Below are 55094 nucleotides of genomic sequence, written 5' to 3'. Positions count from 1 at the left end.
GGTGCGGCGGCTTCTCCCAGTTGCTCCCGTAGTTTCTTTCCGAGTTATATTCTCTGTTTTCCATAATCACTTTTTTCAAGTTTATGCTTAAATGTACTGTAAACGAGCCCGCGCGTCTATAGCAGATAGGCGGGCAGGGGAGAGAAGTCGGTAAGCTGCAGGTTTGCGTCGGTAAATTACGAAGTATAGTTCCTTTCTGCAATTAACCGCCTCCCTCGTCACTGCCATAAGTAGCAACAGAGAAAAGCCTAAGATAGAATCAGTAGCGCCAATTTATTATCTTTGCGTATTATGGTGGAGAACATACAACAAGTAGCACAAGAGATAGAGGCAGCACCGCTTACGAACGCTGCTGAACTGGAGCAATTCCGTATCGCCTATATCGGCCGGAAGGGCCGCATTGCCGACCTGTTTGATAACCTGAAGCAGGTGGCACCGGAGCTGCGCCGGGAGGTTGGCCAGCACCTGAACGGCCTGAAGAACCGTGCCCAGGAGCGCTTTGACCAGGCGCAGGATCAACTGGCCAGCGCCGCTGACCAGAACTCAGATAACAGCTTCGACTTTACCCTGCCTCCTGTACCCAACACGCTGGGCACCCGCCACCCGCTCTCGCTGGTGCGCCAGGAGATTGTGCGCATTTTCGAGCGCATTGGCTTTAATGTGTCAGAAGGGCCCGAGATGGAAGACGACTGGCACAACTTCTCTGCCCTGAACTTCCCGGAAAACCATCCGGCACGCGAAATGCAGGATACCTTCTTTTTGAGTGAGAACAAGGAGAAATTATTGCGTACCCATACTTCTACCGTACAGGTGCGCCTGATGGAGAACAACAAGCCGCCGCTTCGCAGCATCATGCCGGGCCGTGTGTACCGCAACGAGGCTATTTCGGCACGTGCGCACATGGTGTTCCACCAGGTAGAGGGCCTCTACGTGAACAAAGGCGTGAGCTTTAAAGACCTGAAGGAGACCTTGTATTACTTCGCTAAGGAGATGTTCGGCCAGGACACGCAAATCCGTTTCCGTCCGTCGTTCTTCCCGTTCACGGAGCCAAGCGCTGAGATTGATATTACCTGCTTTATCTGCAAAGGCGAAGGCTGCAATATCTGCAAAGGCTCAGGTTGGGTTGAGATTGGCGGCTCCGGCATGGTAGACCCGGCCGTGCTTCACAGTTCCGGTATCGACCCGGAAATATACTCCGGCTTTGCCTTTGGTATGGGTATAGAGCGAATTACGATGCTCCGGTACCAGATAAAAGACCTGCGCCTCTTCACCGAAAACGATGTGCGCTTCCTGCGCCAGTTTGAAGGGGTTATTTAAGTATAGAAAGCTGAATGAAGTGAGTGAATGTTTTGTAGCACTTTATGTGAGTCATAAGTACTGCAGAGCATTCACTCATCGTTTTTTATAAAAACGCATAAAGAAATGAAATTAGAGGATATAAAAGTTATAGGTGTGGTAGGTGCCGGCACGATGGGCCAAGGCATTGCGCAGATTTGTGCGCAGGCTGGTTACACTACCATTCTGTTCGACATAAATGCGCAGGTGCTGGAGAAAGCTAAAACTACCATCACGCAAAATCTTGATAAAGGCATTGAGCGCGGAAAGTTAACGGAAGCAGAAAAGAAAACAGCCCTTGATAACCTCACCTTTACAGGCGACACCTTACAACTCAGCTGCCAGCTTATTGTTGAGGCGGTAGTAGAGCGCCTGGAGGTGAAGCAAAGTATTTTTAAGGAACTGGCTAGCATAAATCCGGCAGATACGATACTTGCCTCCAACACCTCCTCTATTCCTATCACACAAATAGCAGCCTCTATACCGAATCCGGAGCGGGTGGTAGGCATGCACTTTTTTAACCCGGCCCATATCATGAAACTGGTGGAAGTGATTTCTGGTGCTGCTACTGCCCCCGAAACAGCTGACACTATAAAAGCGCTGGCGCTCAAACTGGGAAAGACGCCTGTGATGGCCAAAGATTCTCCTGGCTTTATTGTGAACCGTGTGGCGCGCCACTTTTATGTGGAAGGGCTGAAGCTGCTGGAAGAGGGCGTAGCCGACGTAGAGACAATAGATAAGCTTATGCAGGCCAGTGGCTTTAAGATGGGACCATTTGAACTTATGGATTTGATAGGTGTTGATACTAATTATTCAGTAACCACCTCTATGTTCGAGGCTTTCCATTATGATTCTAAGTTCAGACCGAGCCGCATCCAGCAGCAAAAAGTGGATGCCGGGCACCATGGCCGCAAGTCGGGCAAAGGCTTTTATACCTATGAATAAGCTGTGGGCGCTTTGCATGTTCCTGCTGCTGCTCACCACCGCCTGCAGCGACAGCGATAGCGTAAGGCCAAGAATACCGGAAGTATACGTGGATGAGCAAATAAACGTGAACAGCCAGCTTTACCCCGGCCTGCGCCAAGACAATGGCTACGCATATGTTGCCGGTGGTTATAAAGGGATACTGGTTGTGCGCCAGAACGCCGGGCAGTACCTGGCCTTTGAGCGCGCCTGCCCCCACGATCCGACATCCACTTGCTCCGGGGTAGAGGTGGATGCCTCTAACCTTTTTATAGTGGATGCCTGCTGCGGCTCCCAGTTTAACCTGCAGGGTAACGTAACAGGCGGACCCTCTGTGTATGGCCTCCTCCAGTACCGAACAGCCCTTTCCGGCTCGCTGCTGTACATTTCGAACTAATTTTTTCCGGTTGATTTACAGAACATTACACAAATCTGTAAAAGTTTTTTTCGACGTGCGCTTGCGTCATAAGTAAAACCACCGTAATATTGCACCATCAATCAGCGGGAAAGCTGCTGAAAACACATAAAATTCCTCCTTAGCTCAGTTGGTTAGAGCACATGACTGTTAATCATGGGGTCCCTGGTTCGAGCCCAGGAGGGGGAGCCCAATTAAACAAGCCATCAGAAATGATGGCTTGTTTTGTTTTACAGCCTCTTGTATTCATCGTTTCTGAACAAATTAGAGAACCTAGGCTGTTGGTTTTAGTGGTTCGATACTTTTCAGTTTCAGAAATCAGTTTTTCTGAAACTGAAAAGTATCGAACCACTGATTTTATGCTGTAGCTCAATAGGAGCATTGTCATAGTAAAATGGCACGTGACTTGATACCCGTTGGCCCCGCCCCACTTGCGCTTTTCACGTAGGCACCGCCTAAGTCGTAGAAGGTGATGGCCGTAGGGATAAATTAGCGGACCTCTTCACATGTCTTGACCCACATCTCCACCCGCGCCGAGGAGTTCTTGAACACCACCATGTTTGATAAGCCAGTATGAATGTTGTAGCTCCGTCCGGTAACGTAGTTATTGCCTTCCTCATCCACAGCTATTTTGTTTGGAGTATCATTCTGGATACTCCGCCTCGTCCCAGGTCAATGTGCCGTCCGAGGCGGCGTAGCGGATTGTCATATAGTTATTTTTGCAGGCCCCGCTCCAGCTTTCACCTGTTATGTAGACGCCGCCCAAGTTATCGACAACGATGACCCTGCCGTAGTCGTAGCTATTGCTGGCCCACTTGTAAGTCTTACCCCAGGTCAACGTGCCGTCCGAGGCGGCGTAGCGGATAGTCGTATACTTAATACGCCTGGCCCCGCTCCAGCTTGCACCTGTAACGTAGACGCCGCCCAGGTTATCGACGGCGATGGCCCTGCCGTAGTCATAGCTATTTCTGATCCCGTTATAAGTCATGCCCCAGGTCAACGTGCCGTCTGAGGCGGCGTAGCGAATGGTTGTATAGTCAATACCGCTGCTACCACTGTAACTCTCGCCTGTGACGTAAACACCGCCCAATGTGTCGACAGCGACGGCCCTGGCAACATCACTACCGTTGCCGGCCCCGTTGTAAGTCTCGTCCCAGGTCAGCGTGCCGTCCAAGGCGGAGTAGCGGACGGTGAGGTAGTCTGTGCCGTAGTGTAAAGCGTCATATCTTTCATAGCCGGTTACGGAGACGCCGGTGACGTAAACTCCGCCAGCATTGTCTACGGCAATGGCTGTAGGCTCGCTATTTAGCACGCCTTCATACACCCTCACCCACAACTCTTCACCTGCCGGAGAATGTTTAGTCGTTACTATATTTGCTCTATAAGTGTTGTAGTTCATGCTGCGGCCTGCTACATAGCTGTTTCCATCTTCATCCACGGCTATTATCATTTTGCCAACGTATCCTGAACTTTCAGAGGTAGTCCCCTGGCTATCATAGCCTTCAGCCCACTCCACTGTTACCTGCTGGGCCACAGTGGGCAGGGAGAACAACAGCATAAGGAGCTGCGTCAGGTAGATACATGCTTCCCTTGATTGTATTCCTTTTTTCATGATGTGATTAATGATTAAAGAAATGAAGTTTGATGAGGCACAAAGGCTCCTGCTCATGCAGGCTCACGCGGAGTGAATTAGGGAGTACAGTAGAGCAAAAGGCAAGGCAGTGCATATCACCGGAAGCTTTCTTACCTATTAACCCTTGCTAGATATATACTCATTTTTTTTTTTTTAGGACAATGTTATTATTTATTATAACTGTAATAATATAAAATCGAAGTGTAATTTTGGTGAATGACGAAAAAGGGCAGGCTAATGCTTGTCGGTAAGCAGGAAAAATTAAGTTTCTTAGACCAGCAGTCACATAGGGTGAGAAAGCCAGCCTCTCTTGCCTTGCAACTATCAAAAAATACTCTGTCCTCAAAAATCTAGTAGTACAAGACACTAGGAGGATCTTTGCAATCAGCCACTTACTGGTAAAAATACTAAGTGGCTTTTCTTTTGCACACAAGCCGGTATCCAGGATTATTTTCAGCCTCCTTTCTCTCTGACTATTTAGAAGGACAAGCCGCTGCCAGGAACTCTTTCACTGCTCCAGGTCTTCTTATTGGCAGCAGCCTGCAACTGTAGTACTATTTGCTGTGGGCTCACCCTGCTTGATAGCCTCTGCAGGCCCAACGGGACATCAAATAATTTCTGCTGGAACGTCTGCCTGGGCAAGAATGAGCCCAACTTAGCCGTAAACCTTAGTGTGATAAAGGAGGCACTTTGGCCTGAGCTGATCCAGGAGTTCCCGGTACAATAAAAGCTTACCTGGAAGCCGCTTTCTCTACGGTTTACAGGAACGTGGTGGGGTGCGGCTGGTTATCTTACAAAAAGTATCAGATAACTTGTACTTTTATACCTGCTGGATAATTGGCAGCCTTTAAAAATTAAGATATGCTCAAGACGATAGGGATTTTGTTTGCTGCCTTAGGTTTGCTTTATTTCCTGTTCTATCCATTTTTAAAGAATTCCTCTATCCGAAAGAAGTTCTTTAAGTGGTTCCTTATTATATACATTCTCTCTCTTATTGCCTCTACTATAGGAACGTACTTCCTGTAGGGAAGCAGGGTAGCACATACGGCAAAAGCACACTAATATATTACTTTCACAGCAACTGCTGCGGCAGAGCTTCAGCGCAACAATTCCGCTTTTTTGATTGCATGCTCCTGCTACGATAAAGCGTGAGGAGGAAACCTCTTGTGGCGACACAGCTAATACAACATCATGCAACTGGCCTGATGGCTTGTTTCAAACGGCTTGTGGACTTTACAAAAATTACTGCTGATTGCAATTACAGCCGTTTTCACAGGCAGCACGTAAGCTATCCCTAAGCTACCCAGTAACAATGACAGAAGAAGTAAACCAGCAGTTTCCGAAGGCTTATAGCAGCATCAGCGACGCGACGAAAGCATCGGGCTTTACAATGGCCTCGGATGTACTGACCTGCTCTTTACTTCGGACACTTGCGGCTTCCAAACCCTCGGGCAAATTCCTGGAGCTCGGAACTGGAACAGGTCTCTCCACAGCCTGGATTCTGGACGGAATGGACGCTGACTCCTCGCTGGTATCCATTGACAACGAACCTGTTTTTCTGGAAATCGCCCGCAGGTTTTTAGGAAGCGATGAGCGTTTTAATCTGATACTCACCGATGGTGGCGAATGGGTAGACCGCAACAAGCACCTGAAATTCGATTTTATTTTTGCAGACACATGGCATGGCAAGTACCTGCTTCTCGATGAAGTACTGACTATGCTGAAAAGAGGCGGGCTTTATATCATCGATGATATGCTGCCACAGCCTAACTGGCCGGACGGACACCATGAAAAAGCGACCAGTCTTATCAACTATCTGGAGGCAAGGGAAGATTTGCACCTGACAAAGCAAGTATGGGCAACAGGAATAATTGTTGCTGTAAAAAAGTAGCTTACTTAAACATGCGCCTGCTATTCGATGCTCATCTAAAAGCAATAAGTGTTTTTATGACAAGTATTGATCAGGAGCAGCCTTTAATAAGTACAAAAAGGCTAAACCAGCAGGTAAAAAGTTTTTATAACGTTGGTAGCAATTCTCTTTAAAGTACCTTATTTTAATAACCAATACCCTTAAGTATTACTGTTTTACCCATTTTTCATCAAGAAGAAGCAATAAGGACAATTAAAAGATGTTGAAACTTTCATTAAACGTGTTTTATGCTTTTCTGACATTGATAGGTTTTATAGAAAAACCAGTTAATTCTGAAACGCAAAATAACAGTAAAGTTATAACCCGTACTACGGCGACCGCCACTCTCCAGGAAGGGCCAAGCGACCTGAAAATAACGAACTTTGCAGGTCCTGAAATTACCCCAAGCCCTGCTACCCTCGCCGTTTCACCAAACGGGGAAGTGTATGTGGGCGTGGACATGATGGGTTCGCTGGGAAAGGATCCGGGGAAAGGCAGCATTATCAAGCTGGTAGACACTGACCATGACGGTAAAGCAGATCAGCACACCGTTTTTGCCGCCGTAGATAACCCGCGTGGTATCATTTCGCTCGGCGACCAGCTCTTCGTGCTGCACACCACCTTCTCAAAAGAAACTGGCATAGCATCTGGCATGGATCTCGTTGTTTTTGAGGATGCCGATAAAAACGGTGTGGCGGATGGTCCTTCCAAGCCGCTCATCCAGAACATCAGTTCTCCTAAATTCCTGCAAAGCCGCGGTACCGACCACGCTACCAATGGTATCCGGATGGGCATTGACGGGTGGATATACATTGCCGTAGGTGACTTTGGTTTCCATGATGCAGTGGACCGCACAGGTAAGAAACTGACCATGCTGGGAGGAGGAATTGTGCGGGTTCGGCCGGATGGCACAGAAATGGAAGTATACACGCACGGGATGCGCAACATCTATGATGTGGCGATTGACCCATACATGAACATTTTCACGCGTGGCAACACCAACGATGGCGGTGGCTGGAACATACGCTTCAGCCATCAGATTCAGTCCGGTGAATACGGGTACCCTGTCCTGTTCAAGAACTTCACAGATGAGATTATTCCTGCCCTGGTAGACTTGGGAGGAGGCTCCGGTGCCGGTGCATTGTATATGGACGATAGCACCTGGCCTGCCAAATACAACATTGTCCCGATGATGGCAGACTGGGGAAGGAACCAACTCTACATCCACCGGGTAACGCCGGACGGTGCCAGCTTCAAGCAAACGGAAGAAGAGTTTGTCAAGCTCCCGCAGATCACAGACTTGGATGTTGATGCTTCAGGCAGGCTTTACCTGTCGGCCTGGGATGGTGCGGGTTATTCAGGGAACCCGGGCAAAGGATTTGTGGTGCGCGCGGTGCCGGCAAACTGGGAGTACAAGCCGTTCCCTGATCTCGAAAAGCTGTCTGTAAATGAACTGGCGGACTTACTGAAGTCAGATAACGCCGTGGCCCGTTTGCACGCCCAGCAGGAACTCCTTGACAGACCAGCTAAAAAGGCCACCAAAGCAGCCTGGAAAGTGGCTGCAAATAAAGGCCTGCCGCTGCCCGCCCGTATAGCCGGCATGTATACCTACGCACAGGCGGCTGGCGAGAACGGCACTAAAAATTTAGTGAAGCTCACGAAGGAGAGCGAGATGAGAGAGTTCGCCCTGCGCGCCCTCAGCGATAGAAAGACGCGTCTCAAAAACGTACCCATCGAACCATTTCTCGAGGGGCTGAAAAGCAGCTCTGAGCGTGTTCAGGCAGCGGCCATCATAGGCCTTGGCCGCCTTGACCGGGCGGAGGCAGTGCCTGCTTTGTTACAGGTGAAGGTTCCTGCATCCCTTGCTGCACCGGCAAAAGGCACAGAAGGACCACATGCCGTACCTAATGCACCTGTCATTCTGCCTCACCTTGCGGTACAGGCTTTGGTGAATCTGCAGGCAGTAGATGCCAGTGTAAAGGCCATCGGCACAGATAACTCGAAGCTCGCGCTTTGGGCGCTGCGCTACATGCACGACCCGAAAGCCGTGGATGGATTGATAACGGCTTACCAGCAGACAAATGACCAGGAACTGAAAAAAGAAATCCTGACTACTTTATCACGCCTCTATAAAAAAGAAGCTCCTTACGATGGCTCCTGGTGGTGGAGCACCCGTCCAGATACGCACGGGCCTTACTACAAAGAGATTGCATGGGAGTCTTCTCCTGCCATCGAAAAGCTGCTAAAAGAGGAATGGAATAAAGCGGGTGCCGCTGGAAAGGAGTTTTATGCTGACCTAAATGCCAGGCACAGGATGGGAATCACCGAGTTTGGAGGAGAAGAAACTATTGCAGCGAAAGAAGAAATCAACGTAGACCTGGAAAAAATTAAGAACCAGAAGGGTCAGGTTGGGAAGTCCTCCATTGAAGACGTGATGCTGGCAATGGCCAAAATAAAGGGAGACCCGGTAAAAGGTAAAGCCATATTTGCCCAGCAAGGGTGCGTTGCCTGCCACAGCATCGAGGTGAGCGAGTCAATGAAAGGGCCTTTTATGGGGCAGATCGGCTCTATCATGAACCGCGAGCAGATAGCAGAGTCTATTCTAAAACCGAATGCTTCTATTTCCCAGGGATTTGCCTCTGTTCTTATTACCGCCAAAGGAGATAAGAGCTACATGGGATTCATCACACAGGAATCTGCGGATAAAATTGTGATGCGGAATATTGCCGGCCAGGTATTCACCATCAACACCAAAGACATTCTAAGCCGCAAGGAACTGGAAACATCTATGATGCCTGCTGGCTTAGCCAATGCCCTGTCTTATGAGGAATTCGCTTCCCTCATCACGTTCCTGTCAGAGCAGAAAAAGTAAGAGGCAAAAATTACTGGCGTTGCGCGATAGTCCCTGCGGGACGCCCTGTTGTTGAAGGCTCAGTTAGAGTAAATTAAGCTCCGGTGGAGCGGCCTGTTTAGCATAGTCTGCAGGTCGCTTCACCGGAGCTTGTTTTTATGGGCTATCTGGCTGTCATAACGCCTGAACCTGTACATCTTCCAGTGGCAGTGTAAAGTAAAAGGTGCTGCCTGCTCCTATTTCAGACTCTACCTATACTTGGCCTCCTTTGGTTTCAACTATCTTCTTCACAATAGATAAACCAATGCCGGAGGAATCGGCGCCTGTTATTTTGTGCGTCTTGTTAAAGAAATAGAATATCTTTTCGAAGTTCCTTCGCTTGATTTCCACCCCGTTGTCGCGCACAGAAACCCTGATGTAGCCTGCCTCCTGATCACAGACAACCTCAATCCTGCCCAATGGATTGTCCACATACTTAATGGTGTTGTAGAGCAGGTTTTGAAACACCTGCAGGATCAGGGCGCGACATATCAGCACAAACGGCAGTTCCCCTACCTCAATGCTGATGTGCTCCGGCACCTGTAGCTGATGTGCTTCTCCAGGTTTCCGCCTGCTATTTCGCGGCAGTGCACTCTTTATATATGGAAAAAGAGCCATGCAAAAGGACTTTCCGAGGATGCTGCCCAGGTGAAGGAAGCTTTATATAAAAGCTATCTAAATCGCAGTTAAAGACTACAGAACTTATATATTTGTAAAAACATATATTACAAGCTCCCTTCAACCGAAGAGATTATAAAGCGACTACGAATATCCTTTGCCCATACTTTAAGCCAACAGCCCAACCACCACATGAAAACTTTCTTACTCTATTTGCTTCCTTTACTACTCTCAGCAACCACGGCCTCCTCACAGGAAAAATTCAAAAATATTACTGCGTCTTTGGAGGCGGTGGGAGAAACAGCCACAGCAGGCAGGTTTATATCTGCAGCAAACACCCAAAAGAGCAACGCTATTTTTAACTCCATCCGCCCTGTATCTGTCAGGTACAAGGATGCTCTGTGGTTTCTGTTAGTTGTGGATATACCTGGTGAAAAACAGGTGGTACACATGACGCAGGAACAACTTGGGATAATTAAGAAAATCGTTGCTGCCAAAGACGGGAAGACGCACTACCTGGAGGTTACTAACTTTTTTGAAGTCTTCGACGCCAACGACAAAACTGAAATTGACCAGAGGTTTCTGAACAACGTAAAGGCCGCCATCAGCAAAAAGCACTGGTACAGAAACAATGCAGTGTTCATGGTTAGCTCCACGCTAGTGGCGGAACAACATGTCATCCGGTTCCAGCTGCCTTTTGCCAGTAACGTGAGAATCTGCAGGCATGTAAAAGCGATGTATAACCTAAAAGAAGAGTTTTACGAGGCAACACCAGCAGACTTTATAAGCCTCTTCATTTCCGGAGGATCTCCTGGCACCATACGGGTAAGCACTCATTAAGCTAAATCACAGGAAACATCACTGATTCCAGCTTCGCGCGAAAGCCTATAAATCACCTTAAGCAGGTACAGTGGTACAGTGGCACTGTCAGCAGTTATACTGAAGCAGAAGCCCGCCTGCGCAAGCGCATAAAAATCGTTGCTCCCGCAGGCAGGCTATCCTGTTGTAAAGCTTCTGCTTTTTACTTCTGAATCTGCTCCAGGTTTTTCAGTCCCAGCACTTCGCTGGTGTGCTCTCTTACCTGCTCCAGCAGCTGGCCATTTGCTCCAAGTGATTCTCCGTAAGACGGTATCATCTGCTTTAGCTTGGCTTGCCATTGGCCGAAATCAATTTTATCATGGAAGCACCGCTCCATGAGCGTGAGCATAATAGAGACAGCCGTAGAGGCACCCGGCGAGGCACCAAGCAACGCGGCGATAGAGCCATCGGCTGCACTCACTACTTCTGTCCCAAACTCCAGCACGCCCCCATGTTTAGGGTCTTTCTTGATTACCTGAACACGCTGCCCGGCCACCTCCAGTTCCCAGTCTTCTCTCCTGGCCTGCGGGTAATACTCCCGGAGTGCCCCCAGGCGGTCTTCAGGAGATTGGCGCACCTGGTTGATGAGGTACCTTGTAAGCGGGATATTTTTGATGCCTGCCACCACCATAGGGCGTAGGTTACCTACTTTTATGGATTTAGGCAGGTCCATGTAAGAGCCGCTCTTCAGGAACTTGGTTGAGAAACCGGCATAAGGACCAAAGAGCAATTCCTGCTTTCCGTTGATCATCCTGGTATCAAGGTGTGGCACAGACATCGGCGGCGAACCGACCGCAGCCTTCCCGTATACTTTTGCCTGGTGTTTCTTTATCACGTCCGGGTTTGTGCACTTGAGCCACTGGCCACTTACCGGGAAGCCGCCATAGCCTTTGCCTTCCGGTATATCTGACTTCTCGAGCAGGGCCAAAGAGCCGCCTCCTGCCCCTATAAATACAAATTTAGCATATACCTTTCGCTTATCTCCGGTCGCCCTGTCTTTTACTTTGATTCGCCAGGAACCATCAGACTGCTGTTTCAGTTTGCTAACTTCGTGGTTGAAGTGCAGCTTTACGCCATCCATGCTCTGCAGGTGGTCGAACATGCAGCGCGTCAGTTGCCCGAAGTTCACATCGGTACCAATGTCCATGCGGGTAGCCGCCACTTTCTGTGACCTGTCGCGGCCTTCCATGATGAGCGGCATCCACTCTTCTATCTCCCCCGGGTTTTCAGAGTACTCCATTCCTTTAAAAAGATGGCACGATGTGAGGGCCTTGTAGCGTTTGTTCAGGAAGTCAACGTTCTTGTCGCCCCACACAAAGCTCATGTGCGGTGTGCTCCTGATAAAGGATTCCGGTATCTCGATGAGCTTATTTTCTATCAGATACGCCCAGAACTGCTTCGATATTTCAAAATGCTCAGCAATTTTAACAGCCTTTGAGGTTTCGATAGAGCCATCCGGAAGCTCAGGGGTATAGTTTAGCTCACAAAAGGCAGAGTGGCCTGTTCCGGCATTATTCCATGCGTCAGAGCTTTCCGCCGCCGCCACATCCAACCGCTCAAAAATTTCAATTGTTATATCAGGTTGCAGTTCCTTTAGCAGCACGCCCAGTGTGGCACTCATAATGCCGGCACCTATCAAAACTACATCAGGACCTGTTTCTGAGGAATTATTACGTTTAATCATCATTCATATATAGGTTACAGGAGAACACTCTCTTAAAAAGGAATCTTTGTCTAAAGAAGGATACGTCTTTTATTTAATCATGACACTAAAAATCGTACTTAATGCCAGTAAATTCCGGAGAAATGGGCCCGCAAAAAATGTGCGTCTTTTGCTGCTTACGCTGTTCTGGCAGCCAGTTTGTCGGTGAGTATGCTTCACGTTGACTTTCTTAGTAGCCGAAAATGACATTCTTACACCTCCCATATCCAGAAAGTGAAGCAGATTTTCCTCAACTGAATAGTTAAAACCATGCCTCTGTACTATAACTAAGGCAGCCACCTCCTCTATAAAACTACTTTACCCATTACAAAAGAGTTACGCAGAGAGTAAGGGCGCTCCCGTTAGCTTTGTATACCTGAATGGCAAAACAGCTTTGAAAGAAGTAGTTTGAGAGAAATAGCTTATGTCTTTCGAGACACTACTTCCTATGAACTGTCGCAGCCTCAGTTGCACTGTGTTGAACCCGATTTTGGATGAAGAGTTTCCCAAGGCTTTTACGTGCAGCTTAAGAGACAAAGCCCGGTCCTGCTCTAACTTTATTTTATCCTAAATAACCTTTTAGGCTTTGTTGCAGTAAGATTAACATGGCAATATTATCATATAAAAGGCTGACGATACTTTGCCACAACACATAAAAGAACAGCCTGAACCTAAATGTATAATACCATGAAAAACATAAGAGTCTACTTAATGACCCTACTCATATTGCTGACCGTTACACTTAGTAGTTGTGAGGTAGTTGGCGATATCTTTGAAGCAGGTATGTGGACAGCACTAATTATCATTGTTATAATTGTGCTGATCATTGTCTGGATCTTCCGCAAATTCACTGGCAGACGATAAAAGACTGAAAACAGAAAAGGAGCCCCGCAAGGCTCCTTTTCTGTTTTACTTCCCTTTCCTTACTGGCTTTAGTCTCGCCGGGTCTCACTCTGTTTTTACTACAGTGCAAAATTTACCGCTCCCTCATTGGCTCACCAGAGCACTGCCAACAAAAGCTTAACCCAACTGATTTCTTCTCCTGCCTGTAGAAAGCCATCAGGCTAAACAAATCGCTGTTTACAAAGGATGTGCTTCTGTTACAAAAATGCAGCTAGCACCGCAAAAGCAGGAGGCTTAAGTCAGGAGCTTATATCAATTACTTTAGATACAAAAATAAAAGGGAGCCGTTGCTGGCTCCCTTTTATGTCTAAAAACATTACTTTATTTCGACTTCTTCGGCATTGTTCCTAAGATAAAATCCCAGAGCGGTGATGATACACCATAAGCTACGTTCGGATCTTTATAGTGATGAATGCTATGGTGTACCCAAAGCGTTTTCAGAAAATTTTTAGGTGGCGCATAGGCATGTACGGCGTAATGCACAAACAAATACATGGCATAGCCAAACAGCAAGCCTGCCAGTATTCCGAACACAAACTGTCCGAAGATCAGCTTAAAAACGAAGAACAACAGAGACGAAATCAAAACGCTCACAATGGGCGGCATGGCCAGGCGCTCTTTGTCTTTGGGGTACTCATGGTGGTTGCCATGGAAAGTATACTGTATGCGCGCTTTTACAGGTGTGTCTGTTTCCATATGGAAAACAAAACGATGCGCAGCATACTCGAGTAGTGAAAAAAGAAGCCAGCCTGCAAAAAACAAACCGATAGCCTCCACTACACCTATGAAGCTATGTGTAATGCCATAGTATATCAGCCCGATAGCAAATATCATGAAGATAGAAATTGGAAGGGCAATGTGCGTGCGGGTCAGTCTTTCAAGAAAAGGATTCTCAAAAATCTGAGCACGTCCTTTGTGGTTAGGTTTCATAATTAGATTTTGCTATACTTCAACAATGTTGCAAAATTACTTACTTTTTATTTCTTACACGATGCCGGTTGCACCATGCGGAACAGTTCAACGAACCTTGTAAAAACAGTTCAACGAACCTCTTCAGTTATTGTTGAGCAAAATTTGCAGTTCCTCCACCCCAATGGCAGGCCCCTGCAAAATGATGCTGGCTTGCTTATAAAACTGTTTTCTGAGACCTAATGTTTTAACAAGGAAGGAATTAATTTCTGCTTCTGTCTTGCCAGCCAGCAGTGGCCGCACCTGCAAATCAGAGGCCATGAGCCTTTTGGTTATTTCTTCAACAGGCACATCCAGGAAACAACTTTTCCCGTGCCGGTTTATGTAGTCCATATTGTCGAAGAAGCAGGGCGCGCCGCCTCCTGTAGAAATGACAGCATGCTCATACTCCTGCACTACGGCCTCCAGCGCCTCCCGCTCCAGTTCCCGGAACCGGTCCTGCCCTTCCTGTTCAAACAACTGTGCAATGGTGCGGCCTTCCCTCTTCTCCAGGTATTCATCTAAATCCACGAAGGTATAGCTTAGACGCTCCGCCAGTTGCCTGCCTAAGGTGGTCTTGCCACTTCCCATCATACCTATCAAAAAGATTAGCATCTTTTTTAATTACGAATTACGAATGGAGGTGTGGTTGCGTACATTGTGCCGTTGCACGATATACATTTCTTGATGATGGCATAACCAAACAACGAATAGCGCCCCTACTCCTCCTCAGCCAGCGCTTCCTGCACTTCCTCTATATCCGGCGTGTCGTTGTGGTGCCACTTGCCTTTCACGGTGCCGTCCTGCAGCAGCAGGATACCGGGGTTAGAGCGCATAATGGTTTTAAGAACGGTACCATCCCCATAGTAGTATGGAGCGGCCAGGTTCACCTCGTGGCGGAAAGCTTCGAACTCAGCGCCGCTGCTGCTCGTGATGACCAAAGGTGTGAGTCCCTGTTGCTCGGCCGCCTTCACCAGTTTGTTGATGTCTTTAAAATTTGCCTGTTCTGCCTTCGCCACACTCTGCACCAGAATCAGCAGTTTGTTTCCTGTCAGTATCTCCTGCGTATAGTCTCCCTCATCATTCCAGACATTGAAGTCTGTGATTTTCGGGCCGTCCTCCGGGTTTACCGCCACCATTTGCTTAAAAGTATAACTGGTGTCTGTAGGGTACTCCTCAAACTCCTCCTCTTGCCCGTCTTTCACCATAATGTACTTGTAGCGCAGCGGAGCGGATGGCTTCATAAGGGCTGGTATGTTGTTGCCCTCCTTGTAAGCGCGGAAATCGATGTAAGGAAGGTGCTCATACGCATACCACCCCACCATAACAGAAATGGCTGCCGTTATAATAGTGATCACCGCACCTGTGGCAGGCCGCATGATAGGCTGCAGATACTGCTGGGTAAACAGCAGTATCACGATCATGACCAGGAGCACCAGGTCTTTTGTAAACGACTCCCATGGCGTGAGCACTATGGCGTCGCCAAAGCAGCCACAGTCGGTTACTTTGTTATAATAAGCTGAGTAGAACGTAAGGAAGGAGAAGAAGACAATCATCAACAGCAAGAGCACGAGCACAGTCTTCAACTTCCAGCGCACCAGCAAGGCCACCCCCAGCACAATCTCTGATGCACTCAGAAAGATGGACAGAAAAAGCGTGTAAGGTTCAAACGACTTGAAGATGGGCGAGATGTCCGTAGAGAACACCTCAAAGTACTCTTCTAATTTGATGGCGGTGCCTACAGGGTCGTTGATTTTAATCAGACCCGAGAAAATGAAAAGCAGCCCTACAAAAAGCCAGCAGAATTTGCTTATATATTTCATTACTTATAGATACATTTTAATGAGATACAGTTCCGGGTCCAACCACCCCTAACCCCTCCTTGTCTAAGGTGGGGAATTTGTACTTACTACTTCAAGCTTTATGAAGTAAAAATTTGCCTTTTACTGTTGCCGAACCAGCTGTGCTAACTATAAAATGAGCAATTTGGTATAGTAAAAGTAGGTTCCCCGCCTTAGACAAGGAGGGGTAGGGGTGGTTGGATTTTTCACCCCGCAAAGCCTCGCTTGATTAGTGCAAAAACAGCGTAGTTGATCATGTCGCGGTAATTGGCTTCCACTCCCTCAGAAATCAGCGTCTGCCCCTCATTATCTTCTATCTGCTTCGTGCGGTACAGCTTCATCAGAATGATGTCCGTGATGGAACTCACGCGCATGTCGCGCCAGGCCTCACCGTAGTCGTGGTTCTTGGCTTTCAGCAGCTTCACGTTTTCTTCAATATGATGCGAGTACTGCCGCTCCACTTCCTCAGCCGGCAAATTCATGTCGGCGTCAGTTGGCAGGTGCAGTTGCATCAGCGCGATGATACAGTAGTTGATGATGCCCACAAACTCCCCGTTGATATCGTCTTCCACCAGCTGTTTCCCCTTCTCCTGAATGGATCGGATACGCTGTGCTTTGATGAAAATCTGATCGGTGATAGAAGGCAGCCGCAATACGCGCCAAGCAGTACCGTAATCCCTCGTTTTCTTCACGAAGGTATCCTTGCAGCGGCGCACTACCTGATCATATTCCTGAAGTGTTTGATTAATCAACTTTTTAGCTTTAATTTTAAAATCAACAGACTTACATGCCTACTTTGGAAGCGAAAGATACGCTTTTTAGCACAAAAACCACACTGAACTGCCGCGGAAAGCTCCTCCCCCTGGACACCCCGCAGGTCATGGGCATTCTGAATATTACTCCTGATTCTTTTTATGCCGGCAGCCGCTTCAACTCTTCAGAGGCAGTGCTTCAGAAAGCCAAAACCATGCTGGCCGATGGCGCTGACATCCTGGATGTTGGCGGCTATTCCTCGCGCCCCGGCGCAACAGACATACCGGTGCAGGAAGAGCTGGACAGAGTGGTGCCGGCCATCGAAGTTATCTATAAAAATTTTCCTGAAGCAGTCATTTCCGTAGACACCTTCAGAGCAGCAGTGGCAGAAGCGGCCGTAGGTGCCGGAGCTGCTATTGTCAATGATATTTCGGGCGGCAACCTGGATGAGGCTATGTTCAGGACAGTAGCTAATCTGCAGGTGCCTTACGTACTAATGCACATGCGCGGAACGCCCCAAACCATGACGACGTTGGCTAAGTATGAGGATGTGGTAGTGGAGGTGGTAGATGAGCTACAGGAGCGGGTAGCTACGCTAAAGCAAGCGGGAGTAAAAGACATCATACTTGACCCCGGCTTTGGCTTCGCCAAAACAATAGCCCATAACTTTGAATTACTGCGCCGCCTTGATGCGCTTCGTATATTTGAGCTGCCGGTTCTGGTAGGGCTTTCGCGAAAATCGATGGTGTATAAGACACTCGGCATTGAGCAAACCGATGCTTTAACAGGCACAATAGCTTTAAATACGATGGCGTTGATGAAGGGTGCAGCCCTTTTGCGGGTGCACGACGTAAAAGAAATGAAGCAAACAGTAGAACTTTACAATAGAACGAAAAATTGATTTTTTTATTCAGCATAGGTTTTTTAGAGATCGGACTGATCGAGATCATTGACATCCTGCTTGTCACGGTACTCCTGTACCAGTTATATAAGCTCCTGACAGGTAGCGTGGCACTGAAAATTTTCCTGGGCCTGCTCTCTATCTACCTGCTCTACCTGGTGGTGCGTGCCGCCGGCATGGAATTGCTCAGCATTATTCTGGGCCAGTTTATGGGTGTGGGTGTGTTGGCAGCCATTATTGTGTTTCAGCCCGAAATACGCCGCTTCCTGCTGCTGATAGGTAAAACCACGGCCTTTAACAACGACCGCTTTTTCAGGGGTTTTCCGTGGCGCCGCGAGCAAAGTGAAAAGCTCAGCCTGACGCCCTTTATTGAAGCTGCCAAAACCTTAGCAGGCAAGAACACGGGTGCTCTGATTGTTTTCGCCAAAAGCTCGGAACTAAAATATTATGCTGAGTCCGGTGACCTGATTGATGCTGTTATCTCAAAGCGCCTGCTCATGTCTATCTTTAACAAGAACAGCCCGCTGCACGATGGTGCCGTTATTATCTCCGGCAACCGCATCAAAGCTGCCCGCTGCATCCTGCCTGTTTCAGAGAACCAGGAGATTCCGGCCTCGATGGGCTTGCGCCACCGTGCCGCTATCGGTTTAACAGAGATTACAGACAGTATTGTGCTGGTAGTCTCGGAGGAGACAGGGCAGATAGCGCTGGTACGCAACGGCGAGGTAAACCGCAATCTCTCTTCCGCTGATTTGCGCATCAAACTAAACCAGTTCCTGTTTGATGCTGACCAGAAAGCAGCAACAGCAACTCCTGAAAAATCTGTGAGTACGGTTTAAAAGAGACGGGTTTTGCTGCTTTAAGAATTACTCCCCGTACGTATTACAGTTTTTCAACCCCTCCTGAGCCGGAGGAGCCAGTAGCTTAGCGGCCCCAGTACAGGCACCAGCCACAGTACCACCATCCAGATGAGGCGCTGGTTAACGGTGTAGCGGCTTCGGAAAATCAGGTGCACCAGCGATACGATCACCAGGGCATAATTAAAAGCTACAAGTAAAAAGATGAAGGGATACTGCGCAAATAGATCCATTTGTTACCAGGCTGTTTCTTCTGTTAAAACAGCATTTCACTAACGAACCACACGAGGTACATGAGTGCGGGCGCGCAAAGCAGCAAAATCATCCCGATATTTACGCGCGTCCATAGTGGGTTAAACAGCATGCTGATATACGCCTCAACCGATAGCAACAGCGAGAAACAGAAGGTAATCTGCAGCAATGTGCCTGTCACGTTTGCCTCATCGCCGCGCATTCCAGCTGTGGAATAGGCCAAAAATAACACCACCACCCACGACAGCACCGTACCTAGCAGCATTTGCCCCGGCTTTACCTTTAAATTATTCATTGCCTCTTCTTTACCTTTTGTCTTTTGAAGATATAAAAAATAAAAGCCACTCCCGCATCCGGAGTGGCTTTTCTGTTCTGCTTTTGTGCTGCGGTCATTTGATAACACCCAGTTCTTTGCCAACTTCCGTAAACGCCTCAATGCATTTATCAAGGTGCACCCTGTCGTGCACAGCGGAAAGCTGCACCCGGATACGTGCCTGCCCTTTCGGCACTACCGGGTAGTAGAAGCCGATTACGTAGATGCCTTTATCCAGCATACGCGCGGCAAACTCCTGCGCCAGCGGAGCATCATATAGCATCACCGGCACAATCGGGTGGTCGCCTGGCTTGATGTCAAAACCTGCTTTTGTAATGCTCTCGCGGAAATACCGGGTGTTCCACTCCAGTTTGTCACGCAGTTCGGTGGTAGCACGCAGCGTATCCAGAACGGCAATGGAAGCTCCCACTATGGCTGGAGCAAGCGAGTTGGAGAACAGGTAAGGGCGCGAACGCTGCCGCAGCATGTCGATGATTTCTTTGCGCCCGGATGTAAAGCCTCCCATTGCGCCGCCAAGTGCCTTGCCCAGTGTACCTGTGATGATGTCTACCTTATCCATTACGTTGTGGTACTCATGCGTGCCGCGGCCTGTCCTGCCCATAAAGCCAGTGGCATGCGAGTCGTCTACCAGCAGCACTGCATTGTACTTCTCAGCCAGTTCAGAGATGATGTTCAGCTGCGCAACAGTACCATCCATAGAGAAAGCGCCGTCGGTTACGATAACACGGTGCTTGGCATCCTTTGCCTCCTGTAGCTTCGCCTCTAAATCGGCCATGTTGTTATGTTCGTAGCGGAAGCGCTGCGCCTTGCATAAACGGATACCATCAATAATAGAGGCGTGGTTGAGCGCATCGGAGATAATGGCCGACTCTGCATCAAACAAGGGTTCAAATACTCCGCCGTTTGCATCGAAAGCAGCCGCATACAGAATGGTATCTTCGGTACCTAAGAACTCGGATAGCTTGCGCTCCAGCTCTTTGTGAATATCCTGCGTGCCGCAGATAAAGCGCACGGAACTCATGCCATACCCATGGGTGTCAATGGCCTCTTTCGCGGCTTCTATAACGCGGGGGTGCGCCGAAAGGCCCAGGTAGTTGTTGGCGCAAAAGTTAAGCACGTGTGGCTGCTGCGTAGTATCAATGTCAGCTCCCTGTGGCGTGGTAATAATGCGTTCCTGCTTATACAAGCCCGCCTCTTTTATCTCGCCAAGCTGCTGTTCTAAATCTGCTTTTAACGTTCCGTACATAGTCGTTATTCGTTTCTTGTTGTTCGTTACTCGTTTTAAGACGTTTTTTACCTATACGCCAGTTGCATCGCCTGCGTCCGTTTTTGGTGGCGGTCGTCGCATTATGGGCCTTGGGCGCGGAGACTTTGGTCTCGGCTGCTCCTGTTCTTCCGTCACTTCAGGCTTTGCAGGCTCCTGCTGCGTTGGCGCTATTTCCTCATCTGCTAGCGGAGCCGGTGGTGCCGTTGGCCGCTTTATGATTGGCCGCGGCCTTGGTGGCTTTTGTTTTTGCTCGAGTTGCTCAGGTGCAGTTGGTGCTTCAGCTGGTGTTTGTTGTAGAGGCGTTGTCTCTGCTCCCGGAACAGGTGCATCAGCAGGTGGCTTCTGAAGAGCTACTGGCCGCTTGATAACCGGCCGTGGGCGCGGAGGTTTTGGAGCCTCTTCCGGGGCTGGCGCCTGCGCCGCTGTAGCCTCCTCCTGAGGTGCTTCTTTTTCTGCTTCCGAAGCAGGCTTTTGTAAAGCCGCTGGTCTTTTTATGACAGGGCGCGGACGAGGAGGTTTTGGCTGCTCTTCAGCCGCCGAAGCAGCCGGTGCTTCCGATCCTGCTGTTTCCTCTGTTTCCTGTGTCGGCTTCTGCAAAGCAGCCGGTCGCTTGATGACGGGTCTCGGACGCGGTGGTCTGGCAATAGGTGCTTCTTCTGTAGTAGAATGTTCTGCAGCTGGGGCTTTTAACTCTTCTGTGCTTTCTTCCGGCTGTGGCTTCTGCAGCGCAGCAGGCCTTTTTATAACCGGCCGCGGACGGGCGGGCTTGGCTTCTTCTGTAGCAGGCACTTCAGTAGTACTTTGTTCTGTTGCCTCTTCTGCCGCAGGTTTTGAGATGACGGGCCGCTTAATAACAGGGCGTGGACGGGCAGTTGGAGTTGCCTGCTCTTCCATTGGTTTCTCTGTTGCTTCTCCCTCTACGGCTGGCGTTGGAGGTGCAGCCGGCCGGCGTATAACGGGTCTTGCTTTCGACACTGCTTCAGCAGCCTTTTCTTCCGCTGGTTCCTGTGAAGCACCTGGCTTGGCCGGTTCTTCTATTGTAGCTGTAGCGCTGGAAGTTGGGCGTGCAGGAGCCGCTCTTCGGGCAGCAGGCCGTGCTTTTTCAGCAGCTGTTGCCGGCGCAGGTTTCGGAATATCCTCTTCAGCAAGGTGATACCGCAGGCGCACGTTGTTCACCTGCATTTTTACAGCAATGTAAAAGCTGTTCTGGTGCATCTGGGAGTACATCTCCTGCCATGCCACATAACGTGCAGGCTCGCCTGCCTCAAATGCAGCCCTGTTTATCCGCTTCTTTATCAGGTATTCGTCGAACGTCATGCTGTAAAGGCTTTTGCCTATCTGCTCTTGCCCTGCAATTTACAGGCTTCAGTTTTAATTATCGTGCTCTACTACAAAATACAGGCACCCTCTCCACAAAGATACAAAAATCAACTGGCTGCCACAGGCTTGTTATCAGCTGTATGTTTCAGGGTTATTTTAGATAAAACTTCCTTTTAGTTTTCTTTAATCCAGCAGCACTATTATTCCCTTTGTTGCACTGCCTGTAAGCTTTTTTTAGATGAATGTTAACCATCGGCCTACCGGTTGCAAAACTGCTATACTGATGCCCTGGAGGCACAACTGGTTGCAGCCTCCCTTTCGGGTTGGGTGCTTTCAGGATTGCCCTGAATTAGGTTACTTTGTGCAAAGTTTTATTCTTGATAATGGCAAAAACACCTGACACGGTATTAGTAATAGGAGCCTGCGGGCAGTTAGGTTCAGAACTTACACTTGCACTTCGTGACATCTATGGTGGCGCTAATGTAGTAGCAGCGGATGTTGCACCTCCCAAACAAGATGACTTGCGCGACTCCGGGCCCTTTGAGCATGTAAACGTACTGGATACAAAGGTGCTGGGAGAGCTGGCCGCAAAGTACAAATTCAAGCAGATTTACCACCTGGCTGCCGTGTTATCGGCAACCGGGGAGAAGAACCCGAAGTTTGCCTGGCGCCTGAACATGGAAGGCCTCTTTAATGTGCTGGACCTGTCGCTGGAGCAGCAGGTGGAGCGGGTTTACTGGCCAAGTTCCATTGCCGTTTTCGGACCAGGAACGCCCCGCCACAATACTCCGCAGCACACCATCATGGATCCGAACACCGTGTACGGCATCAGCAAGCAGGCTGGAGAGCGCTGGTGTGAGTACTATTTCCAGAAGCACGGCCTGGATGTGCGCAGCCTTCGTTATCCGGGCCTCATTGGCTACAAGGCCCTACCGGGCGGAGGCACAACCGATTATGCAGTGGATATCTATCACAAGGCCATAGAAGGAGAAACTTTCGAGTGCTTCCTTAGCGAAGACACCCAGCTGCCAATGATGTACATGCCCGATGCGCTAAAGGCTACGCTGGACCTGATGCACGCTCCGGCAGAAAACATAAAAGTGCGTGATTCTTACAACCTGAGTGCCATGAGCTTTTCGCCTGAAGAAATAGCGGCCTCTATCCGGAAGTACATTCCTGACTTCAAAATTGTTTACAAACCGGACGCACGCCAGCAAATTGCAGCGTCCTGGCCGCAGAGCATAGACGACAGTGCCGCCCAGCAAGATTGGGGTTGGAAACCAGCCTATAATTTAGATGCCATGACAGCAGACATGCTCCAGAACCTGAAGCGGCTGAAGGCGGAGCAGGCGGTGTAGGGTTATTTTTAATGTGATATACTTATCAGTTATTTTTAATGTGATATACTTATCAGCGGGTGATCCTACTAAGTGTCACCCGCTTTTGATTTGTAGAGGTATATTTTCGAGCAACTTCAATTATGCTTTAGCATCAATCTATTCTGTTTCCTTTAGAATGCCCGCCTTCTTTGTTGTGCGTTTTCACCAGCAACTTAACATGATGAAGTTGGGAGTTAAACTGCTGGGGACTTCTTGATTCCCGTCCCTGCTTTACCGGTTCAAACCACCCCTACCCCTCAGAGCTACGCTCGTTAGCTCAAAACTCTCGTTTTGGCTAATCCAAGGCGGGGTGTCTGCTTTTCTATTTTGCTTGCAGCTGGTTGCATAGCAGATGGTATAGAGCATGGTGTTTTACTTTACATCCTTTTAAGAGGAAGGCTATTCTTGTTTTGTTCCCCGGCTTCTCCTCAACCTTCTCCCTGAAAAGCAGTTAATAATGCAGCAGTAATAAGAAGCAAAATATGATTGTGAACGCTATACCGGAAGGATGGGAAGTTATTTATCAGCAGGCGCATGGTGTGCTGGCGGCACAGCTCGCGTATCAGCTGAAGCCAGAGCTGCAGTGCCGGTATTGGGTAGAAACTGTTATAGCGATTGCAAACCATGATAACCGCCAGAAAACCTGGCGCGGGAAAGACGGACTAACACCAGCAGGAGCCCCGGCTGACTTCACGCTGCTGCCAACCACACTGGAGCAGGCACAGGCTCTGATGCACGCTGTACGCTTCCAGAGCCGCTGGGTAGCTATGCTCACCTCCATGCACATGAGCTACCTCTACGAGAGCCAGCGCGGACAGCAGAAGGGTATAAACCTTTTTCTGGATGAGCAGCAGGCGCTGCAGAAAGAATGCCGCCAGGGCCTTGGGGTTAGCCAGAAAGAAGCAGCGCAGGCGTACGCCATCATGCAGTGGTGCGACCGCCTTTCGCTCATCCTGTGCCGCCACGAGTTGCCTGCTGATGAACGTGCCCTGGAGATAACACAAGGCCCTGACGGAGAAACTTATTTTGTGAAGCGATTGCAGAACACTTCGGTTAATGTGGAGCCGTGGCCTTTTTCAGCGCCACAACTACAGGTGCAGGTAGAGTATAGAGTGCTGGAGCAACTGCAGTTTAAAAACGATGCCGGACTGGCAAAAGCACTGCACCAGGCGGAGGCACAAAGCCTAGAGTGGCTGCTTAAAAGTTCCTGAGCAACCTGCTTCGTTATTGGAATAAGCTGCCCTAGGTTGGCTGGCTTTTGATTAAGACTTCGCTGCTAAAGCTCGGCATCTGTAGTTCCAGTCCGCTTCTCTAACCAATCAGGTAAAAACTCCGTCTATACTTTATGTACTAAAGTATACTACGCTCTTAACCATGACAATTCTTGAATCTAACGATGACCACCTAAGGCAGCTGATTTTTGAGAAAGAGAAGGTAATCGTGAAATTTATAGACGATGCCTGCCAGGTGTGCAAACAATTAGCACCCTCCTTCGCCGATTTCTCTTCTAACCCCACCTACAGCGATATTACATTCGTACGCATGAGCGCTTCTGAGAATCCGGTATCAAGTAAGGAAGTAAGATTGACGGGTACACCTTTCTTCGCCACTTACCGCAAAGGCACCTTACAGGAATGTGGCGTAGTATCTACAGAGGAAGAGATAAAAAGGCTTTTAGATAACCTGAGATAGCTGTTACAGAAAAAATTACGGCACGTCTATTGCCCGACTATAGCTGCATATGAAAAAGGTGCTTAACTTGCGCCACTTTTTTAAAATCAGCTATACTCTGTGAATAAATTACATCTACAAGCCATTGCCGCTCTGGTTTTTACGGTCCTGTCGGGCTACACGCTGCAAAGCTGCACCAGCACAAATAAGCTCAATACCGCAGCACCTGCTGCTACCGCTTCGGTAATTCCTGCATACAAGCCACAGCTTTCTTCTATCACAGTGCCTGTTTCTATCTCTATCGCCGCCATGGAAAGCAGACTGAACCAGGAAATAGCAGGGATACTCTACAAAGACGAAAACCTGAAGGATGACAATATGGCCGTCACCGTTACCAAGAAAGGAAGGATGACCGTGCGGGCCGAGCAGGACAAGGTGTACTTTAGTATTCCGCTGCAAATCTATGCCAAAGGTCGCTGGAAGTGGGACCCGTGTAAGTTCTGCCCTGCCATCGACAAAACGGAAGACACCAGCTTCGATATGGTTATCAAGACGGAAAGCCGCATCGGACTGACTGAAGATTACCGCATCAACACCATCACGAGCGGTGACTTTGAGTGGGGAAACACAAAGCCAACCATAGAACTGGGACCGATGAAGATTGGCCTGGCGCGCTTCGTGGAGCCTGCCCTGCGCCAGCAGATGGGCACCCTCTCCCGGCAGCTGGACAAAGAGTTGCAGAACCACCTTGATTTAAAGAAATATGTGGCGGATGCCTGGCTGATGCTGCAGGAGCCGGTGAAGCTGGACGATGCGACCAACGCCTGGCTTACAGTAGTACCGAAGGAAGTACGCATGGCGCCCCTGCTGGGCAAGAACGGCGCTCTGAACACGCGCCTTGGCATTACCTCTTACATCACAGTTACCACCGATGGAAAGCCGCAGGTGAAGCAGAACAGAAACCTGCCGAAGCTAATTGTTGACAGCCGCATGGATGATGCGATACAAGTTGGCTTAACGGCAAATATCCCTTACTCCCACGCCAGCAGAATGGTGCACGAGCAGGTGGCTAACCAGACCTATACGTTTGACGATGGCAAGAGCCAGATAACCGTAAAAGATGCTGCAATCACACCTGGTGGAGAGCAGTTGGTGCTGATGCTGGATGTGGACGGGAAAACCAAGACAGGCTTATTCACCAAGAAAATTGTAGGCAAAGTGTACCTGCGCGGCACACCATATTACGATGCGGCAACGGCCTCTATAAAAGTGCGGGATGTTGATTATGACCTCGACACAAAAGATAAGTTGCTGAACACTGCCAGTTGGCTTGCCAAAAACAAATTCAAGGACATGATTCAGCAGCAGGTAAGCTTACCGGTGCAGAGCCAGTTAGACGATGCTAAAAAGATGCTGCAGGCCACCCTCGACAAGCAAAGCAGGGTGCATGAGTCGCTGCTGCTCCGCGGCAGCATACAGCACATTACGCCTGAAAACATTTACCTGACCCCGGAAGGCATTAAAGCTATCGTAAATGCAAAGGGAAACCTGACGGCTACGGTTGATAATCTGTAATTTAGAAGTTAGACATTAAATACTAGGCTCATATTAGGAAAAGTAGTCTAACATCTAAAGTATTACATCCAAAGTCTAACCAACGTCTACCTCACAGCTTATCCACTGGCGTGGGGCTGTTGAACACCTTTTCCGGAACCGACCTGGGTGAGGCAATATGGAACAGTTCAAAGTCACTTTGCGGGTTGCTGCGGTCGCTGGCGAGTTTTATCTTCCCGTAGTCTTTATAGCCTGACCAGCGGCGGGTAAAAGTAGGCGCTTCGTCTGTAGACTTCCGGAAGAAAGCCCATTGCGAAACGAGCCCCTGCTGCTTGTCAACCCATACCATGTACTTATTTTGAGGCGTCAGGCCAACTGCATCGAAAGACATTTCAAGCACATCGGCTTCTGCATTATCCATGGTCGTGTCTTCTGCTACATATTTCAGCGTAACGCCCGGGTCCAGCAGCTTGAACGGCATCACAAGCCAATAGGAGTTGTTGATGTAGAGAGCATAGGCGCGGTCTAACAGCTTTTGCTTCTCCTCCGGGTCCTCCAGTTCCTGCCCCTTCACGTATACTTTGCCGTCCTTGGTCTGAGTGTCGATAATGGCCACTAAACTGTCCCTCTCCCAACGGAACCGGTTCTTTTTCTTGTCCCAAATCTGATACTGGTCGTTGAAAGTCCAGGCAAGGTAGCGGGTACCGTCCCAGGCTTTCCGGCCGCCCATGCTATCCAGCACCCTTTGAGCCAGCGCCCGCGCCCGGGGGTCAGTTTGAGCAGCACCTGGTGAAGGTGCTGGATCACAGATAGCCGTCAGCGGCATAAAAGCCAGGCAAAACAGGAGCAGGAATAATCTGATTTGTTTGAGATGCATTGTTCAAGTATAAAGTGAGGTTAATATACGCATTCTGCTCTTACAGTGCACCCGCTCCAAACACTTTCCCGTTTCTGCTTGTTTGCACACTACACGTAACTTTTAACCTAAACATGCTGCTGCCGTATCTTAAGAAGATTTAGTTATTGATATATAAAAAAGCCCATGGCTGGTTATACTGCTAAGAATACCTTTACATTGTTCAAAACGAGTGCATCAGAGTTCATAGACAATAACTCTTTGCTTTTAGCAGCGGCGCTGGCTTTCAATGCCATCTTCTCCATTCCCCCGCTCCTAGTGATCATTATCCGGGCGGCAGGGTTTTTCTTTGGGGAGAAGGCTGTATCAGGTGAACTGTCAAATCAGATATCGAGTGCCATAGGACCGAACGCTGCTCAGGAAATAGAAACTATCATCCAAAACGCACATCAAAGCGAGTCTTCCGGACTGGCTTTCTGGATAGGCCTTGGCACTCTGATTTTTGCCTCTACCACTTTCTTCGCGACCTTGCAACAATCACTTAACATGGTGTGGAACCTGAAACCGAAACCCACAAGTGGTATTCTGAACATGCTCAAAGTGCGGCTCTTTTCTTTCGGCATAGTGCTGAGCATTGCCCTGCTCATGCTGGTGTCGCTGCTGCTCAGTACTGTTATCTCTATTCTGAGTGACTATTTATCAAATGTATTTCCTGATATAGGAGTTTTCGTTATCCAATTAGTGGACATTCTGCTTTCAGTTGGAATTATCACGGCTCTTTTTGGCCTCGTCTTTCATTATTTGCCTGATGCTATTATCCGGTGGAGAGACGTTTGGGTAGGAGCCTTTATAACAGCTGTGCTCTTCACCATTGGTAAAGTGCTAATAGGCTGGTTTATCGGCACCAGTGACCCGGGTTCTGCCTATGGGGCAGCAGGCTCTATGGTAGTTATTCTTGTCTGGATTTACTATACGTCTCTGATTGTACTTTTTGGCGCAGAATTCACCCAACAATATGCCGCGGCATTCGGGCAGAGCATCCGGCCCAAGCATTTTGCTGTATTTGTAGAGGAGCGCGAGGTTACAAAACATAAAGACGATATAGCCGGCGGCAGACCAAAGCCAGAAGGCAGATTTGAACCAAGGAGTTAAACCTGCAGCAGGACTACATCATTACACTGTTTAGCCTCAGGAATAAATTTGCCTAAAACATTATCCCTACCAAGAAAGAGGCGCTCCTGTTTGAGTGCTCCAACTCCCGGTAGGCAGAGATACCATTGTTAATTTCATAACGGCCTTCAGCAGTCAGGTTTATTTGCTCAGTAAGGTGAAGCAGCACACCTATGCCGCCCAGGAAGCCTTGCTCATGCCCACGATAGGCATCCAAGAGCGGGTATTCTTTCTCCCGGGTAATATTGTAGTACTTTGACCGCTCCTGCTCATTGCTTTCCTTGCTCAGTACGAATCCATTCTGAATACCCGCCTGCACAAATGGTCTGATTATTCCTTTGGGGTAAGTATAACGTAACATAACAAGCACTTTCAAATGAGAAGCTTTGAGTTGGTAGTTAAATTGCCTGTGAATTTCATCTGATTCATGAATCTCATAGTTTCCCTCAAAGGCATACTGTGTGTACATAACACCTACATGTAAACCTATTTTCTCAGTTAAACCTGGCGCAACTATGTTTAAGGCAAGCCCTGCCGTTAAATCATGAGAAGTCTCGAAACCACTGTTATTCTGTAGGTCTAAGGAGCTGGCATGTTTACCGCTAAACTGAGAGGTAGTTAAAGAGGCACCCGCCAAAAGGCCTGCCCTTACCCGCAATCCTTTACCTACATCTTTCACGTATTGCGCCTCGGCAGGGGCAACACAGGCATTATACCGGGAGAAAAGCTTTACTAAGCCCGGCTGCTTTAAGCGGGTCTGCTCTATCTGCAACTGGGCATCCTGGCAATCCAAAAAGTATCGGGTGAGGGTGCCGACATATAGCCTCACATCGGCATTATACTTTTCCCCACTCTCCATTTGCAGCCTCCTTACTTCATGCAGCAGTTCCTCCAGTTCTTCCCCCTGCTTTTTAATAAAAAAGCGCTCCTTTAAATCACCTGTTTTCAGATAATATAAACTGGCAGTACCTTTCACCAACACTTCCAGGAAAACAGGCTTTATAGTGTTATTGGCCCCAGCTATTGGCACTGCTTCGTAGCGGCCACCCTTCTCAAACGCATAGCCATTCAGTTCGTGAGGCAGGTACTGACGCGCGGTTGCCATTTCATCTCCTTTGAACATAATACCCTGTGCGTAGCTCACGTCATTTCTATAACCTAAAAGCCCTGCGATTTGGGTATTTTCCGGGGTTATGATGTGGCCTGGCTTATAAACAACCTGTGCCTGCACAAAAGAAGAAGAAACAAATATGAAAAGTGTGAAGAAGAAAGAATAAAGTTTGCTCATGAAGTTACCGTCATAGTTCAGGAAAATATACATATGTCGATACTTACATTCTATCTTTTGAGTTACTGAAAATGAACGAGAAAGGCCCCTACTACATCCATAGCAGGGGCCTTTGTTGCACAAATGCTTTTCTCTTTACACTGTTTGCTTCTCTTTTACGGCCAGTTGCCCGCAGGCAGCGTCGATGTCTTTACCACGGCTTCGGCGCACATTTACCTGCACTCCACGGTCGGCGAGGTAGTAAATGAAGTCCTGCCAGCGCTCGTCGTTTGTGTTCTGGAAGTCGGCGTTCTCGATTGGGTTATACTCAATGAGGTTGATCTTGCACGGGATGATCTTTGAGAAACGCAGCAGTTCCTCCGCATCCTGCAGCGTATCGTTGAAGTTTTCGAACACGATGTACTCGTACGTTACCTTGCGGCCGGTTACCTCGTGGTAATGCTTCAGCGCATCCGTCAGGGCCTCCAGTGAGTTGGTCTCGTTGATGGGCATGATCTGGTTCCGCTTCTCGTCATTTGCCGCGTGCAGCGACAAGGCGAGATTTGCTTTCACACCATCATCTGCCATTTTCCTGATCATTTTGGCAATACCAGCCGTGCTCACCGTAATGCGGCGGGCAGCCATGCCCAAACCATCGTGCGCCGTGATGCGCTCAATGCTCTTCATGACGTTGGCATAGTTCAGCAACGGTTCGCCCATGCCCATGTACACGATGTTACTGAGCGGCTCCCCGTACTGCTTCATGCTTTGCTCATTAATGCGCACCACCTGGTCATAAATTTCAGCGGCATCCAGGTTGCGGACACGGTCCATGTAGCCGGTGGCACAGAACTTACAGGTAAGCGAGCAGCCTACCTGGCTCGACACACAAGCAGTCTTGCGCTCGTTGTGCGGAATCAGAACGCCTTCCACAATGTTGGCATCGTGAAGCCTGAAAGCAGATTTTATCGTGCCGTCTGAACTCAGCTGCTGCGTAGCCACCTGCACACCGTTGATCGCGAAATGCTGCTCCAGCTTCTCGCGTAGCGCCAGGCTCACGTTGTTCATCTCCGAAAACGACTGCACCGAGTGCTTCCATAGCCACTCGTACACCTGCTTCGCACGGAAAGGCTTCTCCCCCTGCTCCACCAGCCACGCCTTCAGATCATCCAAAGACAGTTTCCGGATATCTTTCTTATTAAGAATATTTATATCTGCAATCAAAGTCATACTGCAAAATTACAAAAAACCTCAGGCTTTAGTTTCAATTTTCGCCTTTACTTCTGTTGGTAGTGACATAAGTTTGCGGGCTGTGTTGTTGAAACAGAGCATACCTGTTTTGGCACGTGCCACTTCTTTGCCATTCTGGTTCAGGACATGGTATGTTACGTCAAAGCCATACTTGTTTATATCATCAAAAGCCATCTTGATGGTCAGGGTATCGCCATAGAAGCTTTCCGCTTTGTAGTTGATGGCCACATCCGCCATAATCAGGCTGGCACCGCCTATTTCCATCTCACTGTAGCCAAAGTTGTTTAGCAGCTGCACCCGCGCCTCGTGCAGGATAGATAGCAGGGCGTCGTTTCCGAGATGATCACCATAGTTCAGGTCCGTGATACGGATGGGAATGTTTGCTTCAAAGTGTGTATGTGCGGGTATGTTTACCTGTACTCTTGCCATAGTTTAGTTTCTTGTTTTTTAATGGTTGCAGGTTTTAATGTGAAGGCATATGGTGCTTTCACAGAACATTTGTATGATTTTTAAGTAGAATGGCTGTTTCAGTTTTCATTTATGCGTGCTTTGCCTCCAAAAAGCTTTGCTAAAGCCATAAAAGAAGCTAAATAATCAACTTATCAGCCGTTTTGCTATTGCAGGCTGTGCGTTACAATGCTTAACTTTGTAAAGTAATATAAAAAAGATGCACCTCGAAATACGACAGACAAAAGACGGCTCTAACACCCTTTATGTGCCGGACCTGAACGAGCATTACCACTCGGTGCATGGGGCATTGCAGGAGTCTCAGCACGTGTTCATAAAGCATGGCCTGGAGCACGTACTGGAGCAGAAAAAAGACATAAAGATACTGGAAGTGGGCTTCGGCACAGGCCTTAATGCCATTCTGACTTTCCCGGTGGCGCTGGCTCAGAAAGCGTTTATCCAGTATGATACACTGGAGAAGCACCCGCTAAAGGATGAGGTAGTAAAGCAGCTTAACTTTGAGCAATTCATCCTGAACCCGGAACTATACGACTATTTCCAGCAATTGCACGCCAGCCCCTGGAACGAGCCGGTGGATATTATCCCTTATTTTACGCTACAGAAGATACACGAAACGCTGGAGGAGTTCATTGTGCCGAACTCTTACTACGATGTTATCTATTTTGATGCCTTTGCCCCTGAAAAGCAGCCGGAACTGTGGGCTGATGCCATGTTTGAGAAACTTTACAAGGCCACGCGTCCGGGTGGTGTGCTGGTAACATATTGCGCCAAAGGTTCTTTTAAGCGCAGCCTGAAAGCAGCAGGCTTTGAAGTAGAAGCCCTGCCAGGCCCTCCGGGCAAACGTGAAATGACACGCGGTATAAAGCCGGTGGTGTATTGATTAATGCAAACTTTCTCCTCCTGATACTTCACGAAACGCTACGCCTTTCAGCGGCCAAATCGCACTCCCCAGAATACAGACAGAGAACCTTACCTGCAGGTGCTCCGTCTGTGTTTGTATAACCAAAAAACCTATCCTATGGCTTCAGAATTCTACCAACTATCCGCAACCTCGCTTCAGGGCAAAGAAATACCCATGGAGGAATATAAGGGAAAGGTGGTACTGGTGGTGAACACAGCCAGCAAGTGCGGCTTTACGCCACAGTATGAGGGGCTGGAGGCGCTTTACCACAAGCATAAGGAGGATGGCCTGGTGGTACTTGGATTTCCCTGCAACCAGTTCGGCAACCAGGAGCCGGGCGGAAAAAAGGAAATTGAAGAAGGTTGCCTGATAAACTATGGCGTCAGCTTTCCGGTATTCAATAAAGTAGACGTGAATGGTGAACACACACATCCCGTCTTCAAATACCTGAAGTCAGAATTGGGTGGTATCCTGGGCAGCCGTATCAAGTGGAACTTCACCAAGTTTTTGATCGATGCGAATGGCAAACCGGTAAAGCGTTTTGCCCCTATCACCAAGCCGGAAAAGATTGCGCCTTATGTGGAAGAGTTGCTGGCACAAAAGAGCCGTTAACCCAGGCAACTGCCTTGCCTCACCTGGTGGTATATTTTTCCCCTGATAGCTTTCCCCTTCAGCACCTGCCCTACGTAAAATGACTAAGCGTAGAAGGCTGTATAGCGCGTGCCTTTTAGCCAGTGTCTTTTACCTATGGTGCTATGCGTTACAATAAGTCATACATACTGGTGGCCGCTATTATTCTGCTGCTGATAGCGGCCAGAGTAGCCCTTCCCTACATTGTAAAGAACTACGTAAACAAAACGCTTGATGAGTTACCGGGCTACACCGGGCATGTCAGTGACATAGACCTGCACCTGTACCGGGGAGCATATACCATCAAAGACCTGGTATTGGTAGAAGAAAAGGGAAACCCGCAATACCCCTTTCTGCAAATCCCCTTAACAGATCTTTCTATTGAGTGGAAATCCCTTATCAAAGGTAAGCTTGTGGGGGAGGTCAGGATGGAACGCCCTGTCATGAACATAGTGGCCTCCACAGGAACGACTGACTCTACACGGGAAGCAACACAAGACGACTGGACACAGGTGGTCAAGGACCTGATGCCCATCACTATCAACCAGTTTGAAGTTGACAATGGCAGGGTGGCTTATCTTGATTTTAATGCCAAGCCTAATGTAGACATGCATGTAGATAACATGCAACTGGTAGCCCTGAACCTGGCCAATGTGGAGGACTCTACCAATGCGCTGTCCTCTACTGTAAAGCTATCTGGCAAATCTGTTGGAGGCGGCTTGCTGGAGGCTGACATGAAGGGAAATTTCCTGAAAGAGATGCCAGACCTCGACATGAGCCTCAAGCTGACAAAAGTCGACCTCACAAGCCTGAATGATGTCATAAAGGCGCACAGCGGTTTTGATGTGGAAAGGGGCAGGCTGGACATGTATAGCAAAGTGAAGCTGACGGACGGCCAGCTGGATGGTTATATGAAGCCTTTCCTCGAAGATGTGAAAGTGCTAAACTGGAAGAAGGATAAGAAAGAGGATGGTTTTTTTCATGCCGCCAAGGAAGCCGTGATTGGTCTGTTTACAGAAGCAGCAGAAAACCAGAAACGAGACCAGATAGCAACCCAGGTACCCATATCAGGTGATGTGAACAACCCCGACACAAACTCCTGGAAAACCTTCCTGAACGTTTTGCGGCATGCCTACATCGACGCCTTTAACAAGAGCCTTGAAAATGAGGCAGGCAGGTCGAACAGAGACAAAGGCAGTAAAGATTAGCTGGCAGCTTCTGAGAACTGTGGCTGCAAGACCAGATCCAAAAGCAGGAGTACCTGTATTCAGGCTTTGCTATTCCCTAAGTTGCCCCGTCTTAAATGGCGCATGAAGCCAAGAAGCTATAGAGAGGCAACATCGTGAAGGCTGTGGCTTCAGAAACAAAAGTGTCCCTGTTTGCAGCACCTGCACAGCCATTATTTAATTGTATTATACTCGCAAAAACCCTTTCCTTTCTGCTTCAGAGACCAAATACATATGACTTAGCCAATATACTATTAGACACCTACAGGAATCTTTTAGATTGCTAATATTCAGTTATAAATATATTAGCATACTTGTACTTTAATCTGTTTATTCACGAGGAGAAAGACACAAATAAAGATTAGTCCTTATGAAAACACTGCTTAAAAAAGTTGTTAAAGCATGCCAGCCAAAGTATGAGGTAGTCTGCACGACCTACCAGATTATACCGGGCCTACCGGTTAACAAGAAAGAGTCGAGACATGCGTTTGGCAGAGGGGAATCCGTAGAAGCGAAAGAGTTTTACGGCAAGGTTGTTTCCTCGGACTTCACCCGGAACTTGGCTCCTGTGGAAGTACACCTGCGCAGGATTTATTTAAGAGGAAAAACAATTGAGCATGCGCAGTTCGGACCTGTAAAGGATCTAAAGAAGTTCAAAATCGTTTATAACAAGTAAGCAGCAGCTTAAAGACTCAGCAGGCCTCTTCCGGTTACCGGTAGAGGCTTTTTTATTGCCTTGGCTGCCTCCACAAAGTATCTGGGCTGTACACTCTTCCGATGCCTAGTCCCTCTTCTTTTCGACTTCCAGGTAGGCCGCAGGTCCTAAACCTAATGCTGTAGTGGGCGTTGTTAAGAAGATTAGCTTTCTGGTTAGAAAGCAGAAACAAGAACAACAAAACCTTTCATACATAAACAAACATGGAATACAGAAAGATTGGAACATCAGACCTGAGCGTATCAGTGGTAACATTTGGCGCATGGGCAGCAGGAGGCTGGATGTGGGGCGGCACCGAACGCAAAGATTCAGTAGAAGCCATCAGGGCAGCTTATGACCTGGGTGTAACTTCTATTGATACGGCACCCATCTACGGCCAGGGCACCAGCGAGGAGATAGTAGGAGAAGCCATCAAAGGTCTTCCCCGCGACAAAGTGCAGATTTTGACGAAGTACGGCATGCGCTGGGACCTGAACAAAGGAGAACTTGCCATGAAAAGCCAGGACAACGAAGGCAAAGACATTGACATCTATAAATATGCCGGTAGAGACAGCATCATAAAAGAGTGCGAAAACAGCCTGCGCCGCCTGAAAACCGATTACATTGATCTCTACCAGATCCATTGGCCTGACCCGACCACGCCCATTGAGGAGACGATGGAAACGGTGGCACAACTTATAAAGGAAGGGAAAGTACGCCATGCCGGGGTTTGCAATTATAGTGTGGCGCAGATGCAGGAGGCAGAAAAGTATGTAAAGCTGGTGTCGAACCAAGTGCCTTACAGCATGGTGAAGCGCAACATAGAGGCTGATGTAGTGCCCTACTGCATCGAAAAGGACAAAGCCATACTGGCTTATAGCCCGCTGGAGCGGGGCCTGCTGACAGGCAAGATGAAGCCCGGCCACCAGTTTAGCGAAGGAGACCACAGGGCCAACCTTTACTTCTTTAAGGACGAGAACCTGAAGCGTACAGACCAGTTCCTGCAGAAGATAAAGCCGCTGGCTGATGAAAAGAATGCCTCACTCGCCCAACTCGTCATCCGCTGGACAGTAGAGCAGCCCGGCATCACCATTGCACTGGTAGGTGCCCGGAACGCTGAACAAGCCACACAAAACGCCAAAGCATTAACTGTAAAACTGACCCAGGATGAGATTAGCTTTATTACAGAAGAGCTGAATAAGCTGGAGCTGGTGAAGTCATAAAAGGCGTAAAATCCTTCAGGAAGAAAGGCAGCTGCTGTACTAAGCGGCTGTCTTTCTTTATTTAAAGTGCCTTGTCCAAACAAGCTATTTCATAACAACACACCGATGCCCTATTTTATACATTTCGGAAATAATAATTTATTGCTATAAATATATTCATCTTACTAACTTCGCTTCTGTAAACCCGTACTGCTACCTAATTAAAATTAACTTCACTGAACTTAGCATATCAGCTGCAGCTTAGAACTTCCCACTTAAATGAAGAAAGCGGCAATCACCATCGCACAGGCATTAGGAACCTTCTCTATACTTGCCACAGCTTTGCCGCTGCTCCCTATGGAGGAGTGGTACGTGCGTGTTTTCGATTTCCCCCGCATGCAGCTCCTTTTTCTTGCTCTGTTCAGCCTGATACTTTTCCTGTGGCTCGGCAGCAAGCACCGCAAGCGGGACAAGTTCCTCCTCTACGGATTAAGCACTGCCATCATTTACCAGGCCATTAACATCTATCCGTATACCCCGCTGGCCCCTGTACAGGTAAAACAGGCAAAGCAGGACAGCACACAGCAGAACGAACTGAGTATTATGGTGTTCAACGTTTTCATGAAGAATGAGAACCATGATAAACTAATAGCCCTTGCCAGGAAAAAGAACCCGGATATTTTGCTGTTGCTGGAATCTGATTCTGTATGGCAACAAGCCCTGGAACCCGAGACACAGGGATACCCTTACCGCATTGAGATACCGCTCAGTAACACCTATGGCATGCACCTGTACAGCCAGTTGCCTTTGCGCCAGAAGAGAATAAACTACCTCCTGGAAGAGGGTATTCCGTCTATAAAAACCTATGTAAAACTACGAAACGGGATATGGGTTGAACTGCACGCCGTGCACCCCAAGCCTCCTGTGCCTACTGAAGATCCCAACTCCAGAAAGCGTGATGCCGAAATAGTTTTAGTTGCCAGTGATATTGCTGATTCGAAGTACCCGGTAGTGGTAGCCGGCGATTTTAACGATGTAGCCTGGTCGCGCACGACAGAACTTTTCCAGGAGGTAAGCAGCCTGATGGACCCACGGGTTGGCAGAGGGCTTTTCAGCACGTTCAATGCAAATTACCCGCTGCTGCGCTGGCCCCTCGACCACGTCTTCCACTCCGACCATTTTAAGCTGGTGCAGATAGAACGGTTGCCAGATATAGACTCCGACCATTTCCCCATTTTCATCAGGCTTAGCTTTGCCCCGGAAAACAAGTATGAGCAGGAAGAACCAAAGCCTGACGAGGACACACACGAAGAAGCCATCGAAACGATACAGGAAGGGGTTGAAGAGGCACAGGAAAATAAGTAGCTACGGCTTTTCAGACCACACAAGTTGTGGTGTAATCACATAATCAAGCGGCACGTCAAACTCATTTGCATCGGCAATGCTTTCTACAGGCGGCTCTAAAGACAGGCCTATCTTCAGCACATCGGGGCGGCAATCGGCGAGGAAGCGGTCATAAAAGCCTTTGCCATATCCTACACGGTGCCCGGCTTTGTCGAAGGCCAGCAGGGGCAGCAGCACGACATCTACCTCTTTGGCATGTATGATTTGGGCATCCTGCGGCTCCGGTATTCCCCAAGCATTCTCTATCAGCACCGCCTCCTCCGTCAGTTCATAATGCGTCAGCACGTGCTGCACCACATCTGTTACCGGCACAGCCACCCGCACCTCCGGGTGCTCCAGCCGCAGTTGCTGAATAATAGGCCAGGTATTTATTTCCTTGTTTTTGATGATAGGCAGAAACACATGCACCGTTTGCCCAGGCTTTAGCGGGAAGTGCTTAAAGAACAGTTCGGCAATACGCTGGCTGCGCAGTTGTACCTCTTCGTCGGGTAGTTCCCTCCGCCGCTGCAGCATCTGCCTGCGTAGCTCTGCTTTGCGCATTATTCCTCCTCCAGTATCGTAAACTTAAACTCCAGTGGGTCGAAAGCATCCACGAGGGCAGGTATAAAATCAGGATTATTGGTTTTGTAGGTGAGCATGTTGTCGTGGCGCTCCTGCAGTGTACCGTTCGGGAACAGCTTGTCTTTCAGGTTCTCGAGCTGCTTAAAGGTCTGCTCATGTTTGCTGTCGCGGGCCTTGGATATTTTCTTCTCCAGCATTTGCAGCGCGTTGTGCGCCTTCTGCGCTTCAGCACCCACAGCTTTTACCAACGTCGGGTCGATGTCCTGCGCCAGCTTTTCTACTTCTGCAAAGGCGGCAGCCACTGTATCGCGCTGCGCCTCCAAGTTAATTTCTTCCTCATGCAGATGGTCTGACAGGTACTTTTTCAGGTCCTGAAAATCCAGGAACATTTTCTCTGGTTGCAGGTCTAACTTATGCATGCGGCTGGCGTTACTGCGGGTAATATACAGCGCAGAGTTGCGCAGCATCAGCACCGGGAAAGCGACCTGATAAGCCTCAAATAACCGCTTCAGCTGGAACCAGTATGCTACCTCTGCCCCACCGCCAATATATGCCAAGTTCGGAAGCACCAACTCTTCAAACAGCGGGCGCAGGATCACGTTCGGGCTGAACCGCTCCGGGTGTTCTTTTGCCTCCTGCAAGATTTCTTCCCGGCTAAAGTTGATGTCGGTGTTCAACACTTTATACCTGTCGCCCTCCTGCACAATACGCTCCCGCAACCCATCTTTCAGGTAAAACAGGTTAATTTCGCGGGAGTATACCTGCTGCTTATAATCCAGCGCCTCCAGCTGCGTGTTCACCTCTTCCACCAGCTTGTTAGAGAATTGCTCTGTCAGCTCCTTTTCCACCACCGGCGTCAGCGCCTGCTTTAGGCCAGCATGGTCGCCGTCTATACTTATTAGTCCGTACTCGCCAAACAAATCGTGTGTGATGGCACGCGTCGCATCCGCTAAGTTCTTGCTGTTACGATAAGCTTCCTCAAAAACAGGGTATGGCTCCGGCAGTTCCTCCATCAACTTCTCTAAGCCTTCCGTCGTGAATCTGCCTACAGCACCGGTCTGCTCTGTCTCCCAGGTGTAATTCTTCCCGAAGAGGTTAAAGTGGTTGATTTCGGCAAAGTCGTGGTCTTCGGTTGCCATCCAATACACTGGCACGAAATTGTAATCCGGGTACTTCTCCTGCAGTTGCTTACAGGTATTGATGGCCGTGATGATCTTGTACACAAAGTACAGCGGCCCGGTAAAGATGTTCAGTTGATGGCCGGTAGTAATGGTGTAGGTGTTCGGCTGCTGCAGCAGGTCTATGTTTTGCTGCACCTTCGGGTTTACTTCAGCAACGGAAGTATACTGCTCCTGCAGTGCCTGGTACAGTGTCTGGCGCTGTGCCTCACCGAAGTCTTTTTGCTTCTCTTTTATCTGTGCCTCAAAGGCGTCTGCGGTCGGGAAGCGGTTATAAAAAGCTTGCAGCTGCTTGCTTTGATTCAGGTAATCGGATATAGTTTGAGAGAAGGCGCCGGTCGCGGCGTAGTCCATCTTGGTGACTTTCATAGTAGATATTTCCATCTGCAGTTTTGCGTGGGGTATAGCCTCTTTAACAGAAAACCCCGAAATGTGTTGCAGCCAGCCTATACTTTGCCCGCCACCGCACAAAGTAACGGCTTTATTTTCTGATTTGCAGATGTTCCGATAGAAAGCAGGCAGCGGGGCATCAGGACCATGTTCCAGACGTTCGAATGATTTATCAGACTTGATGAAGCTTAATAGCTGCTGCTTTTAGATGAAATTAGGCTGCAGTTTATTCCACAAGATGCGGCACTCGAATAAACATATCCACAGCTAAACGTAAATACCAGTGTATAACAAACCACGAAAAACATATGGGATTATTAAGCGGAATGATGGGACACGCCTCCGAGGTATCCATCGAAAAAATAACAAAGGAATTTCAACCAATCTTAACAGAGGATGAACGCATTGAGCGGGCCTACAAACTGATCCGGGACATGCTGGTGTTCACCAACAAGCGCCTGATTCTGGTGAACAGGCAAGGCCTCACCGGCTCTAAAACTGACTACCAGAGCATCCCCTACGGCAGCATCAAAACATATTCAATGGAGAGCGCCGGCATCGGCGACCTGGATGCAGAGCTGAAGATCTGGCTGACGGGTGAGTCCGCTCCAACCATCAAACAGGACTTCCGCAAAGGAGACAACATAAATGAGGCGTATAGGGTGCTGAGTAAGTATGTGTTGAAATGACCTCCCCCCTACCCCCTCCTAAAAACAGGAGGGGGATTTTTATTAGGAACGGATTTTTAGAATCTGATTCTTGTACAACAATACACATATCTTCATATGAGAAAAGACCGGTTGCACAGTATACCAAATCTGAAAGAGCAGCGGGCAGTGTTGCGAAATAACATGACCCCAGCTGAGGAAGAACTTTGGAGGCTGTTACGAAAGCATAGGCTCAGCGGGCACAAGTTCAGAAGGCAGCACAGCATAGGCAGTTATATTGTGGATTTCTACTGCGCATCTGAGAAGCTGGTCATTGAAGTGGATGGCTCTGTGCATGACACAGCAGAAGCAATAGCTAATGATAAGGTGCGTGATGAGACACTGCAGCATCTAGGCTACAAAATCATCCGAATCAGAAACAGCAAAGTATTTGACTGCCCAGAACTGGTTCTACAAAGGATTGTTGAAACCGTTCAAAGCAAATAAGAAAAAAGAACCCCCTCCTGTTTTTAGGAGGGGGCAGGGGGAGGTAATACCTAATGCACAACCTCTAAAGGTACCACCTCACCGTAAAGATCGAAGTCAGAGGCATCGGTGATTTTTACGTTGGCAAAATCTCCTAGGCGAACGTAGTTGCTATCGGCGGGAACGAGTACTTCGTTGTCTACCTCCGGAGAATCAAATTGTGTACGGCCTACAAAATAGCCGCTTTCTTTGCGGTCGAAGAGCACTTTGTAGGTCTTTCCGATTCTTTCCTCGTTCATCTCTACAGAGATGCCTTGCTGCAGCTCCATAATGGCGTCTGCGCGGTCCTGCTTTACTTCTTCCGGCACATTATCTTCTAAGGTATAGGAGTGGGTATTGTCTTCGTGGGAATAAGTGAATATACCCAAGCGGTCAAATCTTGTCTCCTCTACCCAGTCGTACAGCTCCTGAAAATCTTTGTCTGTCTCGCCTGGATGGCCGGCAATAAGGGTTGTTCTCAGGGCGATGTCCGGTACGCGCTGGCGAATGGAATCTACCAGTTCGATGGTACGACGCTTGCTGATACCGCGACGCATCGTCTTCAGCATGTTATCTGAGATGTGCTGCAGCGGCATGTCCAGGTACTTGCAAATGTTCTCGCGCTCGTTCATCACGTCGAACACCTCCATCGGGAACTGCGATGGGTAAGCGTACTGCATGCGTATCCACTCAATACCGTCTACATCCGACAGGTTGCGGAGCAGGTCAGCCAGCTTGCGCTCGCCATAGTGCTGCAGGCCATAGTAGGTCAAGTCCTGAGCAATCAGCACCAGCTCTTTGGTTCCCATACCTGCGAGGCGCTTTGCCTCCTTCACCAGGTCCTCAATCGGGCGGTCTACGTGCTTGCCGCGCATCAGCGGAATGGCACAGAAAGAACAAGGGCGGTTACAACCTTCTGCTATTTTGAAGTAGGCGTAGTGCGAAGGCGTGGTAAGCAGGCGTTCTCCGATCAGCTCGTGCTTATAGTCAGCATTTAGCTTCTTTAATAATTGCGGCAACTCCAGGGTACCGAAATAAGCATCTACCTGCGGAATCTCCACCTCCAGCGACTCTTTGTAACGCTGCGACAGGCAGCCTGTTACGTAAAGCTTATCTATCTGTCCGGCCTCTTTGGCATCGGCGTAACGCAGAATGGTATCAATAGACTCCTGCTTGGCATTGTCGATAAAGCCGCAGGTGTTTACAATGATGATATTGGAATCGTCTTTGTCAGACTCGTGCGCCACATCAAACTCATTGGCACGCAGCTGCCCCATCAGCACTTCAGAATCCACTACGTTTTTGGAGCAACCCAGTGTAATGACGTTAACTTTATCTTTTTTGAGTGATCTTACTTTCACTTATGTATAATTTTATGTAATACGCTACAAGAACTAAAAACCTTTCTCAGACGGGAATGGTTCGTTTTGACAATCAGCCCGCAAAGGTACAATATGTTTGGTTAATAAAGGAAAAGCCCCACAGCAACTGAATCTTATAGTAAGGCAGCATTGAATGTTAAACGGCGCCAATCAAAACCTCTCAGCGCATTGTTGTGGAAATACTTTCTGTCAAGGTATGGAAAACCACTCCAGGCAAGCGGCGCGGCTTTTTGTCACTTTAACCGCAATAGGCAAACGATAAGTTGTAGTGAGCAGCGAAATGACCTGGTACAGGTTGTTGTCCCACAGGTAATCCGCCGACTCCAAAATGGCGATACGCTTCAGAGGTGTACCGGGAATGTGCTGTATGAAACGTTGAATAACGTCTTCTGTAAGTACGCCACCGGCAGGCAGCCCCGAATTGATAAGGAGGTTAGTTACTTGTTTTTCCTGAATAATGGCAAATAAGAAGACTATGGTTTGCAGGAACTGCGGAGACTCTACGCTCAGGTCATCCGACCATTTTACGCTGACAATGCTTTGAGCCGCTTCACACCTTAGCTCCATCAAACCATATTGAATTACATGCATTACAGGTGCGAGTTATGCTAAGTTAGTAGCTCGCATTGTAATTAATTACAAACTCCACTTCCGTCACCTGCCCCTCCTGCACCTCCACCGGAAAGATGTTGTTCTGCCCGTCGAAAAGGTTGGCGTACAATCCTTGCTCCTCTTTGGTGAAAAGGCTATACCTGCCGGGTTTCAGGCTAACTGCAAAATTGCCGTCAGCATCTGTATTAACCTGAGTCACTAAATTAGTTTGGATGTTGGTGTGAAAGACACCATCTGTGGTAGTGGCCTGCGAACCATTGGTGAGTTCATAGACATATACCGTGCGCTCCACGCCTTTGCCTTTGCTTGGCGGAGCATCTGGTGATGGCATCTGGTTACCGGATTTCTCTATCACTCTACCGGTAATACCTTGCTCTATGGGAGCCTGTTGGCCCTGTGCGGCGGCATTCGTAGCCTGCCGCTGTGTTTCTGGCTGCTCCATCTTTTCCTGTGTTTCGGATGTTTGGCTGGAGTGACTGGTGCCGTTGCAAAAAGAGAGCAACAGCGTTAGGGGAAGCAACAGAAGCTTGGGCATGGCATTGAGTTTTAGCGTGAAAAGAAAGACTCTACAAATTCCTGTTTGTCGAACAGTTGTAAGTCCTCAATTTTCTCGCCAACTCCTATATACTTCACAGGAATTTTAAATTCATCTGAAATACCAATCACCACGCCGCCTTTGGCTGTGCCATCCAGCTTCGTTATGGCAAGGGCTGTTACGTCAGTGGCTTTGGTAAACTCGCGGGCCTGCAGCAGGGCATTCTGACCTGTGCTGCCATCCAGCACCAGCAATACCTCATGTGGGGTATCCTCTGTTACTTTCTGCATCACGCGCTTTATTTTAGAGAGCTCGTTCATCAGGCCTACTTTGTTGTGCAGTCGGCCTGCTGTGTCAATAATCACCACATCAGCGTTCATCTCTAAGCCCTTCTTCACCGCATCATAAGCCACAGAGGCAGGGTCTGTATTCATACCATGCGAAATAACAGGTACACCTACACGCTCTCCCCAGATAATGAGTTGGTCAACAGCCGCGGCACGGAACGTATCAGCAGCACCCAGTACTACCTTTTTACCTGCCTTATGGAATTGGGCAGCCAGTTTGCCGATGGTGGTTGTTTTACCTACACCGTTCACGCCTACCACCATAATTACGTAGGGCTTGATACCTTCGGGCAGCTCAAAGTCAGCGCCGTCGCCGGAATTGTTTTCTTCCAGCAGCGCTGCTATCTCCTCGCGCAGAATACGGTCCAACTCTTCGGTATTCACGTACTTGTCGCGGGCCACGCGCTTCTCAATGCGGTTAATGATTTTCACCGTTGTTCCTACTCCCACGTCAGCATGCACCAGTATTTCCTCCAGTTCATCGAGTACGTCTACATCAACAGTAGATTTACCGACAACTGCTTTGCTTAGCTGTCCAAAGAAGCTACTCTTGGTTTTCTCCAAACCTTTGTCCAGCGATTCTTTTTTCTTCTCTTTGCTGAAAAAATCAAAAATGCCCATACCGATGATTTTGTAAGGATGAAAAGCTTTCGGTGAAACGGTAATATACTAAAAAAGTCCCAATAGTGGGACTTCTTCATGTTATCTATCTATATAGTAGAGTAGGCTTATTACTTCTTCAAGTACTCCTGTACTTTGTCTACAGGTACCATTTCTTCTTTAAAGCTATAAGCACCAGTCTTTGGAGACTTCACAGCTTTAATCACTTTTGCCCAGTCTTTACCTGTGGCGGTTTTTAGGGTTGCAACTACCTTCTTAGCCATGGTTATTTAATTTCTTTATGTACAGTTACTTTCTTCAAATTCGGGTTATACTTCTTAAGCTCTAAACGCTCAGTCGTATTCTTTCTGTTCTTGGTAGTGATGTACCTTGAAGTTCCAGGTATGTCAGTAGTCTTCTGCTCTGTACACTCCATAATAACCTGGATTCTATTACCTTTTGCTTTTTTAGCCATCTCTATTCGTAATTTTTTATTTGGGACTGCAAATATAAATGCTTAAATCTCTAATTACAAACAATGTAAAATATTTATTGTGAAAGACTTCGCATCGTCTTCACAGGTTTTACATGCATCTGTAACAGGAGCAGGCCTGGCTTGGTTTCAGGGAAAACGATACAAAATGTACGGCTTGCATGTAACACGCTGAAATTCTATGAAGCGCAGCGGCTACTTCCTCCTCTTGCCTGTGCTGAAAGGCTCCTGTCAATCTGTTAGAGATAAAACGGCAACGGAGGAAGGTGCAGCTGTTGGCGAATCACCTCTCTCCGTTGCCGATGAAATATTATCTATGTATCAGATGGCTTTCCCGGTGCATTGCATCCGCTGCTGTGGCTCCACAAAGGAAACTGGCAACAACACATAGCCGGATTCGGCCAAAATGCTAGAACAGGATATGGCCTTGCTCTACAGCTTTCTTCAACACGGCAGAAATACCGTTTTTGTTGATTGTTCTGATTGCAGATGTAGAAACTTTCAGCGTTACCCACGCATCCTCCTCAGGGATGTAGAAACGCTTCTTCTGAAGGTTCGGATAGAACTTACGCTTCGTCTTATTGTTAGCGTGAGATACGTTGTTACCTACGCGTGGTCTTTTTCCTGTTATGTCGCAAACTCGTGCCATCTTATATTTTTATTCTAAATTATTTCAATAGGGGTGCAAATATCTTAAAAAGGATACAGAATATCAAAGGTATAGGAAATATTTTTCCTGAAAATGTGTATAAACCCACTGTACAGCCCGCTCCGGTAACAGATTTTATACTTTTTTCTGTTGCGCTGCCTCCTGCTGTTGCTTCGGAAAGCCATAAGGGCAGTGCCTGCAACCATTCTGGCAGCAGTAGCCGCGCTTCAGGTGGTACTTCGCGGTAAATACCATCAGCCCCTGCTCATTCAGGTAGTAATCCTCTCCTTCTGTTAATCTCTGGCTCAAGTTGTAAGTAAATTAGTGTGCAAATATCAGCATTAATAAAGCTTCAGCCAAAATGCACCTGCCCAACACCTCTAACCTGTGTCCGTACGTTATAGTTCTATGGCTCTCTGCCAGCATTTTGAATGCACTTCAACAAAATATGCCTATGCCTCAGTACAACACCTTCAGCGAAGCCATCACTGCCCTGCGCGACCGTGGCTACATCCACACTTTTACCATCCAGAAAAATCAGCTGTTCTGCCCTGAACTCAGCACAACCGTTCCGCCAGAGCAGCTCACGCTGATAGAGCGCCACCAGGTCCCCTCCCCTGATACGATATCAGGCACACGCGAAGTGTATGGCTTACGTGCTGGTGACCACACGCTCGGCCTTATGACAAGCACCTATGGGGAGTATGACCCCGAGGGTTTTGAGGCTGTATTCAGGCGTTTTAAAGTGGCTAAGGGCAAAGGCAGCTGAGTTGCAGCTGGGGCCGCAATGTTTTGAACCAGGCCCAAAATGACTACTTTTACAACAATAAATAATAGAATCTGTAGTAAAAAAGCAGCAGGCTTTCTGATAGGTCTTGCAGCTACTTACTCCGGAAGAAACGAAAACATAAAACTATGAACACGCTAACAGTTACCTCCAGCCAACAGGCCATCGACACCGAGCATCAGTATGGTGCCCACAATTACCACCCGCTTCCTGTGGTGCTGAGCCATGGCGAGGGTGTATACCTCTGGGATGTGGAAGGAAAGCGCTACTATGATTTCCTGTCGGCTTACAGCGCCGTGAACCAAGGCCACTGCCACCCCAGAATCATCAATGCCCTTATAGAGCAGGCGCAGCAGCTCACACTCACTTCCCGTGCTTTTTATAACGACAAGTTGGGTGCCGCTGAAAAGTACATCTGCGAACTCTTTAAGTATGACAAGGCGCTGTACATGAACTCTGGTGCCGAGGCCGTGGAAACAGCCATTAAGCTGGCCCGCAAGTGGGGCTACATGAAAAAAGGCATCCCGCCGCATAAAGCCGAAATTGTAGTTGTAGACCATAACTTCCATGGCCGCACCACCGGCATCATCTCCTTCTCCACCGACCCGGACTCTACCAAAGGTTTCGGACCTTTTATGCCGGGCTACAAGGTAATTCCTTACAACGATGTGGAGGCACTGGAGCAGACTTTTAAAGAGAACCCGAACATCTGCGCCTTCATGGTGGAGCCTATACAGGGTGAGGCTGGCGTAGTAGTGCCGGATAAAGGTTACCTGGCGAAGGCGCATGCACTGTGCAAGGAGTATAACGTGCTCCTGATTACGGATGAGATCCAGACAGGCATCGGGCGCACCGGCAAGCTGCTGGCCAGCTACTATGACGATGTAAAAGCCGATATCCTGGTGCTGGGCAAAGCCCTTTCAGGTGGCGTACTGCCTGTTTCCTGTGTGCTGGCCGACGATGAGATCATGCTGTGTATTCAGCCCGGAGAGCACGGCTCTACCTTTGGTGGTAACCCGCTGGCTGCCGTGGTGGCCATTGCTGCGCTGGAGGTGATTAGGGAGGAAAATCTGACAGAGAATGCCAACAGGCTGGGTGAGATATTCCGGGAGCGCATGCGCCAACTGATAGCCAAGCGCCCGAAACTGGTAACGCTGGTGCGCGGCCGGGGCCTGCTTAATGCTATTGTGGTGCAGCCAACCCCGGACGGCCGCACTGCCTGGGATGTGTGCGTGGCCCTGAAAGACAAAGGCCTGCTGGCCAAGCCAACCCACGGCGACATCATCCGTTTTGCGCCGCCGCTTGTCATGACAGAAGAGCAACTGCAGGAATGCTGCGATATAATTGAGGAAGTGAGCCTCGGCTTCTAATTTTAGAGGTTAGACAATAGATGCTAGAGAATAAAAAAGGCGATGCTGCATTATGTAGCTTCGCCTTCTTTATTCAGACTGAAGCGAACATAAGCGCTGGAGCACGTTTAATGAGGAATGGAAACGCTTGAGGCTAAGTTAACATGCAATCGATTTACCAATCGGCAATTAAGCCTTACCTTTGCAATATGATTTTGAACACGTTTCTGTAGAGAAATTATACCTATGAACAGAAGACCAAGACGCAACCGCCAGAACGAGGTGATCCGCAATATGGTGCAGGAAACAACCCTGAGCCTCCACGACTTTATTTTCCCGCTCTTTATTATAGAAGGCCAGAACCAGCGCGTTCCCATTCACTCCATGCCGGGCATCTCCCGCTTCTCTATTGACACCCTGCTGGAAGAGATAGGAGCCTGCGTAGATTTAGGTTTAAATGTTTTTGCGCCGTTTCCGGGAATGCCGGACAAGCTCAAGGATAAGTACGCCACGCAAAGCTATGACCCCGACAACCTGTTCGCCAGAGCAATCCGGGAGGTGAAAAAGAATTTCCCGGATGTGGTATTGGTAACCGATGTCGCCATGGACCCCTACAGCTCCGACGGCCATGATGGTATTGTTGAAAACGGTGAAATCCTGAACGATGAGACATTGGAGGTGCTGGGTAAGATGGCCCTGACGCAGGCACAGGCTGGTGCCGATATTGTGGCGCCATCAGATATGATGGATGGCCGCGTGGGGCATATCCGCCACGTGCTCGATGAGAACGGCTTCCAGAAAGTAGCCATAATGAGCTACACCGCCAAGTATGCAGGCGCTTTTTACGGCCCCTTCCGCGATGCCCTGGACTCTGCCCCTAAAATGGGCGACAAGAAGACCTACCAGATGAACCCGGCTAACAGCCGTGAAGCCTTAATCGAGGCTGAACTGGACACAGCTGAGGGCGCTGACTACCTGATGGTGAAGCCGGCTCTCGCTTACCTGGACATTATCAAGCTGCTGCGCGACAACTCAAACCTGCCTATCGCCGCCTACAATGTGAGCGGAGAATATGCCATGGTAAAGGCTGCTGCCGAAAGAGGATGGATAGACGGAGAAAAGGCGATGGTAGAGACATTAATCAGCATCAAGCGAGCCGGAGCCGACGTGATTCTCTCTTATTTCGCTAAAGAGTATGCACAGTACCTGAAGAAGTAGCACACCCGTTACAATAGTACTTTTGAAAGCACACCGGCACTCCGCTGGTGTGCTTTTATTTTTGAAATCCACCTCTGCTGCTCTTAAGAGGAAGCAAGCAGCAGTATAGGGTATTTAGCCTGAACTATATAGTATATTCGTTAGTGCAGTTCCGTTTATCCTGCTATATTGGGTGGCTAACAGGAATACAACTCCTGCTAGCCATTGGTTAGCTGTTAATCAAATTATGAAGAAGGTAATAATATTAGCAGTTACGGCTGTGGCAGCCATCGGCTGTGAAACTAAAAGTTCTGAATCCTATACAGATAAAGTTTCAATAACAGACGACAAAAAACAAGAAAACTCCCGATTTACGGTAATAAGTGACACATTAGAAACTATAGCTGTAACTAATGGGAATAGAAAACTCTGGAAACCGACTGAAGAACAAATTCACGACATTGAGGCCATAATAAAATCGACAGTTGCAAAAGACTCCAGCATTGGGAATAGACATTTAAAACCTGACAGTATCGGAAGCATTTATAAGCAATATATCTGCTATGTTGATACTAATGGTGATTCATTAGTATTTGTAAATGCCTCCTGCATTGAGCGAGAAGTGTTAGTCACCGATTCAGCAGGATATGCAATTAAGTTCAAGAAGTTTGATTGGCGGAACAGGATATTTGGAGAGGTAATGGACGGAGGCGATTGCTTCTGGAATATGTTGATTAACTTCTCCAATGAAACTACATTAGAATTAAATGTAAATGGAGAAGCCTAAAAGAAAATCAACAGCTAACAAAACCTAACCATCAGTCTTCAGCCGACGGCCTCGCCCGTCGTTTAGCAGAGCCGTTAGCTGAAATACCCATTAATATAAATGCCTATGAAACAACTACTTATCCTCCTGTTTGTCCTTTCATTTTTCTGCTGTACGGCACAAAATAAGAGTTTTGATAAACCTGTAATTCTACTGAGCAAGAATGGAGTATCAAAACCCGTAGAAATAGAAATAAAGGCTTATAAACCAATCAAAATCAAAACGTCGAATGGAAAAAAACTCACCTTAGTTGATTATTCTGTTATTGGTGACTCTGTGCTTGCATCATCAACAGACACAGTTGCTTTAAGCGACATTACAAGAATAAAAGGTAAGTTAAAAGGAAGCCCGTTTAGGAAAATAAGTGGTGGATTAGTAGCTGGTACAGGGTATTACTTTGTAATGGTGGGTTATGTGGTAGGCATAGTTGCTTTTCACCCAATTGCTTTGGCGATTATGGTTCCTTCTGCTGGTGTTGCTTACGCAGGTCATTATATTTCTGGTGCAAGGCATTTTGATACCACCGAGAAGTAGAATATGAGTATTTCCGCAAAGGAAGAGTAATAGCAGCTAACGGTCTTAGCTAAAGCACACCATGGCGCGCTCTAGCTAAGACCGTTAGGCACAACTTTATGAAAAGGACTTACCTACTATTCTTACTTATAAGCACACTTTCTCTTGCACATGCACAAGAGAAACAGAAACTGTACGTCTTTGTAGGGGAGAAAATAAACATTGAGCGTTTCAATGCTAATAAAAAGGAGGAAGTAAGTCCAGGAGTATTCAAAGTAACTATATCAATGGACAACGCTTTCAGGGCAAGATACAAGGTATTGGAAAACGTCTACGGCAACTATGTTGGGGACACAATAGAATTTGAGGTATATGAACATTACGGGGAGCCTCCCTTTGCCAGTTATGAAAATGTACTTCTGTTTGTGTCAGAGCATAATGGCAAACTCTATCATGAAAAATACCAGTATTTCGATGTCTACAGAACCAAAGATGGAGACTGGGCTAGTCCAGGATATCCATGCAGGTTTGAGCCAGAAATGCACAGGAAAAAGATTACATTCCAACAGGTAGAGTTCAAACAGCCTGTAATGCTTGAAAAAGTAATCGGAAGAAAGAACTACAAAACAGTAGTGCTTGAGGGCACAGAAGTGAAAGACCTTTTCGAGATAAAAAAACAGGGGGTACTCAAAGCAAGAGGATTATTTCAAAAAAGCTGTAGCTAACACGGCATAGGCTCCATACTCGGTTACGACTCCACGATTTATGCACGTGCCGTTATAGTTAACTTCAAGGAAGACACCACCAACTAGGAACAATCCTTACAAACACCCGTGAGTACGCAATTTACATTTTCAACATGGTAACCTTCGGGAGCAGAAAAGTGAACAGCCATTGGCATGCATTCTATTGTTTGACAACTTTTGCAACGAAAATGGAAATGGTGGTCAGCAAATTTCTTCTCATCACATTTCGTACACACGGCAAAATACTGCTTCCCGTCCTCAGCTACAATCTTGTGTATAATTCCGTCCTCACAAAAACGGTTTAAAACCCGATAAACCGTTGCCCTGTCAATATCAATATTAATTTTTTGCTCAATCGCGTCCTGGCTCAATGCCTTGGCAGATGCAGCCAGCACAGATAATACCGCTTCTTTTGTTGGCGTGTTTCTTCGTTTCATTTATTATTGCGACTATGTTGCAATAGTACGAAGAATTCCTAACTTTGCCAAATCTGAAGGCGACAAACAGGACCACCAGAGGAAGTTTTACCAAACAAGCCGGACTTGCTTTAACAGCATTGGCTTTACCGTTCTCTCTAACTGCATTTAAAAGATAAAACCGTATGACAGACAATCATAACTTTGATGTAATCATCATTGGCGGAAGTTACGCAGGGCTTTCCGCAGCAATGGCATTGGGACGTTCCCTACGAAACGTTTTGATAATTGACAGCGGATTACCTTGCAACAGGCAAACACCGCATTCGCATAACTTTATCACCCAGGATGGGGAAAAACCAGGTACAATCGCAGCGAAAGCCAAAGCGCAGGTTCTAAATTACAACACCGTGAAATTCCACACAGGATTGGCTGTTAGCGGAGAGAAAATTGAAAATGGTTTTGAAATTACCACACAAAAAGGCGAAGCATTCAAAGCGAAGAAATTGATTTTTGCAACGGGCATAAAAGATATAATGCCCAGCATCAAAGGGTTTTCCGAATGTTGGGGCATTTCTGCTATACATTGTCCGTATTGCCACGGGTATGAATTTCGGAATCAGAAAACAGGAATTATGGCAAATGGAGAAAAGGCTTTTCACATTGCTTCGCTGGTCAATAACCTGACGAACAGTGTTACGGTTTTAACTTCGGGAAAAGCAGACTTCAATGCAGAACAACTAGCGAAACTGAACAAGCACAACATAAAGGTTGCAGAAACTGAAATTACCGAAATAGAACACGAAAACGGACACATCAAAAATGTAGTTTTCAGTGACGGTAACAAGTTAGATTTTACCGCTGTATACGCTGCAGTTCCATTTACACAACATTCTGACATTCCTGTTTCACTAGGCTGTGAACTAACAGAGCAAGGTTATATTAGAGTAAATAACTTTCAGAAAACAACCCTTGAAGGTGTTTTTGCCTGTGGCGACAATACGGCAATGATGCGTTCGGTAGCCAATGCTGTATATAGCGGCAACTTAACAGGTGCTATGGTAAACAAAGAACTGACAGACGAACAGTTCTAATCAGAAAAAAGCTGCCTTAACATGGGCCTGGCGCAATGGCGGGTAAAGCAAAAGCACTGCAACTCATGTTGGTGTTTAGCCTGTTGTTAAACGTTTCTTTTAACTCAAAGGCTCAAGAGGCAGACAGTATATGATATAACAGGAAGTGAAAATAAACCACGCTACCAGAAGACTATCATTATTTGAGAATGATTAAACCTGCCATAGAAGCAAACAATACCCAAAGAAGAAAGCTACATCCACATAGTATCATTTTAAAAAAGCACATCAGCCTCATGCTAGTGTGCTTCTGTTTTTATCTATATTATAAATTATATATAGGTTCACACTAATAAAGTTTGTTTATCCGGCTATATTAGGTGGGCAAACGGAGTAATTCTGTTTAGCTGATAGCTAACTGTGATTTTGATAAGAATATACCAATAATCAAAAATGAGTAGAAACGCACAACGCAATGTTGATTTAGTTTTGATTTTTGTGGGGTTATTAGTTCTTGCATTGGTAGCCTATGTGGGTTATAGACTCCATACTTCAGAACGAAGGCTTATTCCTATTAGTGTTTTAGCGTTGATTGCTGGAGTTATCTTTGAGAGTAGAAGGCTTTCTGATAAGTGGGCGCCTGTTTTATTAACTGCATTAGGTGCTTTTGTTTTTAGTTTTCTAGCCTTTTTACCAGGAAAAGGAGAGCTTGTCTATAATTTTGAAAACCATATAGAAACATTCCCCTATTGGTTCATCATAACTTTTGCATTTATTTCAGTTGCATTTCATGGTTACAAAACCATTCCCAAGTTAACAGAAGGAATTACGCTACTACAATCATTAGCTATTTTCTATTGGGTAATTGACTATGGCTTTATAGAAATTAATAATTTATTCTTGAAGTCTCTAATGGTCATTGGACTTATCTTTTCCCTTTACTCTGTCTTTCATGCTTTCACTCATGCAAACTTATCAAGGACAAATAGGTTGGTCCTGAGCGTTTGGAGCTCGCTAATAATGATGCTTTTTTCAATAGATAACATTTATAGAGTTTTTCAGAACGAACAAATTGAGAACTCGGGAAATATTACTAATGGATTTTACACTGGCCTTCAATTCTTTCTATTAGGCGTTTCTTGTATCTATATTATTCAGAATCTTTTAATGGTAGCGGGGTTCTTGCCTGGTAAGGGGACTTTTTTCAATACACAATATTTTCGCGACTTGCAAAATCTTAAAAGCGATCACATTAAGAGGTATTCCGATAGACAAGTGAGTATATTACATTCATTCTTTTGTGTGCTTTTTGCAGGAACAATATTTGGTTTGAATTACCATTATCAAATCCTACCAAGACATACTACTATTTGGATAGCTTTTGTGACCTTCCCAATTGTATTGTTCTTTCTTAACTCTATAACGAGAAGAGCGAACTATTGATAGTTTTCCATTTATAAAGCGCTTGCTTTGCCAAGGACTTTTGCACATACTCACTGTTGAGTAATTCCCAACCACTTACAGTTAAAGTGCATTCTCCTTTCATATCATTGTTAGTGTTTTATTTGCCGCTTCTCTATATTCAGTAAACAACATATAATTTTAAGACAGCATGTCTGTTGCTGCACATATGCCAAGCATTACCTATTATATCATCCTGCTGGTTCTGAAGCTCAAGGGAGTAAAAGAAAACTTTTCCAGAACGCCTTTTGATGTTGGGCGCCTAAGGAAAGAAGATGTTCCCGTTCCATCCAAAAAGCTTCTGCTAGGGGCTTCAACATCGACCTTTAAGATTGAAAAAACCACTGTTACGGAAATTATACCTTCGAAGGGCGCGGCTTCTGATTACCTGCTCCTGTATTGTCCGGGGGGAGCCTATGTGTATGGTCCAACGGAACTGAACTGGAAGAGTATTGCCCATCTGGCAGAAAGCACCCGAACAAAAGCTTGGTTACTAAACTATCCCAAAGCCCCGGAAACGAACATCCAAGAAATAGCAGTCAACATTGATGAGGTGTATGCTGAGGCTTTAAAAAGCTATCCTCCGTCAAAAATTATTTTAATAGGAGATTCTGTAGGCGGAAGCTTGTTGCTGTCTTTAGTGCAAAGGTTGGTGAAAGCCGGTGAGGAAACTCCAGGCAAGCTGATATTGATCTCTCCTGTTTTAGACGCGAGTATGTCTAACCCCAAGATCGACCAGATTGATAAAGTTGATCCAATTTTATGCAAATGTGGCGTGTTGTCAGCAAAAAAGCTATGCGCAGGAGATGTTGGTTTAAAGAACCCCATCATATCGCCACTATACGGAAGCTTCCGGAATTTTCCTGCTACACATGTATTCATAGCAGAAAACGACATCATGATGCCTGACCAGAAACTGGCTGTTGGTAGAATGTTAGATGAAAACGTGAAGGTAGAAGTTATCGACGGAAAAAGCATGCCCCATATATGGCCACTTCTTCCTGTTATGAAGGAAGCCAAATTGGCCTTAAAGCAGATGGAGGCTATCATCAATCATACTACCCAAAAAGTATAATCACTCTTCAACCTGGCTATCCTGAACAATGGACACAGGAAGAGCTGACTTGTGGCAGCCATCTGGGGAGTTAAGCTATAAGGCTGGCGCACGCATGGCATAACCGTTAAACCAGACTCAGAATTCAGTACCCAAAACTATAGTATGGCAATTACCTGCTTCTCTGGCAAGGCACACTCGCTGCCGCTTCTTTCGGTGCAAAACAACAAATAATCACCTTTCTTTCAAATTTTGGCTGTGGTCTAGAATGTATGATGTTGGAATAAGTATGGCAGCAAGGGTGTTAGTTGAAAGTTATGTGCGAGATAACTATCCAGGTAAACTGCCCCTACTGCCACAGTATGAAGGTAGTCAAAAACG

General features: G+C 47.6%; 60 protein-coding genes and 1 tRNA gene (1 of these 61 running past the window's edge). 33 read left to right on the top strand and 28 right to left on the bottom strand.

Features of this window, described 5'->3' with window-relative positions; all coding sequences use genetic code 11:
* A protein-coding gene (locus ACFS7Z_RS13245) for a LiaF transmembrane domain-containing protein (RefSeq protein WP_377485262.1) crosses the window boundary here: on the bottom strand, positions 1-64 show its 5' portion. It extends 761 nt beyond the left edge of the window; the window shows 64 of its 825 coding nt (coding positions 1-64); its start codon is at positions 62-64; the stop codon falls past the left edge of the window.
* A 227-nt stretch (positions 65-291) separates the two neighbouring features.
* On the opposite strand from ACFS7Z_RS13245, the gene pheS reads away from it, so the two are divergent.
* The 4 genes from pheS (at position 292) to ACFS7Z_RS13225 (ending at position 2902) form a co-directional block, all read left to right on the top strand.
* On the top strand, positions 292-1317 hold the full coding sequence (gene pheS, locus ACFS7Z_RS13240) for a phenylalanine--tRNA ligase subunit alpha (protein WP_377485260.1): 1026 nt from the start codon (positions 292-294) through the stop codon (positions 1315-1317).
* A gap of 105 nt (positions 1318-1422) precedes the next feature.
* Entirely contained in the window at positions 1423-2280 is an 858-nt protein-coding gene (locus ACFS7Z_RS13235) for a 3-hydroxyacyl-CoA dehydrogenase NAD-binding domain-containing protein (RefSeq protein ID WP_377485258.1), read from the top strand.
* Positions 2273-2695, top strand: a complete 423-nt coding sequence (locus ACFS7Z_RS13230; protein WP_377485256.1) for a Rieske 2Fe-2S domain-containing protein — start codon at positions 2273-2275, stop codon at positions 2693-2695. The genes ACFS7Z_RS13235 and ACFS7Z_RS13230 overlap by 8 nt, the downstream gene beginning before the upstream one ends.
* A gap of 133 nt (positions 2696-2828) precedes the next feature.
* A tRNA-Asn gene (locus ACFS7Z_RS13225) sits at positions 2829-2902 on the top strand.
* A 300-nt stretch (positions 2903-3202) separates the two neighbouring features.
* Here the strand turns inward: ACFS7Z_RS13225 and ACFS7Z_RS13220 are convergent.
* Both ACFS7Z_RS13220 and ACFS7Z_RS13215 read right to left on the bottom strand, forming a co-directional pair.
* Complete coding sequence (locus tag ACFS7Z_RS13220) at positions 3203-3337, bottom strand: hypothetical protein (RefSeq protein WP_377485254.1); 135 nt, start codon at positions 3335-3337, stop codon at positions 3203-3205.
* 19 nt (positions 3338-3356) lie between these two features.
* Positions 3357-4325 carry an SBBP repeat-containing protein gene (locus tag ACFS7Z_RS13215; protein WP_377485252.1) on the bottom strand — a complete coding sequence of 323 codons (969 nt, stop codon included), beginning with the start codon at positions 4323-4325 and terminating at the stop codon, positions 3357-3359.
* Positions 4326-5207: 882 nt separating this feature from the next.
* Between ACFS7Z_RS13215 and ACFS7Z_RS13210 the strand changes: the two genes are divergently transcribed.
* From ACFS7Z_RS13210 to ACFS7Z_RS13200, 3 genes are all read left to right on the top strand, one after another.
* Positions 5208-5372, top strand: coding sequence for a hypothetical protein (locus ACFS7Z_RS13210; protein ID WP_377485250.1), 165 nt, complete (start codon positions 5208-5210; stop codon positions 5370-5372).
* 286 nt (positions 5373-5658) lie between these two features.
* Positions 5659-6237: an O-methyltransferase gene (locus ACFS7Z_RS13205; RefSeq protein ID WP_377485248.1), complete on the top strand. Its 579-nt coding sequence runs from the start codon at positions 5659-5661 to the stop codon at positions 6235-6237.
* 238 nt (positions 6238-6475) lie between these two features.
* Positions 6476-9127 (top strand): DUF7133 domain-containing protein, encoded by a 2652-nt coding sequence (locus tag ACFS7Z_RS13200; RefSeq protein WP_377485246.1) that lies wholly within the window; start codon positions 6476-6478, stop codon positions 9125-9127.
* A gap of 231 nt (positions 9128-9358) precedes the next feature.
* Here ACFS7Z_RS13200 and ACFS7Z_RS13195 read toward each other — a convergent pair whose 3' ends face one another.
* Positions 9359-9763 carry an ATP-binding protein gene (locus tag ACFS7Z_RS13195; protein ID WP_377485244.1) on the bottom strand — a complete coding sequence of 135 codons (405 nt, stop codon included), beginning with the start codon at positions 9761-9763 and terminating at the stop codon, positions 9359-9361.
* Between the two features lie 192 nt (positions 9764-9955).
* On the opposite strand from ACFS7Z_RS13195, the gene ACFS7Z_RS13190 reads away from it, so the two are divergent.
* A complete protein-coding gene (locus ACFS7Z_RS13190) occupies positions 9956-10603 on the top strand; it encodes a hypothetical protein (RefSeq protein ID WP_377485242.1) in 648 nt (215 codons plus the stop codon).
* Positions 10604-10784: 181 nt separating this feature from the next.
* On the opposite strand, the gene ACFS7Z_RS13185 is transcribed toward ACFS7Z_RS13190, so the two are convergent.
* From ACFS7Z_RS13185 to ACFS7Z_RS13165, 5 genes are all read right to left on the bottom strand, one after another.
* Complete coding sequence (locus tag ACFS7Z_RS13185; protein ID WP_377485589.1) at positions 10785-12305, bottom strand: malate:quinone oxidoreductase; 1521 nt, start codon at positions 12303-12305, stop codon at positions 10785-10787.
* 1242 nt (positions 12306-13547) lie between these two features.
* Positions 13548-14156 carry a sterol desaturase family protein gene (locus ACFS7Z_RS13180; RefSeq protein WP_377485240.1) on the bottom strand — a complete coding sequence of 203 codons (609 nt, stop codon included), beginning with the start codon at positions 14154-14156 and terminating at the stop codon, positions 13548-13550.
* Positions 14157-14279: 123 nt separating this feature from the next.
* Complete coding sequence (locus ACFS7Z_RS13175; RefSeq protein WP_377485238.1) at positions 14280-14789, bottom strand: shikimate kinase; 510 nt, start codon at positions 14787-14789, stop codon at positions 14280-14282.
* A 104-nt stretch (positions 14790-14893) separates the two neighbouring features.
* Positions 14894-15997: a BT_3928 family protein gene (locus ACFS7Z_RS13170; protein ID WP_377485236.1), complete on the bottom strand. Its 1104-nt coding sequence runs from the start codon at positions 15995-15997 to the stop codon at positions 14894-14896.
* 224 nt (positions 15998-16221) lie between these two features.
* Positions 16222-16767 carry a DUF1599 domain-containing protein gene (locus ACFS7Z_RS13165; RefSeq protein ID WP_377485234.1) on the bottom strand — a complete coding sequence of 182 codons (546 nt, stop codon included), beginning with the start codon at positions 16765-16767 and terminating at the stop codon, positions 16222-16224.
* A 35-nt stretch (positions 16768-16802) separates the two neighbouring features.
* On the opposite strand from ACFS7Z_RS13165, the gene folP reads away from it, so the two are divergent.
* Together folP and cdaA are read left to right on the top strand one after the other, a co-directional pair.
* Positions 16803-17669 (top strand): dihydropteroate synthase, encoded by an 867-nt coding sequence (folP, locus tag ACFS7Z_RS13160; protein ID WP_377485232.1) that lies wholly within the window; start codon positions 16803-16805, stop codon positions 17667-17669.
* On the top strand, positions 17666-18508 hold the full coding sequence (cdaA, locus tag ACFS7Z_RS13155; protein WP_377485230.1) for a diadenylate cyclase CdaA: 843 nt from the start codon (positions 17666-17668) through the stop codon (positions 18506-18508). Before folP ends, cdaA begins: the two co-directional genes overlap by 4 nt.
* A 53-nt stretch (positions 18509-18561) precedes the next feature.
* On the opposite strand, the gene ACFS7Z_RS13150 is transcribed toward cdaA, so the two are convergent.
* The 4 genes from ACFS7Z_RS13150 to ACFS7Z_RS13135 all read right to left on the bottom strand — a co-directional run bounded on the left by ACFS7Z_RS13150 (position 18562) and on the right by ACFS7Z_RS13135 (position 21696).
* On the bottom strand, positions 18562-18759 hold the full coding sequence (locus ACFS7Z_RS13150; protein ID WP_377485228.1) for a PLDc N-terminal domain-containing protein: 198 nt from the start codon (positions 18757-18759) through the stop codon (positions 18562-18564).
* A 23-nt stretch (positions 18760-18782) separates the two neighbouring features.
* Positions 18783-19073 carry a hypothetical protein gene (locus ACFS7Z_RS13145; protein ID WP_377485226.1) on the bottom strand — a complete coding sequence of 97 codons (291 nt, stop codon included), beginning with the start codon at positions 19071-19073 and terminating at the stop codon, positions 18783-18785.
* A 94-nt stretch (positions 19074-19167) separates the two neighbouring features.
* Entirely contained in the window at positions 19168-20358 is a 1191-nt protein-coding gene (gene kbl / locus ACFS7Z_RS13140) for a glycine C-acetyltransferase (RefSeq protein WP_377485224.1), read from the bottom strand.
* A gap of 51 nt (positions 20359-20409) precedes the next feature.
* Positions 20410-21696 carry a hypothetical protein gene (locus tag ACFS7Z_RS13135; RefSeq protein ID WP_377485222.1) on the bottom strand — a complete coding sequence of 429 codons (1287 nt, stop codon included), beginning with the start codon at positions 21694-21696 and terminating at the stop codon, positions 20410-20412.
* A 386-nt stretch (positions 21697-22082) separates the two neighbouring features.
* Between ACFS7Z_RS13135 and ACFS7Z_RS13130 the strand changes: the two genes are divergently transcribed.
* The 4 genes from ACFS7Z_RS13130 (at position 22083) to ACFS7Z_RS13115 (ending at position 26324) form a co-directional block, all read left to right on the top strand.
* Positions 22083-23057, top strand: coding sequence for an NAD-dependent epimerase/dehydratase family protein (locus ACFS7Z_RS13130; protein WP_377485220.1), 975 nt, complete (start codon positions 22083-22085; stop codon positions 23055-23057).
* A gap of 503 nt (positions 23058-23560) precedes the next feature.
* The gene (locus ACFS7Z_RS13125; RefSeq protein ID WP_377485218.1) at positions 23561-24289 is read left to right on the top strand and encodes a DUF3891 family protein; all 729 of its coding nucleotides are present in this window, start codon (positions 23561-23563) and stop codon (positions 24287-24289) included.
* A gap of 163 nt (positions 24290-24452) precedes the next feature.
* Positions 24453-24770 (top strand): thioredoxin family protein, encoded by a 318-nt coding sequence (locus tag ACFS7Z_RS13120; protein WP_377485216.1) that lies wholly within the window; start codon positions 24453-24455, stop codon positions 24768-24770.
* A 99-nt stretch (positions 24771-24869) separates the two neighbouring features.
* Positions 24870-26324 (top strand): DUF4403 family protein, encoded by a 1455-nt coding sequence (locus ACFS7Z_RS13115; RefSeq protein WP_377485214.1) that lies wholly within the window; start codon positions 24870-24872, stop codon positions 26322-26324.
* 91 nt (positions 26325-26415) lie between these two features.
* Here the strand turns inward: ACFS7Z_RS13115 and ACFS7Z_RS13110 are convergent, their stop codons facing one another.
* Entirely contained in the window at positions 26416-27180 is a 765-nt protein-coding gene (locus ACFS7Z_RS13110; RefSeq protein WP_377485212.1) for a hypothetical protein, read from the bottom strand.
* A gap of 165 nt (positions 27181-27345) precedes the next feature.
* Between ACFS7Z_RS13110 and ACFS7Z_RS13105 the strand changes: the two genes are divergently transcribed.
* Positions 27346-28311 carry a YihY/virulence factor BrkB family protein gene (locus ACFS7Z_RS13105; RefSeq protein WP_377485210.1) on the top strand — a complete coding sequence of 322 codons (966 nt, stop codon included), beginning with the start codon at positions 27346-27348 and terminating at the stop codon, positions 28309-28311.
* A 52-nt stretch (positions 28312-28363) separates the two neighbouring features.
* On the opposite strand, the gene ACFS7Z_RS13100 is transcribed toward ACFS7Z_RS13105, so the two are convergent.
* The 3 genes from ACFS7Z_RS13100 to ACFS7Z_RS13090 all read right to left on the bottom strand — a co-directional run bounded on the left by ACFS7Z_RS13100 (position 28364) and on the right by ACFS7Z_RS13090 (position 31276).
* The gene (locus ACFS7Z_RS13100) at positions 28364-29650 is read right to left on the bottom strand and encodes an outer membrane beta-barrel protein (RefSeq protein WP_377485208.1); all 1287 of its coding nucleotides are present in this window, start codon (positions 29648-29650) and stop codon (positions 28364-28366) included.
* Positions 29651-29752: 102 nt separating this feature from the next.
* Complete coding sequence (gene rlmN / locus ACFS7Z_RS13095) at positions 29753-30826, bottom strand: 23S rRNA (adenine(2503)-C(2))-methyltransferase RlmN (RefSeq protein ID WP_377485206.1); 1074 nt, start codon at positions 30824-30826, stop codon at positions 29753-29755.
* Positions 30827-30847: 21 nt separating this feature from the next.
* On the bottom strand, positions 30848-31276 hold the full coding sequence (locus ACFS7Z_RS13090; protein ID WP_377485204.1) for an acyl-CoA thioesterase: 429 nt from the start codon (positions 31274-31276) through the stop codon (positions 30848-30850).
* 238 nt (positions 31277-31514) lie between these two features.
* On the opposite strand from ACFS7Z_RS13090, the gene mnmD reads away from it, so the two are divergent.
* From mnmD to ACFS7Z_RS13060, 6 genes are all read left to right on the top strand, one after another.
* Entirely contained in the window at positions 31515-32195 is a 681-nt protein-coding gene (gene mnmD, locus ACFS7Z_RS13085) for a tRNA (5-methylaminomethyl-2-thiouridine)(34)-methyltransferase MnmD (RefSeq protein WP_377485202.1), read from the top strand.
* 138 nt (positions 32196-32333) lie between these two features.
* Entirely contained in the window at positions 32334-32828 is a 495-nt protein-coding gene (locus ACFS7Z_RS13080) for a glutathione peroxidase (RefSeq protein WP_377485200.1), read from the top strand.
* Between the two features lie 122 nt (positions 32829-32950).
* Positions 32951-34054, top strand: coding sequence for a DUF748 domain-containing protein (locus ACFS7Z_RS13075; protein WP_377485198.1), 1104 nt, complete (start codon positions 32951-32953; stop codon positions 34052-34054).
* A gap of 388 nt (positions 34055-34442) precedes the next feature.
* Positions 34443-34748 carry a hypothetical protein gene (locus ACFS7Z_RS13070; protein WP_377485196.1) on the top strand — a complete coding sequence of 102 codons (306 nt, stop codon included), beginning with the start codon at positions 34443-34445 and terminating at the stop codon, positions 34746-34748.
* Between the two features lie 242 nt (positions 34749-34990).
* Positions 34991-35989 (top strand): aldo/keto reductase, encoded by a 999-nt coding sequence (locus tag ACFS7Z_RS13065; protein ID WP_377485194.1) that lies wholly within the window; start codon positions 34991-34993, stop codon positions 35987-35989.
* A 258-nt stretch (positions 35990-36247) separates the two neighbouring features.
* Positions 36248-37333, top strand: coding sequence for an endonuclease/exonuclease/phosphatase family protein (locus ACFS7Z_RS13060; protein WP_377485192.1), 1086 nt, complete (start codon positions 36248-36250; stop codon positions 37331-37333).
* On the opposite strand, the gene ACFS7Z_RS13055 is transcribed toward ACFS7Z_RS13060, so the two are convergent.
* Together ACFS7Z_RS13055 and bshC are read right to left on the bottom strand one after the other, a co-directional pair.
* Entirely contained in the window at positions 37334-37912 is a 579-nt protein-coding gene (locus ACFS7Z_RS13055) for a 5-formyltetrahydrofolate cyclo-ligase (protein WP_377485190.1), read from the bottom strand.
* Complete coding sequence (gene bshC, locus ACFS7Z_RS13050; RefSeq protein ID WP_377485187.1) at positions 37912-39495, bottom strand: bacillithiol biosynthesis cysteine-adding enzyme BshC; 1584 nt, start codon at positions 39493-39495, stop codon at positions 37912-37914. The genes ACFS7Z_RS13055 and bshC overlap by 1 nt, the downstream gene beginning before the upstream one ends.
* Before the next feature lie 314 nt (positions 39496-39809).
* Between bshC and ACFS7Z_RS13045 the strand changes: the two genes are divergently transcribed.
* Positions 39810-40190 carry a PH domain-containing protein gene (locus tag ACFS7Z_RS13045; RefSeq protein WP_377485185.1) on the top strand — a complete coding sequence of 127 codons (381 nt, stop codon included), beginning with the start codon at positions 39810-39812 and terminating at the stop codon, positions 40188-40190.
* 96 nt (positions 40191-40286) lie between these two features.
* Positions 40287-40655: an endonuclease domain-containing protein gene (locus tag ACFS7Z_RS13040; protein ID WP_377485184.1), complete on the top strand. Its 369-nt coding sequence runs from the start codon at positions 40287-40289 to the stop codon at positions 40653-40655.
* Positions 40656-40705: 50 nt separating this feature from the next.
* Here ACFS7Z_RS13040 and rimO read toward each other — a convergent pair whose 3' ends face one another.
* From rimO to rpmG, 6 genes are all read right to left on the bottom strand, one after another.
* Positions 40706-42034, bottom strand: a complete 1329-nt coding sequence (gene rimO, locus ACFS7Z_RS13035) for a 30S ribosomal protein S12 methylthiotransferase RimO (protein WP_377485182.1) — start codon at positions 42032-42034, stop codon at positions 40706-40708.
* 210 nt (positions 42035-42244) lie between these two features.
* Entirely contained in the window at positions 42245-42646 is a 402-nt protein-coding gene (locus tag ACFS7Z_RS13030; protein WP_377485180.1) for a hypothetical protein, read from the bottom strand.
* 22 nt (positions 42647-42668) lie between these two features.
* Complete coding sequence (locus ACFS7Z_RS13025; protein ID WP_377485179.1) at positions 42669-43202, bottom strand: carboxypeptidase regulatory-like domain-containing protein; 534 nt, start codon at positions 43200-43202, stop codon at positions 42669-42671.
* A gap of 11 nt (positions 43203-43213) precedes the next feature.
* Positions 43214-44170, bottom strand: a complete 957-nt coding sequence (gene ftsY / locus ACFS7Z_RS13020; RefSeq protein ID WP_377485176.1) for a signal recognition particle-docking protein FtsY — start codon at positions 44168-44170, stop codon at positions 43214-43216.
* 110 nt (positions 44171-44280) lie between these two features.
* Complete coding sequence (locus tag ACFS7Z_RS13015) at positions 44281-44433, bottom strand: DUF4295 domain-containing protein (protein WP_089319827.1); 153 nt, start codon at positions 44431-44433, stop codon at positions 44281-44283.
* Positions 44434-44435: 2 nt separating this feature from the next.
* Entirely contained in the window at positions 44436-44624 is a 189-nt protein-coding gene (rpmG, locus tag ACFS7Z_RS13010) for a 50S ribosomal protein L33 (protein WP_115566930.1), read from the bottom strand.
* A gap of 199 nt (positions 44625-44823) precedes the next feature.
* Here rpmG and ACFS7Z_RS13005 point away from each other — a divergent pair, with 199 nt between their 5' ends.
* On the top strand, positions 44824-45033 hold the full coding sequence (locus ACFS7Z_RS13005; protein WP_377485173.1) for a hypothetical protein: 210 nt from the start codon (positions 44824-44826) through the stop codon (positions 45031-45033).
* A gap of 18 nt (positions 45034-45051) precedes the next feature.
* Here ACFS7Z_RS13005 and rpmB read toward each other — a convergent pair whose 3' ends face one another.
* Together rpmB and ACFS7Z_RS12995 are read right to left on the bottom strand one after the other, a co-directional pair.
* Positions 45052-45291 carry a 50S ribosomal protein L28 gene (gene rpmB / locus ACFS7Z_RS13000; protein WP_115566929.1) on the bottom strand — a complete coding sequence of 80 codons (240 nt, stop codon included), beginning with the start codon at positions 45289-45291 and terminating at the stop codon, positions 45052-45054.
* Positions 45292-45426: 135 nt separating this feature from the next.
* Entirely contained in the window at positions 45427-45600 is a 174-nt protein-coding gene (locus ACFS7Z_RS12995) for a DUF5522 domain-containing protein (RefSeq protein ID WP_377485171.1), read from the bottom strand.
* A 145-nt stretch (positions 45601-45745) separates the two neighbouring features.
* Between ACFS7Z_RS12995 and ACFS7Z_RS12990 the strand changes: the two genes are divergently transcribed.
* The 6 genes from ACFS7Z_RS12990 to ACFS7Z_RS12965 all read left to right on the top strand — a co-directional run bounded on the left by ACFS7Z_RS12990 (position 45746) and on the right by ACFS7Z_RS12965 (position 50688).
* Positions 45746-46060, top strand: a complete 315-nt coding sequence (locus tag ACFS7Z_RS12990) for a hypothetical protein (RefSeq protein WP_377485169.1) — start codon at positions 45746-45748, stop codon at positions 46058-46060.
* Between the two features lie 146 nt (positions 46061-46206).
* Complete coding sequence (gene rocD / locus ACFS7Z_RS12985; RefSeq protein WP_377485167.1) at positions 46207-47448, top strand: ornithine--oxo-acid transaminase; 1242 nt, start codon at positions 46207-46209, stop codon at positions 47446-47448.
* Positions 47449-47673: 225 nt separating this feature from the next.
* On the top strand, positions 47674-48645 hold the full coding sequence (gene hemB, locus ACFS7Z_RS12980) for a porphobilinogen synthase (RefSeq protein WP_377485165.1): 972 nt from the start codon (positions 47674-47676) through the stop codon (positions 48643-48645).
* 226 nt (positions 48646-48871) lie between these two features.
* Positions 48872-49411 carry a hypothetical protein gene (locus ACFS7Z_RS12975; RefSeq protein ID WP_377485163.1) on the top strand — a complete coding sequence of 180 codons (540 nt, stop codon included), beginning with the start codon at positions 48872-48874 and terminating at the stop codon, positions 49409-49411.
* Between the two features lie 105 nt (positions 49412-49516).
* Positions 49517-49984: a hypothetical protein gene (locus tag ACFS7Z_RS12970; protein ID WP_377485161.1), complete on the top strand. Its 468-nt coding sequence runs from the start codon at positions 49517-49519 to the stop codon at positions 49982-49984.
* Between the two features lie 98 nt (positions 49985-50082).
* On the top strand, positions 50083-50688 hold the full coding sequence (locus tag ACFS7Z_RS12965) for a hypothetical protein (RefSeq protein WP_377485159.1): 606 nt from the start codon (positions 50083-50085) through the stop codon (positions 50686-50688).
* 83 nt (positions 50689-50771) lie between these two features.
* Here the strand turns inward: ACFS7Z_RS12965 and ACFS7Z_RS12960 are convergent, their stop codons facing one another.
* Complete coding sequence (locus ACFS7Z_RS12960) at positions 50772-51146, bottom strand: Fur family transcriptional regulator (RefSeq protein WP_377485157.1); 375 nt, start codon at positions 51144-51146, stop codon at positions 50772-50774.
* 164 nt (positions 51147-51310) lie between these two features.
* On the opposite strand from ACFS7Z_RS12960, the gene ACFS7Z_RS12955 reads away from it, so the two are divergent.
* The 3 genes from ACFS7Z_RS12955 (at position 51311) to ACFS7Z_RS12945 (ending at position 54734) form a co-directional block, all read left to right on the top strand.
* Entirely contained in the window at positions 51311-52219 is a 909-nt protein-coding gene (locus ACFS7Z_RS12955; RefSeq protein WP_377485155.1) for an NAD(P)/FAD-dependent oxidoreductase, read from the top strand.
* Positions 52220-52651: 432 nt separating this feature from the next.
* Positions 52652-53641: a hypothetical protein gene (locus ACFS7Z_RS12950; RefSeq protein WP_377485153.1), complete on the top strand. Its 990-nt coding sequence runs from the start codon at positions 52652-52654 to the stop codon at positions 53639-53641.
* A 169-nt stretch (positions 53642-53810) separates the two neighbouring features.
* Positions 53811-54734: an alpha/beta hydrolase fold domain-containing protein gene (locus ACFS7Z_RS12945; protein ID WP_377485151.1), complete on the top strand. Its 924-nt coding sequence runs from the start codon at positions 53811-53813 to the stop codon at positions 54732-54734.
* Positions 54735-55094: the final 360 nt, after the last annotated feature.

It is taken from the genome of Pontibacter toksunensis, from assembly GCF_042686245.1.
Lineage (GTDB): Bacteria > Bacteroidota > Bacteroidia > Cytophagales > Hymenobacteraceae > Pontibacter > Pontibacter toksunensis.
This window is presented reverse-complemented; position numbering and strand designations above follow the sequence as displayed.

Excerpts from the sequence above, each read along its gene's own strand:
- pheS (WP_377485260.1), top strand. The coding sequence starts at position 292 with ATGGTGGAGAACATACAACAAGTAGCACAAGAGATAGAGGCAGCACCG.
- ACFS7Z_RS13235 (WP_377485258.1), top strand. The coding sequence starts at position 1,423 with ATGAAATTAGAGGATATAAAAGTTATAGGTGTGGTAGGTGCCGGCACG.
- ACFS7Z_RS13230 (WP_377485256.1), top strand. The coding sequence starts at position 2,273 with ATGAATAAGCTGTGGGCGCTTTGCATGTTCCTGCTGCTGCTCACCACC.
- ACFS7Z_RS13215 (WP_377485252.1), bottom strand. The coding sequence starts at position 4,325 with ATGAAAAAAGGAATACAATCAAGGGAAGCATGTATCTACCTGACGCAG.
- ACFS7Z_RS13210 (WP_377485250.1), top strand. The coding sequence starts at position 5,208 with ATGCTCAAGACGATAGGGATTTTGTTTGCTGCCTTAGGTTTGCTTTAT.
- ACFS7Z_RS13205 (WP_377485248.1), top strand. The coding sequence starts at position 5,659 with ATGACAGAAGAAGTAAACCAGCAGTTTCCGAAGGCTTATAGCAGCATC.
- ACFS7Z_RS13200 (WP_377485246.1), top strand. The coding sequence starts at position 6,476 with ATGTTGAAACTTTCATTAAACGTGTTTTATGCTTTTCTGACATTGATA.
- ACFS7Z_RS13195 (WP_377485244.1), bottom strand. The coding sequence starts at position 9,763 with ATGGCTCTTTTTCCATATATAAAGAGTGCACTGCCGCGAAATAGCAGG.
- ACFS7Z_RS13190 (WP_377485242.1), top strand. The coding sequence starts at position 9,956 with ATGAAAACTTTCTTACTCTATTTGCTTCCTTTACTACTCTCAGCAACC.
- ACFS7Z_RS13185 (WP_377485589.1), bottom strand. The coding sequence starts at position 12,305 with ATGATTAAACGTAATAATTCCTCAGAAACAGGTCCTGATGTAGTTTTG.
- ACFS7Z_RS13180 (WP_377485240.1), bottom strand. The coding sequence starts at position 14,156 with ATGAAACCTAACCACAAAGGACGTGCTCAGATTTTTGAGAATCCTTTT.
- ACFS7Z_RS13175 (WP_377485238.1), bottom strand. The coding sequence starts at position 14,789 with ATGCTAATCTTTTTGATAGGTATGATGGGAAGTGGCAAGACCACCTTA.
- ACFS7Z_RS13170 (WP_377485236.1), bottom strand. The coding sequence starts at position 15,997 with ATGAAATATATAAGCAAATTCTGCTGGCTTTTTGTAGGGCTGCTTTTC.
- folP (WP_377485232.1), top strand. The coding sequence starts at position 16,803 with ATGCCTACTTTGGAAGCGAAAGATACGCTTTTTAGCACAAAAACCACA.
- ACFS7Z_RS13150 (WP_377485228.1), bottom strand. The coding sequence starts at position 18,759 with ATGGATCTATTTGCGCAGTATCCCTTCATCTTTTTACTTGTAGCTTTT.
- ACFS7Z_RS13145 (WP_377485226.1), bottom strand. The coding sequence starts at position 19,073 with ATGAATAATTTAAAGGTAAAGCCGGGGCAAATGCTGCTAGGTACGGTG.
- kbl (WP_377485224.1), bottom strand. The coding sequence starts at position 20,358 with ATGTACGGAACGTTAAAAGCAGATTTAGAACAGCAGCTTGGCGAGATA.
- ACFS7Z_RS13135 (WP_377485222.1), bottom strand. The coding sequence starts at position 21,696 with ATGACGTTCGACGAATACCTGATAAAGAAGCGGATAAACAGGGCTGCA.
- ACFS7Z_RS13130 (WP_377485220.1), top strand. The coding sequence starts at position 22,083 with ATGGCAAAAACACCTGACACGGTATTAGTAATAGGAGCCTGCGGGCAG.
- ACFS7Z_RS13125 (WP_377485218.1), top strand. The coding sequence starts at position 23,561 with ATGATTGTGAACGCTATACCGGAAGGATGGGAAGTTATTTATCAGCAG.
- ACFS7Z_RS13120 (WP_377485216.1), top strand. The coding sequence starts at position 24,453 with ATGACAATTCTTGAATCTAACGATGACCACCTAAGGCAGCTGATTTTT.
- ACFS7Z_RS13110 (WP_377485212.1), bottom strand. The coding sequence starts at position 27,180 with ATGCATCTCAAACAAATCAGATTATTCCTGCTCCTGTTTTGCCTGGCT.
- ACFS7Z_RS13105 (WP_377485210.1), top strand. The coding sequence starts at position 27,346 with ATGGCTGGTTATACTGCTAAGAATACCTTTACATTGTTCAAAACGAGT.
- ACFS7Z_RS13100 (WP_377485208.1), bottom strand. The coding sequence starts at position 29,650 with ATGTATATTTTCCTGAACTATGACGGTAACTTCATGAGCAAACTTTAT.
- rlmN (WP_377485206.1), bottom strand. The coding sequence starts at position 30,826 with ATGACTTTGATTGCAGATATAAATATTCTTAATAAGAAAGATATCCGG.
- ACFS7Z_RS13090 (WP_377485204.1), bottom strand. The coding sequence starts at position 31,276 with ATGGCAAGAGTACAGGTAAACATACCCGCACATACACACTTTGAAGCA.
- mnmD (WP_377485202.1), top strand. The coding sequence starts at position 31,515 with ATGCACCTCGAAATACGACAGACAAAAGACGGCTCTAACACCCTTTAT.
- ACFS7Z_RS13080 (WP_377485200.1), top strand. The coding sequence starts at position 32,334 with ATGGCTTCAGAATTCTACCAACTATCCGCAACCTCGCTTCAGGGCAAA.
- ACFS7Z_RS13070 (WP_377485196.1), top strand. The coding sequence starts at position 34,443 with ATGAAAACACTGCTTAAAAAAGTTGTTAAAGCATGCCAGCCAAAGTAT.
- ACFS7Z_RS13065 (WP_377485194.1), top strand. The coding sequence starts at position 34,991 with ATGGAATACAGAAAGATTGGAACATCAGACCTGAGCGTATCAGTGGTA.
- ACFS7Z_RS13060 (WP_377485192.1), top strand. The coding sequence starts at position 36,248 with ATGAAGAAAGCGGCAATCACCATCGCACAGGCATTAGGAACCTTCTCT.
- ACFS7Z_RS13055 (WP_377485190.1), bottom strand. The coding sequence starts at position 37,912 with ATGCGCAAAGCAGAGCTACGCAGGCAGATGCTGCAGCGGCGGAGGGAA.
- bshC (WP_377485187.1), bottom strand. The coding sequence starts at position 39,495 with ATGGAAATATCTACTATGAAAGTCACCAAGATGGACTACGCCGCGACC.
- ACFS7Z_RS13045 (WP_377485185.1), top strand. The coding sequence starts at position 39,810 with ATGGGATTATTAAGCGGAATGATGGGACACGCCTCCGAGGTATCCATC.
- ACFS7Z_RS13040 (WP_377485184.1), top strand. The coding sequence starts at position 40,287 with ATGAGAAAAGACCGGTTGCACAGTATACCAAATCTGAAAGAGCAGCGG.
- ACFS7Z_RS13030 (WP_377485180.1), bottom strand. The coding sequence starts at position 42,646 with ATGCATGTAATTCAATATGGTTTGATGGAGCTAAGGTGTGAAGCGGCT.
- ACFS7Z_RS13025 (WP_377485179.1), bottom strand. The coding sequence starts at position 43,202 with ATGCCCAAGCTTCTGTTGCTTCCCCTAACGCTGTTGCTCTCTTTTTGC.
- ftsY (WP_377485176.1), bottom strand. The coding sequence starts at position 44,170 with ATGGGCATTTTTGATTTTTTCAGCAAAGAGAAGAAAAAAGAATCGCTG.
- ACFS7Z_RS13015 (WP_089319827.1), bottom strand. The coding sequence starts at position 44,433 with ATGGCTAAGAAGGTAGTTGCAACCCTAAAAACCGCCACAGGTAAAGAC.
- rpmG (WP_115566930.1), bottom strand. The coding sequence starts at position 44,624 with ATGGCTAAAAAAGCAAAAGGTAATAGAATCCAGGTTATTATGGAGTGT.
- ACFS7Z_RS13005 (WP_377485173.1), top strand. The coding sequence starts at position 44,824 with ATGAAGCGCAGCGGCTACTTCCTCCTCTTGCCTGTGCTGAAAGGCTCC.
- rpmB (WP_115566929.1), bottom strand. The coding sequence starts at position 45,291 with ATGGCACGAGTTTGCGACATAACAGGAAAAAGACCACGCGTAGGTAAC.
- ACFS7Z_RS12990 (WP_377485169.1), top strand. The coding sequence starts at position 45,746 with ATGCCTCAGTACAACACCTTCAGCGAAGCCATCACTGCCCTGCGCGAC.
- rocD (WP_377485167.1), top strand. The coding sequence starts at position 46,207 with ATGAACACGCTAACAGTTACCTCCAGCCAACAGGCCATCGACACCGAG.
- hemB (WP_377485165.1), top strand. The coding sequence starts at position 47,674 with ATGAACAGAAGACCAAGACGCAACCGCCAGAACGAGGTGATCCGCAAT.
- ACFS7Z_RS12975 (WP_377485163.1), top strand. The coding sequence starts at position 48,872 with ATGAAGAAGGTAATAATATTAGCAGTTACGGCTGTGGCAGCCATCGGC.
- ACFS7Z_RS12970 (WP_377485161.1), top strand. The coding sequence starts at position 49,517 with ATGAAACAACTACTTATCCTCCTGTTTGTCCTTTCATTTTTCTGCTGT.
- ACFS7Z_RS12965 (WP_377485159.1), top strand. The coding sequence starts at position 50,083 with ATGAAAAGGACTTACCTACTATTCTTACTTATAAGCACACTTTCTCTT.
- ACFS7Z_RS12960 (WP_377485157.1), bottom strand. The coding sequence starts at position 51,146 with ATGAAACGAAGAAACACGCCAACAAAAGAAGCGGTATTATCTGTGCTG.
- ACFS7Z_RS12955 (WP_377485155.1), top strand. The coding sequence starts at position 51,311 with ATGACAGACAATCATAACTTTGATGTAATCATCATTGGCGGAAGTTAC.
- ACFS7Z_RS12950 (WP_377485153.1), top strand. The coding sequence starts at position 52,652 with ATGAGTAGAAACGCACAACGCAATGTTGATTTAGTTTTGATTTTTGTG.
- ACFS7Z_RS12945 (WP_377485151.1), top strand. The coding sequence starts at position 53,811 with ATGTCTGTTGCTGCACATATGCCAAGCATTACCTATTATATCATCCTG.